Genomic DNA, 55,802 nt, shown 5'->3' with positions numbered 1-55,802 from the left:
CCAGCAAACGTGCGTGGCGGCCGGATGCTCCTCACGCAGACGACGCAATTCGGCCATCGCGGTGTCACGATCGGCGACGGGAATCGCGTACGCGATGAAGCGGCTCTTGCGGATCTCGAGTTCCTTGATGCACGGCGAGGAAAGGGTGTAACTCATGCGTAGGTTCGGTGCGGCGCTTCACACGGGGTTGTCTTCGGGATCGTCCCGGGTCTCATCGTGCGGTTCAGCGCCGGAGTGCAAAAGACAGAAGTCTAGGCCAGGAGTGCGCTCGTCTACAATGTTCCGCGGAACACGTGCTTGCACGCCGAACCCAGCGCACCATCAAGGAGACGACATGCTCGATTTATCGACCCTGGGGACTTTCGTTGCCGTTGTACTCGGGCTCTTTCTGATCCCCGGGCCGGCCGTATTGCTGGTGTTGACGCGTACCGTCCATGGTGGCCGCAAGGCCGGCATTCTCACCGGCCTCGGTGTCGCCACCGGCGATTTCGTTCATACGCTGGCCGCGTCGATCGGACTGTCGGCGCTGCTGATGACCTCGGCACTCGCCTTCAACGCCGTGAAATTCGCCGGTGCCGCGTACCTCGTTTATCTCGGCATTCGTGCATTGCGCGAGAAGCAGAGCCATGCGCATTTGCCTACGGTCGCGCCGGTGTCGCCTTCGAAAGCCTTCTTTCAGGCCATTCCCGCTGAAGTATTGAATCCCAAGACCGCGCTGTTCTTTCTCGCGTTTCTGCCGCAATTCGTGCGACCCGAACACGGTTCGACGTTTTTGCAATTCACCACGCTCGGACTCATTTTCGTCGGCATGAGCGCGCTTTATACGACGCTGATCGTGTTGACGATTCGTCCGCTCGGCAAACTCGTCAAGCGGCTGACCTGGTTGAGCCGTTGGCAGAACAAGATCATCGGTGTGCTGTTTATCTCGCTCGGCCTGCGCGTCGCCACGCAAACGCGCTGACCCAACCGCGCGGTGCCACGTCCGTTTCGTTATGTGCAGAGCGGACGATGACGCGCGGCCTTCGCTAGATATTGCGGCGCTGCCGTCTCAGGCGGCCCTCGCGTGCATATTCCATTTGCCCCTCGGTGCGGACCGCGAGCTTTTCCTGCGCGGCGCGACTCATTTGCCGCGTATCGTCGATGTCGCCGACCCGCAGCACTTCCTGTGCGATTCTGATGCGTAGCGTCATTAACGGTTCGCCGCGTTCGACCAGCGTGCGATCCGTGGCGCGCGCCTGCTGAACGCCACAATCGATCAGATTGCGCAACTCCAGCAGCGTGAGCCGCTGACGTTGGATTTCGAGGATGAGCCGCTGCACGGCATGTTCGTCACGCGTACGCCACCAGGCTCGCAGCTCGGCGAGCGTGGGAGGATCGAAGGGAGGAAGGCGCATTGCTCAGACGAAAATTACTGTATATATGTACAGTATATTCCGTCTTTTTTACGGAAGCGCGTCGTGCGCGTTGGGCATGCATCAGCCGGCTATTGACCGTGCATTCGCCGCTTACCGGCCGCAAAAACCAACGCAGCGGCCGGCTTCGATCAACTCAGCTCAACGCGAGCATGATCGACGTCGAGACCACGATGATGAACAGGCACGCGGCGGTGAGGAGGTCGTACGGATAGTTCATGGCGTAACCATCTAAGGTGTCGGCGGAAGCATCCATCATAGGCAGAAGCGTTGCGGGCAACTGTCAAGCATTGCAAGACCCGGCTTGTTCGATAAACGAATGTGAGGCGGCGCAATTCAATTCAATGCGATTCGAAACGCGCGCGCTTATTCGTCGCCATGCTGGCAGAAACGTCGCCCCGGCACATGTGAGACGACAGCCTGGGCGATCTCGAACGGCGTGCTTTCGGCGGGCACGACCCGACGGCTTGATTCGGGCGTGTGTTTCATGGTCCATTCGACGAGACGGTACGAACGTCCCCAAGGCGGCTGCAGAGGATCCGAGACCTTGCACGAGTGAATCTGCCGAACCCATTCGTTGCCGGGTAGGGCGCGCAGATGCTCGAATACCGTGTCTTCAACCATGTTTGACTCCTTCTTCGCAGGTATGCTGCCTGCCTTTCGGCGCGTCCCCGACACCCCGGAGAAAAAGCGCCGCCGATGTTCTGGCGGCTCAACAGGGGATGTTGTGGAGTCATAGTTACAGCAAAGAATTAAGCCAGACTTAAGAGCGCGGAAAAGCTCGCGCGAGCGAATGCGGGGCTGCGGGAAACCGCGCGCGAACTCAGATGAGACTCACGCGCGAACTCACACGACCGCGTGTGTTTCTATCCGCACCCTCAAGACCTCGCTGAATCGGCCGTTATTACAGCGGTTGGGGCCGTGGTCCCCGCTTCGCCTTCGGGCGCGCCTTATTGATAACGTGACGAATCTCGCTCAAACGCCGCTCTCCGACCGCCTTCGCTCGCTCGTCGATACTGTCCAGCACAACGAGCGCACGCTGCGCCGTTTCCAGAATGTCGAATTGCGGTTGATCGGCGCTCAGGATTTCGCGTCTTTTCTCGACACATTGTTCCGCCATCTGCCGCAGGAATTCTCGCTGGCCAGCGTGACGCTATGGCTCGACGACCGCGCGCCGATGCTGCTCGAATTACTCGAACCGGGCGCTATGCGCGCGCTCGATCAGTCCGGTTTGAAGACCTCGCGTGAAGGCGGGCTCGCCGCGCAAGGTCTGTGCGACGAAGGCCGCCCCTGGCTAGGTCGGCCCGCTCAACGGGATGACGCCATGTGCCGCGCATTCTTCGGCGACAGCGCCGCGACAGCCAGCGCGATTCTGCTGCCGCTCGCCGCGGGCGATATCGTCAGCGGCTATCTGTGTCTCGGCAGCGACGACCCGGAGCGTTTCGGCGAAGGCTTGGCCACCGATATTCTGGAGCGCTTCGCGAGCATCGTGACCGCGAGTCTCGACAACGTCGCGCATCGCGAGCGGCTCAAGCAACTCGGCATGACCGACTCGCTGACGGGTCTCGCCAATCGCCGCTATTTCGACGAACGGCTGCGCGAAGAGATCATGCGCGCGGCCCGATATAGCGTGCCGGTGGCGTGTCTGTTCATCGACATCGACAGTTTCAAGCGGATCAACGACACCTACGGGCACCAGACCGGCGATCGCGCGTTGGCGGCCGTGGCGGCCTGCGTGCGTCAGCAGGTGCGGCTGGGCGATACCGTCGCGCGTTATGGCGGCGAAGAGTTCGCCGCGTTGCTGCAAGGCGATCGGGCCGATGCGCTGACCGTCGCCGAGCGCGTGCGGCTCGCAGTCGAACGGCTCGTGTTGCAGGACGATCACGGCGAACGCATTGCGCTGACCGTGTCGATCGGCGTGGCGGCGCGCACGATCGGCGGTGCGCCGGCCGAGGCGATCACGTACGGCCGCGCGATGATGGAAGAAGCCGATCGCGCGATGTATCAGGCCAAACGCAACGGCCGCAATCGCATCGAGGCGTTGGTAAAAGCGGGCGATTGAACTAAACCCAGGCCAAACCCAACCCGCTCAAGTCTCCGGCGCATCCGGCGGCACGCCCAGCAACTGCAGTGCGCCGCCGGTCACGCCGCTGAACACCGGACCGGCCACCGTCCCCCCATAAAACGACTTGCCCGCCGGATCGTCGATCATCACGGCCACGACCAGGCGCGGATCGCTCATCGGCGCCATGCCGACAAACAGAGCGCGGTAGCGGTTTTTCGCGTAGGTCGCGCCGATCTGTTTGCGCGCCGTGCCGGTCTTGCCGCCGATCCGGTAGCCCGCGACGGTCGCCGCGCGGCCCGTGCCGCCAATTCCCGTGGCCATTTCCAGCATGGAACGGATCGCGCGCGCGGTAGCGGGCGTGGTGACCGCATGGCCCTTATCGGCGGAGTGCGCCGCCGCGCCCGCGCCGTCGCGCACCAGACTCACGCGATGCATCGTGCCGTCGCCGGCGTAAGCGGTGTAGACCTGGGCAAGTTGCAGCAGCGAAGTGGACAGCCCATAGCCATACGCCATGGTCGCCTGTTCGATCGGCCGCCAGCGTTTATACGGACGTACCTTGCCCGAGGCCACGCCGGGGAACGTGAGTTCGGGCCGCAAACCGAGTCCGTATTCCTGATACTTGCGCCAGATCGTTTCGGCCGGCAGATTCAGCGCGAGCTTGGCGAGCGCGATATTGCTCGATTTCTGCACGGCCTCCGCGACCGTCATCGCGCCGTGATTCGACGTGTCGTGAATCACGGCCGGCCCGATCTTGTACCAGCCGGGCGCGGTGTCGATGATGCTTTGCGGCCGCACCTTGCCTTCGTCGATCGATAACGCGACGACCACCGGCTTGATCGTCGAGCCCGGCTCGAAGGTATCGACGACCGCGCGATTGCGCAGTTGCCGCCCGGTCAGACGCGCGCGGTCGTTGGGGTCGAAGCTCGGATAGTTGGCCAGCGCGAGAATCTCGCCGTTGCGCGCATCGAGCACCACCACGCTGCCCGCTTCGGCGTGATGTTTCGCGATGGCCTCCTTCAACTGCGCATAGGCGAGCTGCTGAATGCGCCGGTCGATGGTCAGATGGATGGTGTCGCCGTTTTGAGCCGGCACCAGCGGCCGGGTTTCGGACACGACGCGGCCCAGCCGGTCGCGGATCACTTCGCGCTGGCCGGGCACGCCGAGCAGTTGCTCGTTGGCGGCAAGCTCGACGCCTTCCTGACCGTTGTCCTCGATATCGGTGAAGCCGACTACGTGCGCCGCGGATTCGCCTTCCGGGTAGAAGCGCTTCGAATCCGCGATCTGCGTGATGCCGGCAAGGCCCAGCTTGGAGAGATGCCCGGCCGTATCGGCATCCACCTGGCGCTTGAGCAGCACGAAGGTCTTGTCGCCGCCTAAGCGCCGGCGCAGTTCCTCCGGCGGCAGATCGAGCAGCTTCGACAGCGGCGCGAACGCGGCTTCGTCGATCAGCCTGGGCGAGGCCCAGATTTCATAAGTGGCGAGACTGACGGCGAGCATCGAGCCGTTGCGATCGACGATCCGCCCGCGCGTCGCGTCGAGTTCCAGAGTGCGCTGATAGCGTTTTTGCCCCTGATCGACGTAGAAATCCTGGTTCACCACCTGAATCCAGAACGCGCGGCCCGCCAGCGACGCGAACGCGGCGAACATCAGCACCACGACGAGTTTCGAGCGCCACATTGGCAGGCGCGCCGCCAGCAACGGGTTCTTCGCGACTGGCGCGTAGGGATCGTGCGACTGCGACTTCTTCTTCTGGGTCATGGGGTGCGGATAACGTACAGCTCGATTAACTTGCGCCGCCCGAATCGGCGGCGGTGAACACCTTGAATCGCCAGCGGAACCGCACGGCCAGCATGCGCACTGCGAAGCCGCCGAGCAGCACCACGACGGAGGCCGGGCCCGGTTCCATGCCGCAGTTTTGCAACGCCACGTACAGCGCGCCGGCGCCGAGCGCGATGCTGGCGTACAACTCTTGACGCAACACCAGCGGGATCTGGTTGCACAGCAGGTCGCGCAACATGCCGCCGCACACGCCGGTGATCGCGCCGGCCAGCACCACGATCGCGGGGCTCACATCCAGCGTGGCGGCCACGTCGCAGCCGATCACGGTGAAGGCGATCAGGCCGATGGCGTCGACGGTGACGAACAGCCACTGCCAGTTGCGCAGCCACTTCGCTCCGGCCGCCGCCACCGACGCCGCCCCGATTGTAATAAGAACGTAATCTGGATGCGAGATCCATGCAAGCGGATAGTGACCGAGCAGGACGTCGCGCACCGTGCCGCCGCCGAGCGCGGTGACGGTGCCGACGAGGCACAGACCGAAGCGGTCCATGCCGCGGCGCATGCCCATCAGCGCGCCGGACATGGCTTCGGCGACGATCGCAATGAGGTAGAGGAGGTGCAGCAACATGACGGCGAGCCTTGACGGAGCGGCGCGCGACGGAGGCTCTTTAGCGGAGGCCGCAGTCTGGCGCGCGTTTGAAAGCGGCCATTATCGTAAGCAGGTCGTCAGGATGAAAATCGCTTAAGCCGAATTCGGCTATGCCAAATTCGGCTTAAGTTGATTGCGGGTTGAGGTGGGGTAAGCGTTTGCTGGATCGCTCGGGCGCAATGCCTGCGATCAAGCGACGAGTAAGACGGCCGCGCGGGCATAAAAAAACCGCGCGGACTTGAAAAATCCGCGCGGCTGTCTCGTTCGATTGATGCGTCGACTCCGACGCGGCGTGTTAAAGGGGCGCTCTCCGCCTGTAGAGCGCCTTCTTTTTTGTAGCTGTTTTAGCGTTGTTTTGCCGAGTCTCTTTCCGCTCCGCCAGGCCGCCTATTTAACCCGCGGCGAGTCCCGAACCCCGCATCAAGCCGGCAACGCGAAGCTCGAAATCGCTTCGCGCAACACGCCCACCTGATCTTTCAACGAATGCGCCGCCGCTGCCGCCTCTTCGACCAGCGCCGCGTTCTGCTGCGTCACCTGATCCATCTCTCCGACAGCGCGATTCACCTGCTCGATGCCCGCGCTCTGTTCGCGCGATGCATTGCTGATCTCTTCGAGAATCTCATTCACGCGACGCACCGACTGCACGATCTCGCCCATCGTCGAGCCCGCGTTCGCGACCAGCGACGCGCCGGCTTCCACCGTTCCCGTCGACGTCTCGATCAACGCCTTGATCTCCTTCGCCGCTGTTGCCGAGCGTTGCGCGAGGCTGCGCACTTCGGCGGCAACCACCGCGAAGCCGCGACCCTGTTCGCCGGCCCGAGCCGCTTCCACGGCAGCATTCAACGCCAGAATGTTGGTCTGGAACGCGATCCCGTCGATTACGCCGATGATGTCGCCGATCTGCCGCGAGCTGGTGGTGATCTCGCCCATGGTGCGAACCACGTCGTCGACCACGCGGCTGCCGCGCGTCGCGACGTCTGCTGCCTGACCGGCGAGTTGCGCGGCCTGCGCTGCGCTGTCCGCGTTCTGTTTCACGTTGACCGTCATCTGGTCCATGCTCGACGCCGTTTGCACGAGCGCCGCGGCCTGTTCCTCGGTGCGTTGCGACAGATCCGTGTTGCCGGCGGCGATTTCGGTCGCGCCGATATTGATGTTGTCGGTACCGAGACGCACGCGCGACACCGTGTCGACGAGGCCGGCCTGCATGGTCTGCAACGCATGCAGCAGGCTGCCGGTGTGGTCCGAATCGACCGGCACGCGCGTCGCGAGATTGCCGCGCGCCATCAGTTGCGCGTGTTCGACCGCCACTTCGAGATCGCCGCCGAGCGTACGGCGAATGCTGCGCAACACCAGCAGCATGACGGCCGTGGCGATCGCGCCGAGCGTCACGGTAATCACGAGCCAGCGCAGCAGGTTCGCGTAGAACGCGCTTTGCACGTCGTCCATATACATGCCGGTGACGATGTACCAGTCCCACGGCGTGAAGTGGCGCGAGAAGCTGGTCTTCGCCACCGGTTTGTCGCTGCCGGGCTTGGACCACAAATAATCGACGAAGCCGCCGCCTTCATGATTGCCCGCGTTGACGATATCGACGAACAGATGATTGCCCGCCGGGTCGGTGAACTGCGCCATGTTCTTGCCGTTCAGCTCAGTCTTGATCGGATGCATCAGCATGACCGGCTGCGAATCGTTGACGGAGATATAGCCGTCCTTGCCATAGCGCATCGCGCCCAGAGCGTCGAGCGCCTGTTTTTTGGCTTCGTCTTCGGTGATCGTGTGTTGCTGCGCCATCGTGTAGTAACGGTTCACGATGTGGTTGGCCTGGTCGATCAGTGAGGTTAACTGGTCGCGGCGGTCCGAAATCATCGAGGCACGGTTTTGCCATGCGCCGAAGCCGCCGATCAGAATCAGACCGATCCAGAGAACGGCGATCATTGAGGCCAGTTTTTTGTTCAGAGTCATAGCAATGGCTTGTTGCTTTCGCAAAGTGGTCGGTCAGGTTTGGGTTCGCTGATGGGCATTCAGCGAGTCGCTTGTCGCTGACTGTGTTTACGGCTTGTCGGGATCGGATGCGCAGGGGAGGGGAAACCCGCTGTATTGCGATTCCATTTGTCTTACCAAATAAGGATTGAGCCGGAAGCGACGCCGTTTTATACGCCGGGTGCGCGAATTATTTTTGATTTATATCGGCTTGTTGAGTTTTTCTGTATAGGGCGCATTGCCGTTGCCGCTAATGCCGCCGATGTCGCGCAATTAAAGCGGCTGAAAAATAAAATCGCATAAAAACAAATAGATTATTCAGCGGCGCACGTTGATTCGCGCCCGCTTGCCCGCTTGTCTGCAAAAAACCGGACGTGCGTCCCCGCCGCATGTGCCACGCCTGGCCGCCGGTATTTGCGTCAAAAGCGCACATAACGCCAATAAATAGCAAATGCGTCGGCACGGTTCGAAAACGCAAAAAACGACACAATTTTCCACTTAATCGCAAGAAATGCGCGCTAACGGCGTCAAAAAGACGAATTAATAAAAATTCCGCTATAGTCGCCATTTTCCAGTCGCCAGCCGGGCAAAAAAGAGCACCAATAAGCCCGCCATCAGGAGTAAAGAACATGAACGCCCGCGAACCCGCTTTCGTCCCCACGTCCCGTAGCGCGCGCCTGCGCCAGATGCTTGTCAGCAGCGAACTCGAATTCATGATGGAGGCGCATAACGGCCTCTCCGCGCGCATCGTTCGCGAAGCCGGTTTCAAAGCGATCTGGGGCTCGGGCCTCGCGATCTCCGCGCAATTCGGCGTGCGTGACAACAACGAAGCGAGCTGGACCCAGGTGGTCGACAACCTCGAATTCATGGCCGACGCCAGCGACCTGCCGATCCTGCTGGACGGCGATACCGGTTACGGCAACTTCAACAACGTGCGCCGTCTCGTGCGCAAGCTCGAACAACGCGGCATTGCCGGCGTGTGTATCGAAGACAAGCAGTTCCCGAAGACCAACAGCTTCATCAACGGCGAAGCGCAGCCGCTCGCCGATATGGACGAGTTCTGCGGCAAGATCAAGGCCGGTAAAGACTCGCAGTCGGACGAGAATTTCTCGATCGTGGCGCGCGTCGAAGCGTTGATCGCGGGCTGGGGCATGGACGAAGCGCTGCGCCGCGCGGAAGCGTACCGCCAGGCCGGCGCGGACGCGATCCTGATTCACAGCAAGCTGTCGCGTCCCGACGAAATCCTCGAATTCGCGCGCGAATGGGCCGGCCGCGGTCCGCTCGTGATCGTGCCGACCAAGTACTACAGCACGCCGACCGAAGTGTTCCGCGAAGCGGGCATCAGCACGGTGATCTGGGCGAACCATCTGATCCGCGCGGCGACCTCGGCGATGCAAGCCGTCGCCAAAGAAATTCATTCGAGCGAAACGCTCGTCAACGTTGAAGACAGCATTGCCGCCGTCAACGAAATCTTCCGTCTGCAAGACGCCGACGAGTACTCGGAAGCGGAAGACCGCTATCTGTCGAGCGCGTCGGCGGGTTCCGCCGTGGTACTCGCCGCGAGTCGCGGCAAGGGCCTCGAAGCCGTGACCGAAGACCGTCCGAAAGTGATGCTGCCGATCGCCGGCAAGCCGCTGCTGCGCTGGCTCGTCGACGCGTTCAAGAAGCAGAGCGTCAACGATATTACGGTGGTGGGCGGTTATCGCGCCGATGCGATCGACACGGCCGGCATCAAGCTGGTGGTCAACGAGCAGCACGCGCACACCGGCGAACTCGCGTCGCTCGCCTGCGCTGCGGCCAAGCTCTCGGGCGACACGGTGATCTCGTACGGCGACCTGCTGTTCCGCAGCTATATCCTGCGCGATCTGGTAGAGAGCGAAGCGGCCTTCAGCGTGGTGGTCGATTCGTCGCTGACCGATGCGGAAAACGCCAGCGTGCGCGATTTCGCGTGGTGCTCGGCGGGCGACGATCGCGGTCTGTTCGGCAACAAGGTGACGCTGCGTCATGTGTCGAGCGGGCAGGACGCGTCGTCGGCCATCGCATCGCAAACGCCGCATGGCCGCTGGGTCGGTCTGCTGAACGTGCGCGAAGCGGGTCAGCCGCGTTTGCAGGCGGTGTTGAGCCAGTTGCAGGCGCGTGCGGATTTCGCCACGCTCGATATGCCCGCGCTGCTGAACGCGCTGATCGAAGCGGGTGAATCGATCGAAGTGCAATACGTGCACGGCCACTGGCGCGGTGTGAACGACCTGGAAGACTTCCGTCGTGCCGGCGACTTCGCGCATGCGCAAGCGCCGTTCGCGGCCAACGCTGCCGCCACGGACGCCGCGAGCGGAGCCGCGCAATGATCGAGGCAGCACAGTTTGTCGAAGCGGCGCGCACGCGCGGCTTCGACTGGTATGCGGGCGTGCCGTGTTCGTATCTGACGCCGTTCATCAACTACGTGTTGCAGGACGAATCGCTGCATTACGTGTCGGCGGCGAATGAAGGCGACGCGGTCGCGTTGATCGCAGGCGTCACGCTCGGCGCGCAAAACGGCCGGCGCGGCATCACGATGATGCAGAACTCCGGGCTCGGCAACGCCGTGAGCCCGTTGACCTCGCTGACGTGGACGTTCCGTCTGCCGCAACTGCTGATCGTCACGTGGCGTGGTCAGCCGGGTGTGGCCGACGAACCGCAGCACGCGCTGATGGGCCCGGTCACGCCGCAGATGCTGGAAACCATGGAGATTCCGTGGGAGACCTTTCCGACCGAGGCCGACGCGATCGGCCCGGCGCTGGATCGCGCGATCGCGCATATGGACGAAACCGGTCGTCCGTACGCGCTCGTCATGCAGAAGGGCAGCGTGGCGCCGTACGAGTTGAAGGACAACGGCGCGGGCGAGCGTCGCGTGCCGGTGCCGGCGCGCTCGACATTCAACAACGTCGCGGCGAACGAACTCGCTTCGCGTCACGACGCGTTGCAGAAGGTGATCGCACACACGCCGCTGGAATCGACGGTGGTGCTCGCATCGACCGGTTTTTGCGGGCGCGAACTCTACGCGATCGACGACCGTGCGAACCAGCTTTACATGGTCGGTTCGATGGGCTGCGTGACGCCGTTCGCGCTGGGTCTCGCGCTGTCGCGTCCGGACCTGCACGTGGTCGCGCTCGACGGCGACGGCGCGGCGCTGATGCGCATGGGCGCGTTCGCGACGCTCGGCGCCTACGGTCCCGCGAATCTCACGCACGTGCTGCTCGACAACGGCGCGCACGATTCCACCGGCGGCCAGGCGACGGTGTCGTCGCAGGTCTCGTTCGCGGGCGTGGCTGCCGCGTGCGGTTACGCGTCGGCGGTTGAAAGCGACGACGTCGGCGTGCTGGACGAACTGTTCGACGGCGCGCCGCTCGACGGTCCGCGCTTCGCGCGTCTGGCGATTCGCCGTGGCACGCCCGACGGCCTGCCGCGCCCCACCATCACGCCGCCCGATGTGAAGACGCGCCTGATGCGCCACATCGGCGCTGTTTAACGCACAACGACGCACAACGTACAAGCCAAGGAGCGCTCATGCTGCTACTCAATCCCGGCCCGGTGACGCTCACCGAACGTGTCCGCAACAGCCTGTTGCAGACGGATCTGTGCCATCGCGAAAGCGAGTTTTTCGACTTGCAGGAAGAGGCGCGCACGCGTCTGGTCGATCTGTACGGCCTCGACGCGAGCGAATGGCAAGCGGTGCTGATGACCGGCTCCGGCACGGCGGCCGTGGAAAGCATGACCGCGGCGCTGGTGCCGCAGAACGGCAAGCTGCTGGTGGTGGAAAACGGCGTGTACGGCGAGCGTATTTCGCAGATCGCCACGCAGTACGGCATTGCGCACGCGTCGCTGAAACACGAGTGGATGCAGGCGCCGGATCTCGCGAAGATCGCCGAACGCCTCGACGCCGACAAGGCGTTCACGCACCTCGCCGTGATTCATCACGAGACGACCACCGGCCGCCTGAACGAGCTGACGGCGCTCGGCGCGTTGTGTCGTGAACGCGGGTTGCGTTTGCTGGTGGATGGCGTCAGCAGCTTCGGCGCCGAAGCGATCGATTTCGCCGACAGCAGTCTCGACGCGGTCGCCGCCACGGCGAACAAATGTCTGCATGGCGTGCCGGGCGCGTCGTTCGTGCTGGTGCGGCGCGCGGCGCTCGAACAGGCGGCGAGCCGCACGTACTACCTGGACCTCGGCCGTCTCGCGCGTTTGCAGGATCAGCGCAATACGCCGTTCACGCCTTCGGTGCACGCGTATTACGCGCTCGTCGAAGCGCTGCGCGAACTCGCCGACGAAGGCGGCTGGCGCGCGCGCCACGCACGCTATGCGGCGCTCGCGGAGCAGGCGCGGGTGGGGTTGGCGGAGCGCGGCATGGACAGCGTGTTGCCGCCGGAGCAGTCGTCGGTGGTGCTGCGCGCGTATCGCTTGCCGGGCGGTATTGCGTATCCGCAATTGCACGATGCGTTGAAGGCGCGCGGCTTCGTCATCTATGCAGGGCAAGGCGGGCTGTCGGCCGAACTGTTCCGCATCTCGACGATGGGCAATATTCACGCTGCCGATATCGACCGTCTGTTGCAGGGCTTTACCGAACTGATGCGTTGATTCGGGCCGCCGCCGCTTTTAGCGCGCGGCGGTTTCGCTGCTGCGGGATCGCGCCGTCGGCCCCGCGTTTTCTACACCGGATCTTTGTCCGGCGGCCCATCGGGCCGCTGCGGCTCCTCGGGGTGATGGCCGGGCGACGGCGGCACCAGCGGATCGGCTTCAGGGTCGCGATTCGGATCGGCGTTGGGATCGGGAATCGGACTGGTATGCATGTCGTAGCTCATGGCATCACCTCGTGGTTGAGCGATCTGCGGGTCGGCTAACGGTCGACCTTCAGGCTTCGACCGCGGCCGCGCGTCGCGCCGGCTTGTTTCTTCCTCTTCAAGCCTAGACGTTTGCACGTCGGCTTGTCCGCTTACTTTCTCGCCCGACGCCCCACGCTCAGTTGCCAATAACGTTCGGTGGCGAAGACGTCCTCGTAATTGCCCGCGCCGAATGCCTGTAACTGGCTTCCATACGCATTGACCGCTTCGCGTTTGAGTTGCGCGCGACGCTGGACGTCGATCGTATGGCCCGCGCTCGGCTGGGCCGGTGTGGCGACCACGCCGCGCTGCACGAGATCGGCGAGGCGCGCCTGCACGACGCCGGGCGTGCGCCGGTGAATCGCTTCCTCGTAACCGAACCATTCCAGATGCGACAGCCGCGGCAGGATTTCGCAGCAGGCTTCGAAAACCCGCACGTGGTCGTCGTGATGCAGACCGAGCGGCATCAGCAAGGTGTTCGCGGTGGTGCGGTAAATGGTTTCTTCCAGCGCCGCCGCCAGTTTGCTGATGGACGGCGAGTCGCGATACTGGCCGTCGCGGAACGGCATGCGCAGCGGAATCGCGTCGAGCACTTCGAGCGCGAGGTTGTCTTCGAGCGTGCGCGCGTGGATGGCCTGATACGCGCCCGTGAAGCCCGACTTTTCATCCCATTCGGTATGCATTTCCTGTTCGGGCGGGGCGGCGAAGACGGTACAGATCGCCGTGTCGGGATGGGCGGCGAGGAGTTCGCCGCAACTGAAGACAGCGTCGTCGAAATGGGGCGAGACGATGAACAGGCGTGGGCTGGTTTCGCTCATGGGACGTGTGGTGGTTTCGGGGACGCCTGCCCGATGCGGGGCGCTGGCGTGGCGTTTATGCGGTGTTGCGTGTTAGCGCGGCGTGGAAATCGCGGCGTCTCATCAGCTTAGGCGGAAACGGCGAGATTTGCGTGGCCGTTGTGGGATGCGCAAGCGGTGTGCCTGGGCACTGCGCTGTCCCGCAAAGGTTCACCGTTGAGCATCTGACGTCTCCCGAACTGTCTCACCTTTGTGAGTGGAGGACGATAGGACGCAGGGTGGGCTTTGCGAGCGCTTGAGTCAGGCCGACGTCCCCGCCAACTCCGCCGCGCGCCTGAACGCCGCCACGATCGCCGCAACGATATCCTCGCGCAAACGTGCATCGGCGGTTCTCAGCGCGTACGACGGATGCCACGTCGGCACGATCAGTCGCCCGTCTCGCGCAATGGTCTGCCCGACGTATTCCGACAGGTTGACGTGCGCGCCGGTCAGCGCCTTCAGCGCGGTCGCGCCGAGCGTCACGACCACGCGCGGTGCGATGTGCGCCAGCTCCTGCTCCAGCCAGTATTGGCACGCCTCGACCTCGCGCGGCGCGGGCGTGCGATGAATGCGCTGCTGGTCGAGCGTCTCCCACTTGTAGTGCTTGACCGCATAGGTCAGATACAGCGCCGACCGCTCGAGCCCGGCACGCGCGAGCACGGTATCCAGCAACTGCCCGGCCGGTCCGGTGAAGGGCTCGCCGTGCTGGTTCTCATACTCGCCGGGCTGTTCGCCGACCACCATGAGCATCGACCGAGCCGGCCCGGCGCCCGAGACCGCCTGTTTCGCGTTGCGCCATAACGCGCAGCGCCGGCAGGTGGCGAGCGGGCCGGTCGGCTCGCGCAACGGCGGCGTCACCGCTGAATATTCGATGGGCGGCCTCTCCGGCACGGTGACGGCGGCGCGCTGCGCGCCGAGACGGCTGCGTTCGCGCGCGAGGCGGGCGGGCAGCGGCGGACCGGCGGCCGGCGTGCGCCAGTAACGCAGCGGTACGGGCGCCGGTTCGGCGTTGAAGGCGCTGGCGTAATAGGCGAGCCACAGCGCCTCGGTGGGTTCGCTGGTGATCGCTTCGCCGGTCATGGCGCTGGCGGGTAAGGCATGGGTGGTTTGCGTGCTTTCCTCGGTGGCCGGGCGGCCGATTCGCAGCAGCATGCCGTTCCAGAACGCCGCGCCCTGCGGCGTGGCCAGCATCCACGTGGAATCGCCCATGCGCTTGCCGAAATACGCGGCGGCGCGTTCCAGCAGATCGTGATGCGGGTCGTACCAGCCGACGAACTCCGGCAGTCCCATCGACGGATCGCGACGCCGGAACAGCGTGAGAGTCACCAGATCTTCGCTTTCCTGGTCGACCGACTGGATGCGTTGCGCGAGTTGAGCGCCGTCGGGGTCGTCGAGGGCGATGACCTGGCGCTCGCCATGGGTCCAGCGCCAGAGGACGCGGTAGAGAAGCGCCCAGCGGTCGGCGGCGCGGTAGCAGGCTGCCGCTTTTAGCCGCGACAGCAATTCGCGTGGGATGGCGGGCGGGGCGGTGGCTGAAGTAGCCGAACTAGCCGATGTAGCCGTCACGTCTGCCGCACCAGCCACCGCCGGCCGCGTCGTCTCTTGCCCGGCATCCGAACGATCGCCCTCTGCGGCGTCGCTCTCCGACTCGACCCACTCGATCTGCGCCGGCTCGATCTCCTGTCGCAGCAGCGCACGCGCCGCGCGGCGCCATGCGGCAAAAGACGGTTCGATGGGAATACGTGTCATACGGACAAAATCGGACAAAATACTGTATGGATATACAGTATCCGCCCAAACTGCCGCGCAGATCAAGCCACTAGACCTTGAGCAGATCCTCCGGCGTATCCACGTCCCGCAAAATACCCGGATCGTCGACATCCAGCCGCGTCACTCGTTGCGACATCAACAAGGCGCGCGCGCCGGTATCGCCGTCGAGCATCAGCAACGCGTCGCGATGTTCGATCCCGAAGCCAACGGGATGCCCCCGCTGTCCCTGGTAAAACGGCGCGACCAGCGACGCCCCGCCATCGAGCGAGTGAGCGACGGCTTCGATCGTGGCGGTGGCGATGCGCGGCATATCCGCCAGCGCGACGATCCAGCCTTCGGCGTCGTCGCTGGCTTCGATGCCGGCGGCAAGGCTCGCGCCCATGCCGCGCTCGGCGTCGGCGGCGAACACCACGTCGCAACCGGCATCGTTCAGCAGTCGCGCGAGCGCGTCCGAGCCCGGCCGCACCACCGCGAGCACCCGCGTCACCACCCGCAGCAGCCGATGCGCGGCTTCATGCGCGACCGGCGTGCCGTCGGGCATGCGTGCTAAAAGTTTGTTGTGCAGGCCCTCGGGATCGAAGCGCGAGCCGAAGCCGGCGGCGAGCAGCACGCCAGTGGCGAGTGAGGCGTAGGCCATGGGCGGGCACCGGTAGAAAGAATGAGACCGATTGTGCGATGCAACCCAGGCACAGGCAAGCGCCAATGCCTACGCCTGGCGCCTGCTGTCTAAATTCACGCCGCTTTCGTCGAGGTTCTCCGCCGAGGAACCTCACACCGGCATCGGTCCCATCACCTTATCGAGCGTGACCGGCAAATCGCGCACCCGTACCCCCGTCGCGTGATATACCGCATTCGCGATCGCGGCCGGTACACCGGTAATGCCGATCTCGCCGATGCCGCGCACACCGAGCGAGTTGATATACGGATCGGGCCGGTCGATAAAAGTAATGTCGAGCGAACCGATATCCGCGTTCACCGGTACGTGATACTCGGCGAGATTCGCGTTGGTGAAGCGCCCATAGCGCGTATCGAGCAGGGTTTCCTCCTGCAGCGCCGCGCCGATTCCCCAGACAATGCCGCCCATCAACTGACTGCGCGCCGTCTTCAGGTTCAGCACGCGGCCCACGTCGTAAGCGGCCACGACACGCGGCACGCGAATCGTGCCGAGCTCGGCGTCGACATGCACCTCGACGAACACCGCGCCGAACGAGTGGAACGAGTACTTCTGCTTTTCGTCGCCGGGTTTGACGGTCGCGGTCGCCTCGATCGGCTTGCCGCCCGAACGCGCGATGATCGCCGCCGCCGGATCGCGTTTGCCCGGTTGCGAACGGCTCGTCACCCAGCCGTCGATCACTGTGATGTCGTCGAGCGCGATGCCGTACACGGGCGAGGCCTCGTCGGCGAGCGCGAGCGTGATCAACTGGCTGCGCGCCTGGCTGGCCGCGTCGCGCACGGCCGGCGACACGCTCGCCGCCGATTGCGAACCGCCCGACACCGGCGCGCGCGGCAGCGAAGAATCGCCGAGCGCGAAGTGGATCTGCGTCGGCGCGAAGCCGAGCGAATCCGCGGCGACCTGGGTCATCACGGTGTAGGTGCCGGTGCCGAGATCCTGCGTGCCGGAGGCGACCATCGCGGTGCCGTCCGGCAGAATCCGCGCGATGGCGGCGGCTTCGCTGCGGTTGGCCGGATACGTCGCGGTCGCCATGCCGAGGCCGATCAGCGTGTTGCCGTCGCGCATGGAACGCGGCGCGGCGTTGCGCCGCGACCAGCCGAATTTTTGCGCGCCGATCTGATAGCACTCGCGCAACGACTTGCCCGACCACGGCTTGTTTTCCTGCGGATCGGCGTCGGCGTAATTCTTCAGGCGCAGCGCGAGCGGGTCCATCTTCAATGCGACCGCGAGTTCGTCCATGGCCGATTCGAGCGCGAACGAACCGGTGGTCTCGCCCGGCGCGCGCATGAAGGTCGGCGTGCCGAGGTTGAGCGGCACGATGCGGTGCGTGGTCACCTGGTTGGGCACCGCATACAGCATGCGCGTGACCATGCAACAGGTCTCGGTCCAGTCTTCGATCACCGACGTATTCGACGTGCTGTCGTGACGCATGGCGGTCAGCGTGCCGTCGTGGCGCGCGGCCAGAATGAAGCGCTGTTCCGTATGCGGCCGTGCGCCGACCGGGCCGAACATTTGCGGCCGTTCGAGCGCGAGCCGCACCGGCCGGCCGGTCTGCCGCGCGGCCATTGCGCACAGCGAGACATGCGACCACGACGAGCCCTTGCAACCAAAGCCGCCGCCGACGAACGGCGAAATCACGCGCACGTCGGCGGGCGACATGCCGAACGTTTTGGCGATGGCCTGCGCCGCGCTGCTGACACCCTGAGTCGCGTCGTACAGCGTGAGCTGCGGACCGTCCCAGCGCGCCAGGGTGGCGTGCGGCTCCATCGGGTTGTGATGCTCGATCGGCGTGGTGTAGGTCGCATCCACATGCACGGCGCCGCTGCGCATGCCGTCGTCGAAACTGCCGCGCTGCGTATCGGTCTGCCGGCCCTGCGGCCGATCGGGCGCATGCGCGTTCGGTTTCGCCTGCGTGAAGTCCACGGTCGCCGCGCTGGCCTGGTAGGTGATGCGCAACTGGTGCGCGGCGTCGGTAGCATGTTCGAGCGTGTCGGCGACCACCACCGCGACCGGCTCGTTGCTGTAGTGAACCTCGTTGTCCTGCAGCAGCGACAGACGCCGGCCGGCCGGCGGCGCGAGCGCCGGCTTGCCACCGTTCGGCAGACGCGGCGCGTTCTGATACGTCATCACCAGCAGCACGCCGGGCAGCGCCTGCGCGCGGCTCGCGTCGATCGACGCAATCGTGCCGCGCGCAATCGTGCTGGTCACCAGCACCGCATGCGCGAGACGCGCCTCGGGAAATTCGGCGGCGTAGCGTGCTTCGCCGGTGACTTTGAGCAGACCGTCGATCCGGTCGACCGGTTGTCCGATCAGATTCATACGACACCTCCCGCGCGGCCGGCGGCCTGGTTCACGGCACGCACGATCGCGCGCTGCGCGAGCTGCACCTTGAAGTGATTGTCGCGCTGCGGACGCGCGTCGCGTAATGCGGCGGCGGCCGCGTTGCGCAGCGTGTCCTGCGTGAGCGGCTGACCGTTGAGCAACTGTTCCGCCGCGCTCGCGCGCCACGGTTTGTGCGCGACGCCGCCCAGCGCGATACGCGCGCTACTCACCCGATCGCCGTCCATCTGCAAGGCGGCCGCGACCGAGACCAGCGCGAATGCGTAACTGGCGCGGTCACGCACTTTCAGATAATGCGAATGGCTGCTGAAGAGCGGCGGCGGCAGATCGACGGCGGTGATCAATTCGCCGGGCTGCAAGGTCGTATCGACGTCGGGGCGATCACCCGGTAGCCGATGAAACTCGGCGAACGGAATCACGCGCTCGCCGGCGGGACCGCTGACGCGGACCACGGCGTCGAGCGCTGCGAGCGCCACGCTCATGTCCGACGGATTCACGGCGATGCACTGCGGGCTCGTCCCGAGAATCGCGTGCGTGCGGTTCAGCCCGTCGAGCGCCGCGCAGCCGCTGCCCGGCATGCGCTTGTTGCACTGCGTGAAGGCGGTGTCGTAAAAGTAACCGCAGCGGGTACGCTGCAGCAGATTGCCGCCGACGGTCGCCATATTGCGCAGTTGCGACGACGCGCCCGCCAGCAATGCTTGCGAAAGCAACGGATATTGCTCGCGCACCAGCGCGTGATTGGCCGCGTCGCTATTGCGCACCAGCGCGCCGATGCGAATGCCGCCTTCGGGCTGTGTCGTGACCGTGTCGAGTCCGCCGATATGCGTGATATCGATCAGCCGCAGCGGCCGCGCCACGCCGCCTTTCATCAGATCGAGCAGATTGGTGCCGCCGCCGATAAACACCGCGCCCGGCTGCTGCGCCGCGCGCACTGCGCCGGCGATGTCGCCGGCGCGTTCGTAAGAGATCGCATCCATGCTGGTCGCTCCGTTACGCGTTGCGCTGGGCGCTGTCTTGCGGCTGGCCTTGCAACGGGCCGACGGCCGCGTTGCCGGGCTGGCCGCCGCCGTCGTGCACCGCGCGTACCGCGGCGACGATGTTCGCGTAGGCGCCGCAGCGGCAGATATTGCCGCTCATGCGCTCGCGGATTTCAGCGTCGGACAGTTGCGCGGGGTGGTTGCGCACGTCGGCGGTGACGGTGCTGGCCGTACCGTTGCGGAATTCGTTCAGCAGAGCAGTCGCGGAACACAACTGCCCGGGCGTACAGTAGCCGCACTGAAACGCGTCGTGTTCGATGAACGCGCGTTGCATCGGACTCAAGATGCCGTTGCTGGCGAGCCCTTCGACGGTCGTGATCTGTTCGCCTTCGTGCATGACCGCGAGCGTCAAACACGAGTTGATGCGGCGGCCGTCGGCGAGCACCGTGCAGGCGCCGCATTGTCCGCGGTCGCAGCCTTTCTTCGTGCCCATCAGCCCCGCGTATTCGCGCAGCGCATCGAGCAGGGTCACGCGCGGTTCGAGTTGCAGCGTGTAAGGCCGGCCGTTGACGGTCAACGTGACCGGACGCGGCGGCACGGTTTGCCGGACCGGCGCGGGCGGCGCGACTGGCGTTTGAGTTTGCGCGCGCAGATGCGGCGCGGCGCCGACCGTCGCGGCAGCGGCGGCGGTTTGCAGAAAGCGGCGGCGTGAAGGTTGATTGGGTGTGGCGGCGGGTGCGTCGCTCGAATCCGGACGGTCGGTATGCGTGGGCATGACGTTCTGTCGACTCCATTGAAAGGTCAATGCAGGCTGGCGAAGCGTCGAATTCCGAAGCGTCGCGATCCAACGGATTTCACGCAGCAATTTGGATGCCGTTGTGAGTACAACGGTATTAGAAAAAAGGGGAGACAGCAAAGCGAATCTCGCCGGCCGGCGGTGGCGGGTGCCGATGCCTTGCGTGGAACGCCGGGCCGGCGCGCGCCCGTTAGTGATGCCTGCCGGTTCGCGCACTACAGTTTTGTGTATTCAGATTTGAATAGCCGGGCGCGCACGCTATGCCTCGCTGACGGAAGCACACGCGTAAAAAGCCACCCGATTGAAATTCGGACACTAACGCGGCCAGTTCAAACCTTCGCATCCTGCAACGAGTGCGTCGAGCAGATGACGCACGGCCGGCACCATACCCCGGCGCGTGGGAAAGATGGCATGGACGAGGCCCGGCGTGCTGGCGAGCTGCGGCAACAGATGCTGCAAGCGGCCGGCCTGAATGTCGGCCTCGACCAGTTCCCTCGGCAGCATCGCCACGCCCACACCGGATAGCGCTGCGATCCTGAGGCTGGCCAGGTCGTCGGTGGCGAAACGTGGCCGATGCGGCCACGACGTCACGCGCCCCTCGGCGTCGACCAGGTTCCAGGCAAATCGCTCGCTGCTGCTCGCCATCGAGAGGGTGGGCCATTCCCGCATCGATTCAATCGAACCGGGCGCCGCATAGCGCGCCGCGAGCATTGGACTAGCCACCAGAATGTGGATCGACAGCCCCAACTGACGGACGGCGAGATCGGTGTTTTCCAACGGTGGAAGCCTGACCCGGATCGCGAAGTCCAGCCCTTCCTCGACGACATCCACGCGGCGGTTGGTTGCGTCCAGCAGGACCTGGACCTCGGGGTTGTCCTGCACGTAGCGCGCGATGATCGTGGAGATGCCCGACTCCAGTAAGGCCACCGGGCAGGCAATCCGCACCGTGCCCTGCGGCTGGGAGCGTGTGCGCTCGACGATATCTTTAGCGGCTTTGGCCTCCGCCACCAGCGCAAGGCAATGCTGGTGGAACTGCCGCCCGGTCTCCGTTAAGGACTGTCTGCGGCTGGTGCGATTGAGCAGGCGGACGCCAAGCTCCTCTTCCAGCGCGCGAATCCGCCGGCTGAGTTTCGACGTCTGCAGGCCGAGGCTGCGCGCGGCCGCCGTGTAGCTGCCGTGCTCGACCACCTCCGCGAAGAGCCGAAGGTCATTGAGGTCAGTGATTGCGTTCATGAATGGCCTTCGCTCGGTCTGATCGTTCTATTGATGGCAATGATGCGTTCCATTCTAGGAGATATGCATTGAGTCATTGCAAATTTAGCATTCATCTCATCGCAGCTTCCGACGCCGAACCCGGCAGATGGCGCAGGCGATCAGCGTCGCACTCGCGATGACTGCAAGCGGAGATGGACATGCTCATACACAGGCGTTGGCAATCGTTGGACAGGGCAGACCACGGCTGGCTGCGCGCGAAGCACCATTTCGCGGTGAGCGCCGACGGCAATGCCGCGCACGCCCCACTCGGCCCCCTCGTCGTCTGGAACGACGACGAGATCGCGGCGGGCAGCGGCTTCCCCATGCACGGGCATCGCGACATGGAGATCATCAGCTACGTGCGCCAGGGCGTGCTGGGTCATCGCGACACTTTGGGATCCGAAGGAGTTATCAGCGCGGGCGATGTTCAGGTTATGAGCGCCGGCGCGGGCATCCGTCACGCCGAGTTCAATCGCGGCGACGTGCCGCTCAAGCTTTATCAGATCTGGCTGCGGCCGCGCGAAACGGGCGGCACACCCAGGTGGGACACCAAGCCGTTTCCCAGAGGTGACCGGTCCGGGCGATTCGTGGTGCTTGCCAGCGGATTTACCGCCGATGAAGACGCTTTGCCGATTCGTGCCGATGCACGTGTACTCGGCGCAATGCTGAAGACCGGTGAACAGGTTCGTTACGAGCTGGCTGCGCGCAGTCAGGCCTATCTCGTCGTGGCCTCGGGACGCATCGAAGTGAACGGTGAGCACGTTGGACCGCTGGACGGCGTGGCGATCACGCAGGTCGCCGCCGCGCAGATTTCCGCACTTGAAGATTCTGAGCTGGTGATGGTGGACGCCGGCCCATTCCCTTTTTCGTAATCCACCGACGCAATTTCATTTATGGAGATCGTGATGGAACGCTTTAAATTTCTTCCGCTGTTGGGTCGCATTCTGATTGGTGCGCCGTTTGTGATGAGTGGGCTGGGCAAACTCGCCGCGTATGGCGCGACGGTGGGCTATATCGCCGCGATGGGTCTGCCCGTGCCGCCGCTCGCGTTCGCCCTTGCTGTGGTGACCGAGCTGGGCGGCGGCCTGCTGCTGCTGTCGGGCTACCGGGCTCGTGCTGTATCGCTGGGGATGGCGCTGTTCTGTATCGTGACGGCGATGTTCTTTCACCACAACTTCGCTGACCAGAACCAGATGATTCACTTCCTCAAGAACGTGATGATGGCCGGCGGTCTTTTGCAGATCACGTATTTCGGCGCGGGCGCACTCAGCCTGGACGCCCGTTCGCGGCGCACCGGGTCGATCGCTTCGACACTGAACGCGAGCTAACCAGGATCGACTCGTCGGGACGATCGCCCACCCGATCCGGTGCGCGATCGCCTCGTCGCCCAGTCATGCAGAAGATGGAGCATCGATATGAAAACACCTGCGCTTAAGCCGTCTTTCCAGCGAGACGCAAGAGCCATCGTCCTGCGTACGTCAGGCCAGCGGCATGGTCCGATCAAGCGGCTGGTCAGCCCGTCCGACCTTGGCGAAATCCTGAAGCCGTTTGTCTTTCTCGACTATTTCGATAGCTCGGAGAGAACTGAAATGCGCTTCTCCATGCATCCTCATTCCGGCCTCGCCACGACAACGGTGCTGCTGGAAGGCGAAGTCGAGTATGAAGACACGACGGGCGCATCCGGGATCATGCCGGCCGGTGGCGTCGAGTGGATGAATGCGGGCAAGGGCGTGTGGCACGACGGCCGCGCGCGCGGCGATGGGCCGGTGCGCGGTTTTCAGTTATGGGTCGCGCTGCCGCCCGAGCTCGAACTGGGCGAGCCGCTGAGCCGGTATTTATCCGCGAACGAGGTACCGCATAGCGGTCCGGCCCGCGTTATCCTGGGCCGATATGACAACGTCGAGAGCCCCATTCCCGCACCCCCGGGCATCAACTACCTGGTCGTGCGGCTTGCAGCGGGCGAGCAATGGCAGTACATGCCGCCGGCCGGCCATAGCGTGGCGTGGCTCTGTGTTCAACGTGGCGCACTGCGCGTCGCCGACGAGTCTATTGCGAATGAACTGGTCGTGTTTCGCGAGTCCGAAGACGCGTTGACCTTCACCGCCGACGAAGATGTCGAGTTCGTCCTCGGCTCGGCCGTGCCGCATCCCCACGATCTCGTGCTTGGGTATTACTCGGTTCACACGTCGGCAGAGGCGTTGCGTACCGGCGAAGCCGGGATCGTGGCGATTGGCGCAGACCTGCGTCGTCAAGGTCGGATTGGCTGATCTGGCCAAAGCGCCTTTGACGCTTGAAGCGAAAACGCTATCGGGAGTTCTTCATGCAAAACGTTCATGCGGGTAACGCGGCCATTCCGGCCATTGGTTTCGGCACGTACGGAATGACGGCGGCCGACATCCACCGGGTGATTCCCGCTGCGCTCGGTGCCGGTTTCCGCCATATCGACACGGCGCAGATCTACGGTAACGAGGGCGAAATCGGCCGCTGCGTCGCCGCGTCCGGTATTCCAAGAAGCGAAGTTTTCCTGACCACCAAGGTCTGGGTGAGCAACTACCCGGAGCAGTTGTTCGAGGCGTCGGTCGACGAGAGTCTCCGCAAGCTCGAGACAGACTATATCGATCTGCTTCTGCTGCACTGGCCCGGCTCGCATGTGCCGCTGGCCGAACAGATTGCGGGACTCAATGCAGTCGTACGCGCCGGCAAGGTGCGGCACATCGGCGTCAGTAATTTCAATCGTGCACTGATGGCGGAAGCGATTCAGCTTTCCGCGGCGCCGCTCGTGACGAATCAGTTTGAATACCATCCGTATCTGAACCAGTCCTTGCTCATCGACAGTACCTTGCAGGCGGGACTTGCCGTGACAGGCTACTGCGGCATGGCGGTTGGACGTGTCTTCGCGGAGCCCACGCTTAAGGAGATCGCGGCGCGCCATGAACGAAGCGTCGCTCAGATCGTCTTGCGTTGGCTGGTGCAACAGCGCGGCATGGTTGCGCTTTCAAGGACCACCCGGATCGATCGGCTGGCGGAGAACCTCGCCGTATTCGACTTTGAGTTGACTAGCGCGGATATGACGGAGATTTACGCCTTGGCGACGGCGGACAGCCGGATCGTCGATCCGCCAGGCCTCGCGCCGCGATGGGATAGCACGGGTGCGTGACGGGATAGACCGCGAATCTGCCTTCGCGAAGAGGGAATGATGGAAACCCTGGCCAATCTTCAGAGCTTCGTGAAGAGCGCCGAGTCCGGCAGTTTCTCGGAAGCGGGGCGGCGTCTTGGTCTCACAGCGGCGGCTGTGAGCCGCAACATGGCCATGCTCGAACGCAACCTCGGCGTGCGCCTGTTCCAGCGGTCGACGCGCGGACTCACGTTGACCGAGGCCGGCGTGCGCTTCCTGCAATCGATCGGCGACAGTCTCGAGACGTTGCAGGCGGCCATTGAGGAGGCGTCATCGGATGCGTCGGAACCCACCGGTGTTTTGAAGGTGAGCCTGAGCACGACATTCGGCATCGCCCATGTTCTGCCGTTGTTGCCCGAATTCCTGCAGCGCTACCCGCGCATTCGCCCCGAATGGCACTTCGAAAGCCGTCGGGTCGATCTGGTCCAGGAGGGCTACGACCTCGCTATTGGCGGAGGCTTCGCGTTCGCACCCGGTATCGTGGCGCGTACGTTGGCGCCGGCCCACATCGTTGCGGTCGCATCGCCGGAGTATCTGCGTGAGCGCCGGGTGCCCATGGAACCTGCGGAGCTCGCGGGACTGGCCGGCATCGCGATGCGCGCGAGCGGCACCGGACGCATTCGCCAATGGACGTTGCGCAACGCGACGGGCATGGAGGCCACGGCGCCGCTGAAGGAAGACATCGTGATGAACGATCCCGGCGCGATGCGCGAGGCCGCGCGCCTCGGTCTCGGGGTCGCGATGCTTGCGTTGCCCGATGTCGTGGCCGACTTCGAGGCCGGCACGCTAGTGCGTGTGCTGCCGGACTGGTACGCGGACGCCGGATCGATTTCGATTTACTACGCCTCGCGCACGCTGCTGCCGGCCAAGACGCGGGCTTTCGCCGATTTCATTGTCGAGGCCTTCGGGCAGCGGAAACTGGCGCGGAAATATTCGGCGATCTGAGCGTCGCGCGCTGGCTGCACTGCGACGCAGGGTGCTTCGAATCTCGTCCGACCATCAAGCGACCATCAAGCATCCGTTGAAGATGCTTCAAGCCGTGGGCGGCTACCCGGCAGATGGCAAAGCCGGCAAGATGGGTTCACCTCATCACGCACAAGGCACATTTTCATGGAAACGATCGGCATCATCGGCGCGGGCGCCATTGGCTCGGCCTTCGCGAAAGCGCTGGCTCAACAAGGCATTAAAGCGGTTATTTCCAATAGCAGGGGGCCGGCGTCGCTCGCGGATCTCGCCGGCGAACTCGGACCCACCATCACGGCGGGAACCCGCGAACAAGCGGCGGCGCAGAATATCGTTCTGGTCGCGGTGCCCTGGTCGAAGCTGCCTGCCGCCTTGTCGGGTTTGCCCGATTTCGGCGACCGTATCGTGATCGATGCGAACAACCCGATCGAGGCGCCGGCATTCAAACCTTTCGACTTGAACGGGCGCACGTCGAGCGAAGTCTTTGCGGAGTTCGTTCCGGGCGCGCGCGTCGTGAAGGCAATCAATCATCTGCCGGCGGCACTCGTGTCCGGCGACACGGGTGTTGAAGGCGGACGACGCGTGCTGTTCCTCGCGGGCGACGACGCACAAGCGAACGCGAAGGTGTCGAGTCTGTTCGAGCAGGTCGGATTCTTCGGCATTGACCTCGGATCGATCAAAGCGGGCGGCCCGCTGTTCCAGATTCCCGGCGGCCAGTTGGCTATTCAAAACCTGGTCAAGCTCGGCTGATCGAATAATGTGGCGCACGACGCCGCTTTGACCCGATCATCGATCACCGTTTGGCGTAGCGGAGGCGGTCGGCCGCTTCCGCTACGCGCTCATCGTGTGTCGAAAAGCTTACCGGCGATAGTCGCGTCCAGACGCGCCATGCGCCCAAAGCGCACCGGCGACGAACCCGGCCAATGCAACCACTGCAATCGCGGTGAACGGACTTTCGGCCGTGGTTTCACGCACCAGACTGGTCGTGCTCGCGCAAAGCTGTTGCGCCTTACCGCTGAGTTCGCGCGCTTTGCCGGCCAACTGTGTGCCGGTATCGCCCAACACATCGCCGACCGCGCTTTGCACCTTGCCCGCGACTTCGTTGACTGCGCCTTCCGCTGAATTGGTGTCCATACGTTTTTGCTCCCATTGTCATATTTACGCGTGGCGGGTCGTCATCGCAACGCCGCCACACCAGGGTTTCGCGCAAACCGCCCGGCGAGAGGCGGCGTACGTCCACCGGACTGGGCGCAAGAAGCGCGCCCGGGAACGTCATGGAATGGACACCGGGAAGTTAGAAAACGCTGTAAAACCTCAACGTCTACGCCGCGAATTGATGCCGACGAACACGGCCATCAGCATCAGAAAGCCGCCGAACAGCAGCGCGGAATTGAGCGCCGCATGCGCGACACCCAGCCGCCCGACGTTGATGAACGGATAGGGGTAGTAGTCGGATAGACCGCCGCGCCAGAAGGTCACGGCGAGATAGGCCAGCGGATACACGAGCCACAGCAGACCGTGGCGCAGTTTCAACTGGAAGCGCGGTACGAACAGGAGCCAGTAGAGCGCGGACAGCATCGGCAAAATGCTGTGCAGCGATTCGTTGAGCAACATCCTGAACGCGGTCGGCGTCCACCAGCCGCGCAACAGCAGGTTATAGGCGATGCCGACAAACACCATGTAGCCGACCACCGCGGTCACGACTGTCGGTTGCCGGAAGAAGCGCGGTAGCGGCGACCTGAGTCCGCGCAGCGCCACGCCAGTGAAACAGATCGCGCACGCCAGCACCGTCAGGTTGGTCAGGTAGCTGCTCATGCGGGCCAGTCCGTCGAGCACGGTCAGCCCGCGCGACAGCGTGCGGTTGAGCGTCACCTCGGCTTGCGCGACGATCGCGAGCCACGCGATGACGGCGATAATCGCCGCTAACGTCACCGACGAAACACTAGGCGTAGGCAGCGGAAGATCGGGCTTCGGTTCCTGATGAGGGGCAGGGCGCATGCGATCGATTTTATACGCGCCACCGGGGCTGCGCAGTGTGCGCTATCGATCGCATGCGTTCAGGTTGCGCAGGCCCAACAGCAGCGAAAAAATCTACGGCGTGCCATGCGTTCCGGTCACCGGTTGCAGGCGTTCCACGACCGCTGGAATGGTCGAGCTTGCCGGCGTGGCTTCATCGATCGCGGTGCGGCCGCCATCGTGGAAAAAGGCCAGTTCCGCCGCCTTGTTCAGCACGAGAATGCTGATGCGCCGGTTGGTCGGCTCGTCGACGACCTTGCTGTTCAGCGGCAAGACATCGGCCAGGCCGCGCACCTGCAACAGCTTCTCGCCGTGCATGCCGCCCTCCACCAGCGCGCGGCGCGCGGCGTTGGCGCGCTCCGACGACAGCTCCCAGTTCGAATAGCCGTCCGGGCCCGCGGTGTACGGCACCGCATCCGTATGGCCGGCAATCGAAATACGGTTGTCGACGTCGTTGAGCGCGGCGCCGATCTGCGTGAGAATCGTCACCGCATACGGTTGCAGCTTCGAACTGCCGGAGGCGAACATCGGCCGGTTTTGCGAGTCGACGATCTCGATGCGCAGGCCTTCGTTGGTGATCGAAATGCGGATCTGATCCTTGAACGCCTTCAAGGCCGGGCTCTGTTCGATCAGCGTGGTGAGCTTCGCCTTCAGTTGTTCGAGGCGGGCCGCATCCGCGGGCGCCACGGTCGGTGCGGCGGTGGTCGGCGGCGTCGGTTGGGTTTGGCTCTTCTTGCCGTCGCCGGGCCGCGTGTCGGAGATATCGCGGCCGCCGCCCTGCACCACGCTCGGTCGCGCGGCGGCGGTACCCTGACTACCGCCGAGCAGGCTCGACAGCGGCGTGTTGAAATAATCTTCGATACCCTGCTTGTCGTACTTCGACGTCGAGCCGAGCAGCCACATCAACAGAAAGAACGCCATCATTGCCGTGACGAAATCGGCGTAGGCGATCTTCCATGCGCCGCCGTGATGCGCGGCGTGATCGCCGCCCTTGCGCAAGCGGCGCACGATTACTGGAGCAGGCGTCTCCACCTGTTGCGACGCGCGCGACGGTCTTTCGCTCATCATGCCGCTCCGCGTCAGGCCGACTTCGGCATCTTGGTGGCGCGCACGGCGTCGTCGAGCTCCTGGAAGCTCGGGCGGTCGGCGGTGAACAAGACCTTGCGGCCGAACTCGACCGCGATTGGCGGCGCGTAGCCGGACAGCGACGCGAGCAGCACGGCCTTCACGCACTGATACGGCTTGGCTTCGGCGCGGGCTTTGGCGTTCAGCAGATCGGCAACGGGGCCGATGAAACCATACGCCAGCAGAATGCCGAGGAACGTGCCGACCAGCGCGCCGGCGATCATTTCGCCGAGCACGGCGGGCGGTGCGCCGACCGAGCCCATGGTGTGAACCACGCCCATCACGGCCGCGACAATGCCGAACGCCGGCAGGCCGTCGGCCATTTTCTGAATCGCGTTGGCCGCGACCGAGGCTTCCGCGTGATGCGTGGCCAGTTCCTCATCCATCAGGTCCTGCACTTCGAGCACGTTCACGTTGCCGCCGGACATCATGCGCAGATAGTCGACGATAAAGTCGAGCAGATGATGATCCTCCAGCACGTGCGAGTATTTCTGGAAAATCACACTGTCCTCGGGCGCCATCACGTCGGCTTCGAGCGACATCATGCCTTCCTTGCGGGCCTTCTGAAGCAGCTCGTACAGCAGCGCGATCAGTTCGAGGTATTTCTCTTTGGTGTAGCCGCCGGTCTTGAAGCATGACGGAATCGCCTTGAGGGTTTTCTTCAGCGTGGAAGTCGGATTGCTCACGACAAACGCGCCGATCGCCGCACCGAAAATACACAGCAATTCGAACGGCTGCAGGAGTGCCAGCACGTGGCCGCCCACGCCGACAAAACTACCGATCACAGAACCGATCACCAGCACCCAGCCGATTGCGACAAACATACTCTCTCCGATTATCTTGCCGGACGCGTGATCGAACACGATCGATCGAGAACAGGCCCTTTTTGAAGGGACTTTTCTCGTGCGTCATTAAAAGTTTGCATGTACTGGTAAACGGCGCGAATCTTTTTTGCTGAAGTGCTTGCACCCATGAAAAACGCAAAATTCACCGGATAGTTAGTTTGTGATGACGCTTCCGGTAATTTTGTCCGTCAATCGGGCGATCGTTGCAGCCGCAACTTCTTCGGCGGTGTAGGGGGAAATCCCGGGTGAGCGGCTGCGTCATGCGAAATGGATGGCGTCACCTTTTTACCGATCGGTCTGCTAGCATGGCTACCGGCTCGTGGCGCCGGCTGTTTCAGCCGCCACGCTCATGCGCCGGACGTTCCGCTTTATCGTGCCCGCACAAGTCGTCTCTAGAACCGATCGTGAAGAGTCACACAAACGGAGAAGAGCATGAAAGCCAGCACCATTGCCGAACGGGAGGCCCGTGGCCGTGCCGCCCGCGAGCACTCGAAGCGCTCGAGCCATAAAGCGATCGGCGAATTGCACCGCGATCCGGTCGCGTTGCTCAGGCAAAGCAGCGAGGGCCGGGTCGACAATCTCGTGCCGCTGCGTTATGGGCGCATGGCCGTTTCGCCCTTCACGTTTTTCCGCGGCACCGCGATCCTGCAGGCGCACGATCTGAGCAAGGTGCATGACAGCGGCCTCACCATGACGATCTGCGGCGACGGCCATCTGATGAACTTCGGTGGGTTCGCCACGCCCGAACGGCAACTGGTCTTCGATCTGAACGACTTCGACGAAGTGGCGATCGGGCCATTCGAATGGGATCTGAAACGCCTCACAGCAAGCCTCGTGGTCGCCGCGCGTCATATGCGCCTGAGCCGCGGCACGGCGGAGCATCTGGTGATGACGGCGGTCGCGACCTATCGCGACCGCATGGCGCAGTACGCACAATGCGGAGCGCTCGAACTCTGGTACGACCGCATTACATTCGATCTGATGGCCGAGACGGCGCTCACGCCGGAACGTCGCCGCGCGGTGCGGCGCGGCATGGAAAAGGCGGCGAGCCGCACGCACGAAAGCCTGCTGGAGAAAATGGCCGAGTTCGACGGCGAAGCCTGGACGATTCGCGATGCGCCGCCCGGCATGTTTCACGTGCACGGTGCGAACACGCTGTTTTCGCCGGAAGACGACTGGTTCAGCATCGGCAATTGGCGCACGCTGATCGAGCCGATGTGGGACGAGTACCTGAAGACCTTATCGCACGACCGGCGTGAATTGCTCGGTCATTTCACCGCGCAGGATCTCGTTTTCAAAGTGGTGGGCGTGGGCAGCGTGGGCACGCGCTGCCTCGTGCTGTTGAACGTCGATCATATGGGCAAGCCGCTGTTCATTCAGATCAAGGAAGCGCGCAAGTCGGTGATCGCGCAGTTTCATAAGTCGCCGCCGTACAAGCACGAAGGACAGCGGGTGGTCGGCGGTCAGCGCATGTTGCAGGCGGCCAGCGATATTTTTCTCGGTTGGGCGACCGGCCCGTCGGGGCGGAATTTCTACTTCCGCCAACTGCGCGACATGAAGCTGTCGGCGAATATCGAACTGTTCGACACGGATCTGCTGGAGGGGTACGCGCGGTTGTGCGGCTGGATCATGGCGCGTGCGCATGCGAAGGCGAGTGGCCAGGCGATCGAAATCGGCGCGTATATCGGCCGCGGCGATCAGTTCGCGGAGGCGTTGACCGGCTACGCGACGGCATACGCGGACCAGGTGGAACGCGATTACGACGTGTTTCTGAAGGCTTGCCGTAGTGGTGAACTTGAAGCGCGTACGGATGAGGATATGGCGGCGGATTTCCGCGTGTAGCGCGGGGGCGGAGGGGGCTTGCGGCGCGGTTCGGTTCGGTTCGACTCGACTTGCCTCGACTCGACGAGCCGCGCTTCACGCAGCTTGCCGCGCCTTAGTGCTCGACGCGCGCTTCGCGCAGCGTGACGAAGCGGAGACGCTGTTCGCGCGCCGCGTCGATCACACGCGGCAGCACCGCGAGAATGAGCGGCTGGCCTTCGGTCGTGAGGGCCGCATTGCCGTCATGCAGCAGCAGAATGTCGCGCGGCGCGAGACCGTCGAGCAGGCGCCGCGTCACTACGTCAGGATCGCGCTCGCGCGTGTCGTAGCCGCGCCGTGTCCACGCGGCGAGCCGCAAATCGAGTTTGCGCAGCACGGGTTCGAGGAAAATATTGCGCAGGCCCGCCGGCGCGCGGAAGAACATCGGTCGCTCGCCGCTCAATGCTTCGAACGTGCGTTGCGCGGCGTCGATCTCGCGCGTGAGCGAGCCCGGCAGCGTGACGGAAAACGTGTGCACGTGAACCTGCGAGTGGTTTTCGAGCGCATGGCCGCGCGCCACGATATCGCGTGCGAGTTCCGGATAGCGCTGCGCCTTTGCGCCGATGCAGAAGAACGTGGCGCGCACGCCGTGCGCGTCGAGCAGGTCCAGCACTTGCGGCGTGACGGCAGGATCGGGGCCGTCGTCGATGGTCAGTGCGATCGCGTCGGCGTTCTGCGCGCCGGCGGGCAGGCGCGTCCAGTTAGGACCCAGCAGTGAGGTGCGCGGCAACAGGCCGGCCACGGTGAAGACGGCGTGATTCGCAAACATCGCGGCCAGCCACCAGGGCCACTGGGCCGGCGTAATCAGCACGCCAGCCAGCACGAAGACGTGCCAGGCGGCGGTGGCCGTGAGCATCGCGGGATAGCCGGTGCGCGGCCAGCGCAGTGGCGCTTGCGTGGCGCGATGCGGCGAGGAGTGTTCAGTCATAAAGCGTACTTCCGGTCAGCCTTCCTCCGTCCTGGGAAGGTCTTGAATCGCGCGAGCGGCGCGCAACATCGAACGATACCATTGATGCGCGGCGCAACGTAGCCGCGGACAGGATCGGGAAATAATGACAGCGCTTTGAAAGACGGCGCTTCGCAGCAGGTGGGCCGTGCATGGGGCGTTGCTTTTTTCGCGGTGGAGTTCGCTGCAGATCGGCGCGTCGGGTTGTATGGTGCTGAAGGTGCTGAAGCCAGGCACGTAGATGCGGACGGGCCGCATACGGGCATTTGCCGGATTCACGGTGTGCACGCGCAGCTGGTCCGCACAAGGGCAACTATCGTTCAGAGTCGACAGGAGAGATGTCGTGACGGGAGCAGGAATCAAGAAGGTCGCGCTGGTGACGGGCGCGGGTAGCGGGATCGGCCGTGCGTGTGCGCTCAAACTGCTGGAACACGGTTATAGCGTGGTGCTGGCCGGCCGCCGCCAGGCGCCGCTCGACGCGCTCGCGCACGAAGCGCAACAACTCGGCGGCGACGCGTTGGCGGTGGCCTGCGACGTGACCGACGCCGTGAGCGTCGCCGCGTTGTTCGACGTCATCCGCGAACGGCGCGGCCGGCTCGACCTGCTGTTCAACAACGCGGGCCGAAGCGCCGCGCCGGTCGAGATCGACGAACTCGATATCGACGAATGGCGCTCGGTGGTCGATACCAATCTCACCGGCGTGTTCCTCTGCACGCGAGCGGCTTTCGGTCTGATGAAAACGCAAAACCCGCGCGGCGGCCGCATCATCAATAACGGCTCGATCTCGGCGCATGCGCCGCGGCCGCACAGCATCGCGTACACGGCGACCAAGCATGCGATCACCGGCCTCACGAAGGCCGTCTCGCTCGACGGTCGTCCGTACGACATCGTGTGCGGACAGATCGATATCGGCAATGCGGCCACGGAAATGGCCGCGCGGATGGCGCAGGGCACGCCGCAAGCGAACGGCGAAATCATGATCGAACCGTTGATGGACGTTCAGCATGTGGCCGACGCGATCTTGCACATGGCCGAACTGCCGTTGTCGGCGAACGTGCAGTTCATGACCATCATGGCGAGCAAGATGCCGTTCGTCGGGCGGGGCTAATACGGGCTGACACTGGCGGCCGGCGACCGGTAGTGACCGCCTGCCACCCGCAGCGCCGCGCCGGAGATCAACTTATACTGAGCGCTTTCTCTCCCACGGACCGCGATTCGCCGTGTCTCGAGCCACACTCGCCACACCCAGTGACGACCCGCAGCCGGTGCCGCCCGTGCAGCCCGATCTCGACGATTGCTGTCACAGCGGCTGCAATCCGTGTGTATTCGATCTCTACGACGAAGCGCTCGACCGTTATCAGGCCGCACTCGAGCAATGGCAGGAACGTCGGCAGCGGCAGGTGGCCCAGGTCTCGGTGCCGACGCAGGCAACGCAGGCAACGCCCAAACGCCCGAGCAAGCCGCGTCAACGTCGCGGATCAGGTTAGACGGCTCGCCGGGTTCGCTCTGAAAAGCCCCAGCATTCCACCTCATCCGTCATGACCGACCTTCAGCCCGCGCCTCTCGAACCCTCGAACGAATCCCACACCCTGGACGACCTGCATCGTTTCGTGCAGCGTTATCCGCGTCTGTTCGTGCTGACCGGCGCGGGGATCAGCACCGATTCAGGCATTCCCGGCTATCGCGACGACAACGGCGAATGGAAGCGCTCACCGCCCATTACGTTGCAGGAATTTCTCGGTACGCAGGCCATGCGTCAGCGGTACTGGGCTCGTAGCATGGTCGGCTGGCCGGTGGTCGCGCACGCGCAGCCCAACGCCGCGCATACCGCGCTGGCGCGGCTGCAGGCCGCCGGTCATGTGCCGACGCTCGTCACGCAGAACGTCGACGGTTTGCATCAGCGGGCGGGGAGCCGCGACGTGATCGAACTGCACGGCGGCATCGACGGTGTGACGTGTCTGGACTGCGGCATGCAGCATTCGCGCGCGTCGATCCAGCAGACGCTCGAAGCGGACAATCCCGCGTTGCTGAACGTGACCGCCGAAACCGCCGCCGACGGCGACGCGCATCTCGAATGGCACGCGCTCGACACGTTCCGCGTGCCGGCCTGTTCGAATTGCGGCGGCCTGCTCAAACCGGCGGTGGTGTTCTTCGGCGAAAGCGTGCCGCGCGAGCGTGTCGAAGCGGCCTCGCATGCGCTCGATGCGGCGGATGCGGTACTGGTGGTCGGTTCGTCGCTGATGGTCTATTCCGGTTACCGCTTTTGCGTGTGGGCGCAGAAGCAGGGCAAGCCGATCGCCGCGATCAATCTGGGGCGCACGCGTGCCGATCCGCTGTTGTCGCTGAAACTCGCGGCGCCGTGCGCCGACACGCTCACCGCGCTGGCCGGACGGCTGGCGCTGGATTGAAGGTTGAAGGTTGAAGGTCGAAGGTCGACTGCGGCGCTCAGCCGACCGCCGCGCTCACCCGAAGCAGAACAACACCCGCAGCAACGCAAAGGAACACCGATGTTGACGACGATCGAACAGCTCGAAGCCATCTATGGTCAGCCGCATGAGCGCGCGGTACGCAAAGAGATTCCGCACATCAACGAGGACTATCGCGCGTTCATCGAGGTCGCGCCGTTCGTCGTGCTCGCCACGGCCGGCCCCGAAGGTCTCGACTGTTCGCCGCGCGGCGACTCGCCGGGTTTCGTGCGCGTGATCGACGAACGCACACTCGCGTTGCCGGACCGTCCCGGCAACAATCGCATCGACAGTCTGCGCAATATCATTGCCGAGCCGAAACTGGCGCTGCTGTTTGTCATTCCCGGTGTGGGCGAGAGTTTGCGGGTGAACGGCCGCGGCCGCATCACCGACGACCCCAAATGGCTGGACAGTTTCGCGGTCGTTGGTAAACTGCCGCGCACCGTGCTGCTGATCGACGTCGACGCAGTCTATTTTCACTGCTCGAAAGCGCTGGTGCGCTCGAAATTGTGGGATCCGGCGCGGCATGTCGAACGTTCGCGGCTGCCGAGCGCGGGCGACATTCACCGGCGTATTAACGGCGCGAGCTTCGACGCCGCGACTTATGACCGCGAGCTCGACGAGCGCGTGCGCACCACCCTGTATTGAAACTTGAGCTGAAACTTAAGCGGCAACACGAACGCCAACACGAGCTGAACCTCGCGTTGAACCACAAGCAGAATCCCAGGCTGAACATGACCGAATCCCATCTGGCGCTGCGGCAACGTTCGCCTTCCGCCGAACGCAATCGCGAACCGATTCTCGCTGTCTTGCGCGACGTGCTGCCGGCCTCTGGCCGCGTGCTCGAGATCGCGAGCGGCACCGGCCAGCACGCTATCTGCTTTGCCGGCGCGCTGCCCGGACTCGACTGGCAGCCGAGCGATGCCGACGCGGACGCGCGCGCGTCGATCGCCGCGTGGACCGCGCAGGCCGGCCTCGCGAACCTGCGCGCGCCGCTCGCGCTCGACGTGCATCAGCCGGAGTGGGGCATCGACACGCTCGACGCCGTGGTCTGCATCAACATGATCCACATTTCGCCGTGGAGCGCGACGCAAGCGCTGTTCGCGGGCGCGAGCCGGCGTCTCGTCGACGGCGGCGTGCTCTATCTTTACGGTCCGTACCGGCGCGGCGGCGCGCATACTGCGTCGAGCAACGAGGCGTTCGACCAGCAATTGCGCAGCCGCGATCCGTCATGGGGCGTACGCGACATGGAAGCGGTGGTGGCGCTGGGTGCTTCGGTGGGACTCGTCGCCGATGAGCCGGTCGCGATGCCGGCCAACAACTTCAGCCTGGTCTTCAGGAAACAGGCGGACACGGCGCGAGTCTGAAGGCCGCGGTGAACAACGCAGGATCTCGCAGTAAAAAAATCTGCCGCCCGTTGCCTGCCAGCGAGCGGCAAGCCGGCATTTCTTTTATTCTTTCACCCTCGACGTCCCGCCGACGTTTCTTCCCGGCGCGGCGTCCCGACATTTATTGGACTCTGGAGAATTCACATGGGCAAACAGGCAATCGGCGTGGTGGGGCTGGCGGTCATGGGCCGCAATCTGGCGCTCAACATCGAGAGCCGCGGCCACGCGGTGTCGGTGTACAACCGTAGCCGCGAGAAAACCGACGAACTCATCGCCGAATATCCGGACAAGAAGCTGGTGCCGGCTTTCACGCTGGAAGAATTCGTGGAATCGCTGGAAAAGCCGCGCCGCATTCTGCTGATGGTCAAGGCGGGCGAAGGCACCGACGCGACGATCAACCAGTTGAAACCGCTGCTGGAAAAGGGCGACATTCTGATCGACGGCGGCAACACGCATTTCACCGACACCATCCGCCGCAATCAGGACCTCGCGAAATCCGGTCTGCATTTCATCGGCACGGGCGTGTCGGGCGGCGAAGAAGGCGCGTTGAAAGGCCCGTCGATCATGCCGGGCGGCCAGCGTGACGCGTATGACCTGGTGGCCCCGATCCTCACCGAAATCGCTGCCAAGGCGCCGGACGGCGAGCCGTGCGTCGCGTACATGGGTCCGGACGGCGCGGGCCATTTCGTGAAGATGGTGCACAACGGCATCGAATACGGCGACATGCAACTGATCGCCGAGAGCTACGCGGTGCTCAAGCAGGTGGTCGGCCTGTCGAACGAAGAACTCGGCAAGGTCTATACCGAGTGGAATCAGGGCGAGCTCGACAGCTATCTGATCGAAATCACCTCGAAGATTTTCAGCAAGAAAGACGACGAAACCGGCAAGGATCTGGTCGACGTGATTCTCGATCGCGCCGCGCAGAAGGGCACCGGCAAATGGACCAGCCAGAACGCGCTCGACCTCGGCGCGCCGCTGCCGCTGATCACCGAAGCCGTGTTCGCGCGCGTGCTGTCGTCGCTGAAAGATCAGCGCTTGGCCGCGAGCAAGGTGCTCGAAGGACCGCAGGCGAAGCCGCTCGGCGTCGAACGCGACGCGTTCATCGAGTCGGTGCGCCGCGCGCTGTATTTCAGCAAGGTGATCTCGTACGCGCAAGGCTTCGCGCAACTGCGGGCCGCGTCGGAGGAGTACAAGTGGGACCTGGACTACGGCACGATCGCGAAGATTTTCCGCGCCGGCTGTATCATCCGCGCCCGCTTCCTGCAGAAGATCACGGACGCCTATTCGAAAGACAAGGCGATCGCCAATCTGCTGCTCGATCCGTATTTCCGCGACATCGCGAAGAACTATCAGGCGGCGTTGCGTGAAGTCGTGGTCGCCGCGATTAACGCGGGCGTGCCGGTGCCGGCGTTCGCGTCGGCGGTGGCGTATTTCGACGCGTACCGCTCGGAACGTCTGCCGGCCAATCTGGTGCAGGCGCAGCGCGACTTCTTCGGCGCGCATACGTTCGAGCGCGTCGACAAGCCGGGCAGCTTCCACGCCAACTGGAGCTGAACGGCGTCGGGTGTTTGAATCACGGCCCGCTGCGCCCTTTTAACCGGGCGTGCCGGGCCGCGTGACCGATTGAAATGCGAGTCGGCAAATTGTTGCCGAAATCTGTCAGCCAGATGGCATGAAGCTGGCGCGAAACCCTTACTGTTGCGAAATTCGAAATAGAGTTTCATCTTTTAAGGGGTTTCCCCTAGATGTCGACGCTCCTAAACTTCTACTTAAGCGCTACGGACAACAAGCCCAACGCGCATTACAAAACAAGTTCTGGAGGTTTACATCATGAAGTCCCTTATCTCTGCTGTTGTTGTCGCCGCGGCTCTGGTCGCTCCTGTCGCTTCGTTTGCTCAATCGAACCAGCCGCTGACCCGCGCCGACGTCCGCGCCCAACTGGTGCAACTGGAAAAGGCCGGCTACAACCCGGTCGGCGATCACGCTGATTACCCGTCCAACCTGCTGGCCGCGCAAGCACGTGTCGACGCTCAGAACGGCACCGCTCAAGCCGAGAACAGCGGCTACGGCGCACCGGCTGTCGGTACGTCGCAGTCGGGCCGTCCGCTGAATGGCAACAACCGTAACTCGATCTACTTCGGCAATTAATTTGCGCTGAAGCTGCTGCAAGCGTCGCCTGATTGATCGCGGCGCGCAAAAAAAACGCCGACCGGCTTTGGCCAGGTCGGCGTTTTTTTATGTGCGCGACGCGCGACGTCGCTGCAGTTCGCTGCGCAGCCGTTCGGCCCGCGCCCCGGCGCCTTCAGACGACGCCGATGGTGCGGCATGCCGGCGGGTCTGGCGGGTCGAGCGGTGAGCGAAAAGAGGCGGACCGGCGGCGCCGGCAAGCGGGCGTCGCGGCGGCGCGGCACTGGGGGTGCCGTCCGCGAGCGCGGTGCTAATGCAGCGAGCGATGCCGGCGGCCTATTTCATCGAATAGCGCGCGGCTCGGTTCGAGGGCGAGCAGCCAGGATTCGTCGTAGCCGCTCAGGTTGTCGAGCGCTTCGCGCAGTCGCTCGATGGCCAGTGCGGGAATCTCGACGCTGGCTTCGACGCCGCTCGACAGTCCCGCGATGCTGGCTAGCTGCACCAGAGCGTCGGCGGCCTCGGCCACGTCCGCGGCGAAAACCAGGTGCGTGTTCAGCAACTCGACCAGACCGGGTGACGCCGCCACATCGTCGACGTTGAGTTGCACGGCCAGAAAGGTGGCTTTGTTCATCCCCAAACTCCTCGCAGGATCAGGCGTTTGCGTTCGGCGTACTGCGCGCGGCAAGTCTGAGTATAGGCGAGAGGGGAAGGGATTCAATGGTCACACAATTAGGCATGCATAAGCGGAAGGCGGCGGTTGGGACGATCGATCGGCTGGAGCGACCGGCCGACCAGAGGCTTTTGCGGCATCCGCGGTCGGCGGTTCAGCCGTCGCGCCTGTTGCCGGACCTATAATGGGGCCAGCGCAAAAAGCATCCTTCCCGCGGCCTGGCCTGCTCCGGCAGGCACCGGTGCCGCCGCTTCGTCTCTCTCAACGGCTCGATGACCATGAAGATCATTCGCAGCAAGAGCTTCACCGCCACGCGCGCCTGGGGCGCGCTCGATATCGCCAACATGGGCGGCATCACGACGCGGCTGCACTGGACCGATCAGCCCTACAAGTGGCATGTCAACGACGGCGAGGAAGTGTTCGCGGTGCTCGATGGCCGCGTCGAAATGCGCTATCGGCAGGACGGCGTCGAACAGTCTGCGATCCTGGAAACGGGCGACGTGTTCTACGCGTCGGTGGGTACCGAACATGTCGCTCATCCAATTGGCGCGGCGCGCATTCTGGTGGTCGAGGCCGAAGGTAGCGTCTGAAGGTTGGCGTGTCTGACTGCCATGCCGACGCCGTCGCCATCGGGCGCGGCGGCATAATGGCGGGTCGCCGTCGTGCGCTCGAATCGAGCGGCATGGCAAATGCTTGAGGCTGATTGCATCCGATTGAATCAACGTGTCGAGGAAAATCACATGACAAGACAATGGCATTTGACGGGCTCGAGGTTGCTGGCCGCAGCCTTGCTGGGCGTGATGTTCGGCGGTTGTACCACGATGCCGTGGGACAGCACGCCGTTCTACAGCAACGCGCCGTCCCGTCCGACCACGCTCGGCACGGTGCCCGTGCCGGCCGGTTTCTACCGGGTCAATGCAGGGGACACGCTGCCCGCCATCGCGTCGGCGTATGGCCGCAAGCTTCAGGAAATCGCGTCCTGGAACGGGTTGCCGGTCAATGCCGCGGTCAGTCCCGGCGAAGTGCTGCGCGTTTCGCCGCCGATGGCGTCCGGTAGTGTGGTGACGCCGCCGGTCGGCGTTGGCCAGAACGGCGGGCCGAACGTGCCCAATGTATCGGGTGCACCGGGTGCGCCGATCGCGTCGTCCGGGCCGCAGCAGGGCGTGTTGCAATGGCCGTTGCGTGGGCCGATCCTCAAGACTTTCGCGCCGGGTCGATCGAACGGCATCGTGATCGGCGGGCGTCCGGGCGATCCGGTCAAGGCGGCCGCCACCGGCCGCGTGGTCTACGCGGGCACCGGTATCGAGGCGTATGGCCCGCTCATCATCATCAAACACGACGATTCGCTGATTACCGCCTACGGGCAGAACAGCACGCTGCTCGTCAAGGAAGGCGACGCGGTCGCGCAAGGGCAGACCATCGGCGAGGTCGGGGTGGATAGCCGCGGTGTCGCGTCGATCCAGTTCGAAGTGCGCCAGAACGGTCAGCCGGTCGATCCGCTCGCGTGGCTGCCGAAGTCGGGCGGTTAGGCGTTGCTGCTGCCAAGGCTTGCTCCTGGGGCTCGCGGTTAGGCCTCGCTGTTAAGCCTCGCTGTTAAGCCTTTCTATCAGTGCGGATTTTGAGCAAGGTTTCTCCTCGCCGTCTGAATTGAATACACTGTGTGGCTCACCAGCCGGCGCCGCCTCCCTTCGTCGCAACAGACGAAGCGGCGCGCCGGCCGCCACGGGCTGTCATCCATAGACGAGACGCACAGGGACACACCATGATCGATTTGCGCAGCGATACCGTAACCCGTCCGACCCCGGCGATGCTCGCGGCCATGTCCGCCGCCGAAGTGGGCGACGACGTCTGGGGCGATGACCCCACCGTGCTGCGTCTGCAAGCCACGCTCGCCGAGCGCACCGGCAAGGAAGCCGGCCTGTTCTTCCCGAGCGGCACGCAAAGCAATCTCGCCGCGTTGATGGCGCACTGCGCGCGCGGCGACGAATACATCGTCGGCCAACTGGCGCACACCTATAAGTACGAAGGCGGCGGGGCGGCGGTGCTCGGCAGCATTCAGCCACAGCCGCTCGAGAATGCCGCGGACGGCTCGATCCCGCTCGAAAAAATCGCCGCCGCGATCAAGCCGATCGACAATCACTTCGCGCGTACGAAGCTGCTGGCGCTGGAGAACACCATCGGCGGCAAGGTGTTGTCGGCGGGCTATGTCGACGACGCGGTGCAGCTCGCGCGCAAGCACGGTCTGTCGGCTCACCTCGACGGCGCGCGGGTCTATAACGCGGCCGTTGCGTCGGGCAAGCCGGTCGCGGAATTGTGCGCGCCGTTCGACTCAGTGTCGGTCTGTTTCTCGAAAGGGCTGGGCGCGCCGGTCGGCTCGGTGCTGGTCGGCAGCCAGGCGTTGATCGACGTGGCGCACCGCTGGCGCAAGGTGCTGGGCGGCGGTATGCGCCAGGCCGGCGTGCTGGCGGCGGCCTGTTTGTACGCGCTGGATCACAATGTCGAGCGTCTCGCCGATGACCACGCGCACGCCGCGCATCTGGCGGCCGGTCTGGAAGCCATCGAGCACGTCAAGGTGCAGTCGGTCGCGACCAATATGGTGTTCGCGCAGTTTCCGCAGCAGCATTGCGTGCCGCTCGAAGCGTGGCTCAAGGAGCGCGGCATTCTTACGCAGATGTTGTACGCGTCGCGGTTCGTCACGCACAAGGACGTGTCGCGTGGGGATATCGATACGTTTGTTGCGGCGGTGAAGGGGTATTTTGCGGCGCGATGAGGTTATGGCGCGGTTGAGTGAGGCGGTGAGGGAAGGCGGTAGCTAGAAGATCGCAACGAAACGCCTCAGCAAGAAGCCTCAGCAAGAAGCCTCACCGAAAAGCGGACGCACTGTCATCACAGTGCGTCCGCTTTTTTCATTTCGCCGCCGCCTTCGCATGCGCGCCCGACCGATGCGACGGCGCCAGCAAGCGCAAGCCGCTCGCGAGGCTCGCCGCGCCTGCGAAGAAAGCGCCGGCGCTAAGCGCCAGCGTCGGACCATGCCGTCCGGCGATCCCGAAGCTCAACGCGACCAGCGCCGCGCCCGTGGTCTGCCCGAGCAGCCGCGCCGTCGCGACGATACCGCTGGCGCCGCCGCTACGCTCGGGCGGCGCGCTCGCCATCAGCGCCTTCAGATTCGGCGACTGGAAGAAGCCGAAGCCCGCGCCGCAAACCGCCATCCGGATGCCGATATCGAGCACATGCGGATGCACCGGCAACAGCGCCAGCGACGCCATCCCCGCCGACATTACCGCCAGCCCGATCGCGCCGAGCAGGCCGGGCGGATAGCGGTCGGACAAACTCCCGGCCAGCGGCGCGGCCAACGCAACCACCACCGGCCACGGCGTCATCAGAAAGCCGGTTTCCACCTGGCTGCGATGCAGCACGTCCTCGAAATAAAACGGCAGCGACACGAACGCGAGCCCTTGCGCGGCGAACGAACACACGGCCGTCACCGCCGACAACGCGAACACCGGCCGCTTGAACAGATCGACGGGTAGCATCGGCGCCGGGTGGCCCGCCTCGCGGCGAATCAGCAGCGCCCCGAACACGATCGCGATCGCCGCCGCGCTCAGCACCAGCAGCGTCGACGCGCGCTGCGCCGCCTCGCCGAGCGCGAAGATCAGCGCGGCGAACGTGATCACGTTGAGCAGCGCCGCGACCGGATCGAACTGGTGCGTGCCGCGTTCGGTGTGCGGCAACGCGGGCCACGCGAAGGCGAACGCCAGCAGGCCGAGCGGCACGTTCACCGCGAACAGCCACGGCCATGCGGCAACGGAAAGAATCAGCGACGCCACCGTCGGCCCCACCGCGAACGACACCCCGACGATCAGCGCATTGGTGCCGAGACCGCGTCCGAGCCGGTGCGGCGGATACAGATAGCGGATCAGCGCGGTATTCACGCTCATGATCGCGCTCGCGCCGAGCCCTTGCAGCACGCGCGCGGCGGCGAGCATGGGCAGCGTCGTCGCCAGCGAGCACGCCAGCGACGCCAGCGTGAACAGCGCAATACCGCCGATATAAATACGCCGATGCCCGACGATATCGCCGAGCGCCGCCAGCGGCAGCAAGGTCGCGACCATCGCGAGCTGATAGGCGTTGATGATCCACACCGACGCTGCGGGCGCCGCATGCAGATCCGCGGCGATCGCGGGCAGCGCGGTGTTGGCGATGGCGGTATCGAGCGTGGCGAGGGCGACGGCGAGCATGATCGCGGCCATCGCGCGGCGGTTGGCGGCGGACATCGGGCCGTCCGCGGGAAACGGCGGGGCGGCGGTGGCGCTGGGTTTGTCGGACAAGGCGTGGCTCGTCGGGTTGGGCATACGGCTCGCGCCGGCGCGTTGAACAGCGTGGCGCGCGAGCGGCAGGATTGCGGGTGAGGGAGGATGCGCGTGGCCCGAGTCCAGCAGTCGAAGCGGTGCGCGCGGCGAATGGCGCAATTGTTACAGAGACGTTGAAATCGTGCTGGGAGTCAGGCGGAGCGGGGCGCTGTGAATCAGGTTCATAAAGCAACTAACGGTCAGCCCCGCGCAGCGTCTCCGAACTACGTGAGCCTTGCGGTGTCACACGCCTTTCCGGCCCACCGCCCGGCAGACGAGGTGAACCGATTCGATCACGCATCCGCGATATCGGCTGATTCATCCGCGCGTCACGCGTCGAAAAAATAATGGCGTTGTGCTCGTGGCTGAATTCGCTGCTTGCGTGTCTTTCATTTCGCAATCGTTTGCCTGTTTTGCGGGCCGATGCACGCGCGCAGTGCCGCGCTCACGGGGCTTGCACCGCGCGCGTGCGAAAAATCCGCGTGGCGGCGTGCGGCGGCGGGCATGGCATGTGCGTCATCAACCGCTCGCGCTTGCCGGTGTCCGGTGGCCGTAAAATGTCCTACTCTGTTTCTTAACCCGCCTGACCGGCACGCGCCTCCCGTCCGTCATCTGTGCGGTTCGCGCCTGTCGCGTCGCTTTTTCCCGGAGGCTTCGATGACAACCGTCGATCTGGAATTCGACCAGCTCAACAGTACCGTCGACGCGCTACGGCGCTCAATTTCCAATCGCATGATGTACGGCGTCGGCAAGGACGCCGTCACCGCGCATCCGCACGACTGGCTGCACGCCGCCGCGCTCGCGGTGCGTGACCGGCTGGTCGCGCGCTGGATGAAGACCACGCGCCTGCAATACGAACAGGATGTGAAACGCGTCTACTACCTGTCGATGGAGTTCCTGATCGGCCGGACGTTTACGAATGCATTGCTGGCGCTCGGTATCCACGATCAGATGAAGGAGGCGCTCGCGAGCCTCGGCGTCGATATGGAGATGCTGATCAATATCGAGCCCGACGCCGCGCTCGGCAACGGCGGCCTCGGCCGGCTGGCGGCCTGCTTTCTGGATTCGATGGCGACGCTCGGCATTCCGGGTTTCGGCTACGGCATCCGTTACGAGTACGGCATGTTCCGTCAGGAGATCGTCGACGGCGAACAGGTCGAAGCGCCGGACTACTGGCTGCGCGCGGGCAATCCGTGGGAGTTTCCGCGGCCCGAGATCAAGTACATGGTGCACTTCGGCGGCCGCACGGTGCAGCGCGGCGAGCACACCGAGTGGATCGACACCGAGCACGTGAACGCGACCGCGTACGACACTGTCATCCCCGGCTACGCGACCGACGCGACCAACACGCTGCGTCTCTGGTCCGCGCGGGCCACCGAGGAACTCGATCTCGGCGCATTCAACCGTGGCGACTACCGCAACGCGGTCGACACCAAGAACATGTCCGAGAACGTCTCGCGCCTGCTGTATCCGGACGACTCGACACCGGCCGGTCGCGAACTGCGGCTGCGCCAGGAATACTTCTTCGTGTCGGCGACCATGCAGGATCTGATTCGCCGCTATCAGCGCACGCACAGCACGTTCGGCCGTTTCGCCGAAAAGGTGGCGGTGCATCTGAACGATACGCACCCCGTGTTGGCGATTCCTGAATTGATGCGTCTGCTGGTGGATATTCACCACGTGCCTTGGGACAAGGCGTGGACGCACGTCACGAAAATTTTCTCGTACACCAATCACACGTTGATGCCCGAAGCGCTCGAAACGTGGGACGTCGAAATGCTCGCGCGCCTGTTGCCGCGGCATCTCGAGATCATCTTCGAGATCAACGCGCAGTTTCTCAAGCACGTCAGCGAGCAGTCGGGTCATGACGGCGAGATGATCCGCCGCATTTCGCTGGTCGATGAATACGGCCAGCGGCGCGTGCGCATGGCGTATCTGGCGATCGTCGCGAGTCACAAGGTGAACGGCGTGTCGAAGCTGCATTCGCAACTCATGACACGCGACATCTTCGCCGACTTCGCGCGCGTCTATCCCGACCGCTTCACCAATGTGACCAACGGCATCACGCCGCGCCGCTGGCTCGCGCAGGCGAGTCCGTCGCTGTCGTCGCTGATCGATCAGCAGATCGGCAAGCAGTGGCGCAGCAATCTGTTCGAGCTGGAACAACTGCGCAATCTGCGCACGGACAGCGGCTTTATCGAGGCTTTCCGCGAAGCGAAGCGGCAGAACAAGATTCGCCTCGTGCAGCGGCTCGCGCATCACACCAAGCTGCATTTCGATCCGGATGCGCTATTCGACCTGCAGGTCAAACGCATTCACGAATACAAGCGGCAATTGCTGAACGTGCTGCATGTGATCGTGCGCTACAACCAGATTCGCGCGAATCCCGAGCGCGACTGGGTGCCGCGCGTGGTGCTGTTCGCCGGCAAGGCCGCGTCCGCGTACCGGATGGCGAAGACGATCATCAAGCTGATCGGCGACGTGAGTGAGAAGGTCAATCACGACCCGCTGATCGGCGATCGCCTGAAGGTGGTGTTCGTGCCGAACTACGGCGTGAGCGTGGCCGAGCTGATCATTCCGGCGGCCGATCTGTCCGAACAGATTTCGATGGCGGGCACCGAAGCGTCGGGCACTGGCAACATGAAGCTCGCGCTCAACGGCGCGTTGACGATCGGCACGATGGACGGCGCCAACATCGAAATCTGCGACGCCGTGGGCCGCGAGAACATCTTCATCTTCGGCCATACCGCCGACGAAGTGGACACTCTGCGCGCCTCCGGCTACCGGCCGCGGCAGATCTACGAGGAGAACGCGGAACTGCGCATGGCGCTGGATCAGATTCGCACGGGCTTCTTCTCGCCGGACGACCCGTTGCGCTTCTCGGACATCTTCCACACGCTGGTGGACTGGGGCGATCACTACATGGTGCTGGCCGATTTCGCCGCGTTCGCGAAGGCGCAGGACGACGTGGATGCGCGCTTCGTCGACAAGCGCGCGTGGGCGGAAAGCGCGATCGAGAACGTCGCGGGGATGGGGCAGTTTTCGTCGGACCGGACGATCGGCGAATATGCACGCAATATCTGGCATGTGAATCCGCTGGATATTGAGTGAGGGGTGGTATGTCAGGCTAGCCGCCTTGACCGTATCGCCCGTTACACGCTAGAGTTAGCATCACAAATAGGTTGCGACTACGCGGCCGGCGCCAGGCTCCAGGGACTACCTTGGGGCCTTTCGCTTTTCTAGGGGAAGATTTTCAGCCCGTTGCCCGAGACGGCGCCGAATTCCCCGGTAAAGAACTTCTTCAGATCAGCGTCGCGTCCCGTGGCTACTGAGTCAGACTTTCCCTGGCGCTAGCCGCCCGCAACCCCAGCTCGCCACGCGGAAAATCGAACAGCACGTCCAGCTTCTGCATGCCCATCAGTCCGATCACGATGCGGTTGGCGTCCGGTTTCGCCTTCACGATCGTGACCTGCGCGTCGTCGTAGCGATGCACCCACTTACCCGAGCCGACCGCCGCGTCGTAATTACCGCGTTTGAGCACCTTGCCGACGTCGTCGTCGCCGGTCCAGTCCGGGGCTTTGTCCGTCTCGATGCGGATCATGTCGGTGCTCGCCGTGGCGAACACCAGCGGCGCGCAAAAGGTCATCTTGTCGCCGACATTCACGCAGCCTCGCGGCCATTGCACGGTGCCGTCCTGGGCGACGACCATCGGCAGCAGCGTGTAGTCTTTCGTGAGCGCGTTCGACGGGCTCAGCAGCAGGTACGGCTTCGCGAAGTTCGCATGCACCAGATACCGTTGAGCGACGTTGCCGGGCAGCGCGCGTAACGGCTGCGTGCAGCAACTGTCGTCCGGCTGCGCCGCGCCGATGCCGAACAGGCCGGAGAATGCCCAGCCGAACTCGGCTGTGTAGCCGTCGAAGCCCACGCAACGCCGCGCGGCGGCCTGGCAATTCACCAGATCGACCGCCTGCACCGTAATTTGCGCGGGCTTGAGACCGGCGACGCTCATCGGCAACGTCACCGCCGCGCCAGAAACTTGCGCGCCGTTCGCGAGCGGCAGCGAACTCACCGGGCCGGCGTTCGGATAGTCCGTGCCCGGCAGCGCCGATTTCAGTACGCGCACGCCTTGCGTGCCGGTATCGAGCGCGACATACAAGGGCTTGCCGTCGAGCTGGACCGGCAGGCCGAGGCGCGCGTGATCCTCGTCGGCGCGCTCCACGTGCAGCGGGATCAGCAAGCCGTCGGCGCCGCCGTTGATGAGCGCGGCCGTGGAGGCGGGCGGCGTGGGCGTGGGGAACGTGGTGGAGCAGCCGCTCAGTACGGCAAATGCGGCGCTGGCGAGTAGCGGCGCCACAGGAAGATGACGCAGGAAGGTGTGTCGATCAGTGCAACCGGAACGGCGGGCACGCAGGAGAGACGACGGAGACAGCACGAACGATAGGAACGACAAGGACATAGATCACGCTTTGCAAAGAGGCGAGTCCCTGGCGAAGGCGAGGCGTCGTGATGTTGCGAAGCGAGCGGCACGGCGGCGGTTTTGTTCGATCGCCGCGTCGTGATGCGGAGAAACCGGAACGCTTGCTAACCTGCGGGCGGGAACACGCGTGGACAGGAGCGGCGACTCTACATGGCCGCTCAGGTGTACTTGCAAAGATGTGTCAAGGTGCGGCGGGTGGCGACGTCAGCGCGCCGCGTGTGGATGCCGGCTAGCGTCGACAGCCGCAAGAGTGTGGCCTAAGGCGACGCCGGCCCGCATCGAAAGTCGCTGCCAGGCGGGCCTTTCTGACTCGTTCCACATCAATAATCGCGCGGACGCCGGATCACCGTGGCCTGCGCGCGACCTAGCGTCGCGCGGTCGAGTACGGCGGTCAGCAGGCCGATCACGTCGTCGAGCGTGCGCGACGTGACTTCGACGCGAAAGGTCACGCGCTCGTGTTGCTGGTCGACGGTGACGACGTAAAGGCGCAGATCGTCGCCGAGCGACGCGTGCAGCGCGCGCCGTCCTTCGGCCGACGAGGTGCCGGGCACGGTGACGTCGATGATGACGAGCGGAACGACGTGATGGGTGCGGCGGCGGATCGTGCGCGGTGCGCGCGGAACGGAAAGGTTGGACGTGGCGACGGAGGTGTGCATCGTGGTTGCGCCGATTCGGCGAGGCGGCGCGCGTTGTTGATACCTGGCCACTCTATCGGCGCGCGTCTCAAGGACGCGCTAAAGCTGCTGCGCCGCGAATCAAAATCGTGTTAACGATGTCGTGCCGTCGCGGCATGTCTTGAACGTCGAGCCGTGGGCTCGAGCCGATGCCTCGACGCCTTCAAAACACCGCCCACAAGCGCGCGACGCACAGCGCCGCCCGCTCAACCCTTCGGCGCCGCTGCCGAGGCCTTCGCTTCATCCACGGCCGCGCCGACGCGCTCGACGAACTCGCGGTCGACACTCATCAGTGCTTCGCGCTCGCCGTTCGCCGTCTGCACCATCAGGCGATGGGTGACGTCCTGGGTCACCCAGGTGAGCCAGCCCACCACCGCGAGCATCGTGCCGCACACCATGCCGACCGGTGAGCGCAGTATCGCGCCGACTATTGCGCTGGCCACGCCGACGAGCGAGATCGTGATCGGCAGGATCCTGTTCCTCTGCACGGTGACGACCTGCACGCCGACGATATCGCGCAACGGAAAGACCTGGCCAGCGGAAGAGAGCGCGTTACGCGTGACCGACACGCCACGATCGTTGAAAGGAGTTTCCATCGAGTCGAATGCAAGGGATAGCAAAGGGCGCAGCGTAACAGATGCGGCCAGGTCGCGGTAAGTGGCGGCGTGGCACAACGACCAGGCATGCCGCGGCAAGCTGCCGTACATCAACGATTGCCCTGAAATTCGCGGCATTGTTGAACCATGGTTCGCCGCGACGCTCGACGTTCAGCGAACCCGATCCGCTGCTACGCACCGGCAGAACCCGACTCCGCACGCCCCACCCGCGTCAGCACGAACGTGCCGCACACTTCGAAGCCAAGCCGTTCATACAGCGATATCGCGGAACGGTTTTCACTGAACACGTGTAGAAACGGCGTCTCTCCCCGTCGCTCGATTTCTCCGCGCAAGATTTGTATGAGCCGGCCGGCAAGTCCTTTTCCGCGCCAGTTTTCGTCGACGCAAACCGCGCTGATCTCAACGTATCCGTCGATGCGCATCCGCTCGCCAGCCATCGCAATCAGGCGACCGCCGTCGCGCATGCCGATGTAGTTGCCCATCTCGGGCGTCCGCTTGCCGAAAGGACCGGGCTTGGTCTTCTGGACCAGCTCGAGCATCTCATCCGTGTCCGCGTGGCCGAGGCGGATCATGTCGAGGGCGGCGTCGCTGCCGCTGCCTCTGTCGCTGCCGGCTTCGGCAGCGCGCGTTGCCACCATGCGATGGAGCAGGCCGAGACGCGTCGCTTGCAGCGCGTCGATGAGACTCAGTTCATCTTGAGAAAGCAACGCGACCTGTTCGTGAGGTTGCAGAAGCGCGTGAAGCGCCTGATAGGCGGCGGGTGTCTCATCGGCCAGCGCGGCGAATGGCGCGACGTCGGCAAGGTATCGACGGGCGAGGGCATCGCCCTGGCCGAGATGCGCCTGACGGGTGGTGAGCGCGGTCCAGATCACGCGCTCGAGGGTAGCTTGAATTGAACCACTCATACGGTTTCCTTTTGCCTGGGGACTAACGGCTTGATTGCAGGTTGACGTGACACCCGAGGCTCAGCGCGGCGCGTGTCGACGACACACCGTCAGCACGATTTGCCGCAGCCAGCGATGAACCGGATCGACTTCCAGCCGAGGGTGCCACATCTGCGAGACGGTAATCTTTCCGGTCGCCACGGGGAGTTCGAAGGCGTGGATCGCGACGCCCGCAACGTGTTCTTGCGGGCCCATTCCCTCGCCGAGAAAGGACGCGGGCACGAGCGCCACCAGATCCGAGGTTTGCGCCACGGCGCGCGCCGCGGAAAAGCCCGGGACCACCGCGACGATGGTGCGTTCGAGACCTAGCGCGGCCAACGCTTCATCGACCGGTCCACGGGTTCGACCGTGCCGTGACGCGACGACGTGGCCGAACGCGACATACCGTTGCGCCGTCACCTCGCCATCCCGTTGCAGCGGATGCCCCTCTCTGACGATACCCACGAAACGATCGCGGAATAACGCCTGGAGTCGGACCTCGGGGCCCATTTCACCCAACACGCCGATCTCGAGATCAGCCGAACCGTCTCGCAGATGCGTCGCACTCTTCTCTGGCTTCGGCGCAAAGCGCAAACAGACGTGCGGCGCCGCCGCCGTTACCGCGGTGATCAGCGGCGAGCCGAAAACTTCGACGAAACCGTCGTTGGCGCGAATGGTGAAAGTGCGCCGCAAGGTCGAGAAATCGGTTTGCGCCGTGGACGGACGGAGCACGGCACGCGCTTCATGCGCCGCATTTTGTGTGCGCTCGCAGATCGCTTCGGCGTACGGCGTCAGCACCATATGGCGCCCCGCGCGAACCAGCAAAGGGTCGCCGGTTGCGGCGCGAAGCCGCGCGAGCGTTCTGCTCATCGCAGAAGCGCTGAGTCCCAATCGACGCGCCGCGCCGGCCACACTTCCTTCGGCGAGCAGCATGTCGAGCGCGATGAGCAGATTGAGGTCGGGTTCGGCCATGGCCGATCGTAACATTCCCAGGCGTGACAGCGCGTCTGGTGCAGGTTATGAGTGCGGCTGCTGCGCCTTCCGCCATGTCTCAGCCAGCCCTATATTGAATGCACCGGCTCGCTACCGACGAGCCCTCGTCCGATGCGTTCGGACCTGCGTCATTCAAAAGGATCGCTCACATGCAAATATCACCCCGGCAGAAAACCATTCTTCTTATCGGCGCGTCGCGCGGTCTCGGGTTGGCGATGACCGCCGAATACCTCAAACGCGGCTGGCGCGTCATCGCCACCGGGCGGCCGACATCGACGGACAAGCTTCGCCACCTAGGCGGCGCGCTCGACATCGAAACCGTCGACATCACGCTGCCGGAGCAGGTCGCGGCCTTACGCGCTCGCCTCGCGGACCGCCAACTCGACGTGCTGTTCGTCAACGCGGGCGTGAAGAACGACGACCGCGAAACCATCGCCGACGTGTCGACCGATGAATTCATTCGCGTGATGGTGACGAACGCGCTCAGTCCGATGCGCGTGGTCGAAGCGTTTCAGGATCTCGTGCTGCCCAACGGTACGATCGGCGTGATGTCGTCGGGACAGGGCAGCGTCACGAACAACGTCAACGGCAACTACGAGGTGTATCGCGGCAGCAAGGCCGCGCTGAACATGTTCATGCGCAGTTTCGCGGCGCGCCACGCCGACGACCCGCGCACCTTGCTATTGATGGCGCCGGGTTGGGTGCGAACCGACATGGGGGGACCGGAAGCGCGCTTGAGTATCGAGGAAAGCATTCCGAACCTGTTGAATACGATCGACGCCTACGAAGGACGCTCAGGATTGCATTACCTCGACTATCTCGGCCGGGTGGTGCCGTGGTGACGCGACCGTCTGCGTTCTCGCCGGGCAAGGACTACTGAGGCAGCTACTGAGGCGCGCCGCGCCCGGCCGTCTCCAGAATGGGCAACACCTCGCTGGCCCATTCGAGCCAACCCTGTTCCGTCATGATGCCGCCGCGCAAGACCGCGTGCTGCAGCTTCTGCGCGATCGGCATATCGCTCGCCGCAAAGTCGCGCTGTTCGATCTCGAGATAGGTGTCCAGCTTGGCCCGATGCTCGGCGATGAGCCGGCGCAATTCCCGCTCCACGCCATGCGGGCCGATGACGGATTCCGCCCTGAGCTTGATCAGCAGGGCGCGGCTTGCGTCGCCGTCCGTCGTGGGCTCCGACACCCAGCGCGCCAGTTCGTCCTGCCCCGGCGCCAGCACCTGGTACAGCCGCCGGCGGCGCTTGCCGCCATCTTCGTCGTCGCTCGCGACGATCCAGCCCGCCTCGGCCATCCGCCCAAGTTCGCGATAAATCTGCTGATGACTGGCATGCCAGAAATAGCCGATCGATTTGTCGAAGCGCCGCGCAAGGTCGTAGCCGCTGGAAGGCTTTTCCAGCAGCGAAGTGAGGAGGGCGTGTTGAATGGACATGGGCGCCATTTTAGCGGCTGCCGTCCAGGTCGTAAAACTTTATGCACTCAGTTGCATATCGGTCGACATGTCGCTATTCTTTATGCAACTAGTTGCGTATTGATGAACGCCTATACCAAGGAGACCGACGTGGAAGCACACCCCTTATCCGAAGCCGCGCAGCGCACGCTGTCGGCCTGGCACGACCTTCTGCAACGGAGTGCGATGGACGAACTGGACCCGCTGCTAGCCGACAGCATCGTGTTCCGCTCGCCGGTTGCGCACACGTCCTATCCGGGCAAAGCGGCCATCCGGCTGATATTGACAACGGTCAACGGCGTGTTCCGCCAATTCGAGTACCACCGCCGTTTCGTCAGCGAAGACGGGCGCAGCGTGGTGCTGGAATTCAGCGCCGAAGTCGACGGTAAGTCGCTTAAAGGCATCGACATGCTGCGCTTCGACGAGCACGGCAAGATCGAAGAATTCGAGGTGATGGTGCGTCCCATGAGCGGCTTGCAGGCGCTGGCGGCTCAGATGGGGGCGCAACTGGCGTCCGCCCAGGCCGTGCTGAGCGGCAAGAGCGACGCGGTCTGAGCGGTCGCACTCCCGAGTTGCCGCCGCCGCGGCTTGTTGCCGAACTTGCCACCCAACCCGTCGCCGGTTTTCTGCCGGATCGTTACCGGCAAGCACCGAACATCGTTCTTTCCTTCCAGGAAAACTCATGTCCTTACCCGCCGTACTTAAAGGCCGCCTCGCGCTGCCGATGATCTGCTCGCCGCTGTTCATCATCTCCAACCCCGAGCTCGTGATCGCCCAATGCAAGGCCGGTGTCGTCGGCTCGTTCCCGGCCCTCAACGCCCGGCCTGGACCGGTGCTGGAGGACTGGCTGGCGCGCATCACGAACGAACTGGCCGAGCACGACGCCCGGCATCCGGAGCGGCCGGCCGCGCCGTTCGCGGTCAATCAGATCGTGCATAAGTCGAACAACCGGCTGGAGCATGACCTCGAGCTGTGCGCCAGATACAAGGTGCCGATCACCATCACGTCGCTCGGCGCGCGCGAGGACGTGAACCGTTCGGTGCACGCGTACGGCGGCATCGTGTTGCACGACGTGATCGACAACACGTTCGCGAAGAAAGCGATCGACAAAGGCGCGGACGGCCTGATCGCGGTCGCCGCGGGAGCCGGCGGACATGCCGGCCGGTTGTCGCCGTTTGCGCTGCTGCACGAGATCCGCGAATGGTTCGACGGCCCGTTGGCGCTGTCCGGCGCCATCGCCAGCGGCGATGCGATCCTGGCCGCGCAGGCGGCCGGCGCCGACCTGGCCTATATCGGCTCGGCCTTTATCGCCACGTCGGAAGCCAATGCGGATGAGCGCTACAAGCAGATGATTGTGGACAGCACGGCCGCTGACATCGTGTATTCCAATCTGTTCACCGGCGTGCATGGCAACTATCTGCGTCACAGTATCGCCAACGCCGGGCTCGATCCGGATGCGCTGCCGGAGTCCGATCCTTCCAGCATGAACTTCAGCGCCGAGAACATCAGCAAGGCCAAGGCATGGCGCGACATCTGGGGCGCTGGTCAGGGCGTGGGGGCGGTCAAGCGGATCATGCCCGCAGCGGAACTGGTGGCGCGTTTCGTCGATGAATACCAGGCCGCGCGCGATCGTCTGGAGCTCGCTGCCGGGCTGGTCCGCGCCCTCTGAGGGGAGCAGAAAGAAAAAAACGCCCCGTAGGGCGTTTTTCTGAATCTCGAACCGGCAAGGCGCTTGCGCTCCTCGCCGGCAAGACCCGCTTAGAACTTGTGACGGATACCGACGCGGAACGCCAGTTGGTTGTCAGCCGTGCCCGAGTTACCGAAGTAGCTCGTGCTCGAACCGATCTGTGCTGCCAGATTCGACGAACCGACGCGGCCCGAAGCGATCTGGTAGATGCCCAGTGCGTACACGTCCGTGCGCTTGCTCAGCGCGTAGTCGAGGCTCAGGTCGCCCTGGTTGAAGTGACCCGTGTTCGAGCCGCTCAGGTGCATGTACGTGTAGCCCGCGCCTGCCGTCAGAGCCGGCGTGAAGGCGTACTTCGCGCCTGCTTCATACGCTGCGAACGTCGTCGACGCGCCCGTGATCGGCGAGAAGTGCGTGTTCGTGTACAACGCCCACAGCGTCGCTGCGCCGATCGAGTAACGGCCGCCAACGCCGAACGTACGCAGATCGCGCACGGTGTTGAGCGTCAGGTTCGAGATAGCCGTCGAGAAGGCCGGCGATGCCTGGCCCGGGTAACGGATGTCCGTGTACGCTGCGCCGACGCCGAACGGGCCGTTTGCGTAGTTCACGCCGAAGCTGTAAGCACGCGACGAACCTGCCACCGATGCCGTTGCCGGTCCGGTTGCCGGTGCGCCTGCAAATGCGCCAGCCTGGTTCGAGAAGCCGTACATCGCGCCGAAGGTCAGGCCCGCGAAATTCGCGCTGCTGAACTTGACTGCGTTGTTGATACGGCTCGACGTCAGTTGGTCGATGTCGTTGATGTGGTAAGCGTAGTTACCCGCGACGGTCTGGCCGCCGGTCGAGTAGTTGCCACCCAGATAGTCGGTCGAGAACGAGTACTGGCGACCGAACGTCACCGAACCGACGTTGTTCTGCGACAGACCGACATAAGCTTGACGGCCGAACAACGCGCCGCCCTGGCCGAGCGTGCCGTTGCCGCTGTTGAAGCCGCTTTCCAGCACGAACAGTGCCTTCAGGCCGCCACCCAGATCTTCGGTGCCGCGCAGGCCCCAACGGCTGCCTTGAGCGACGCCGTCGTCGTACTTGACGAGCTTGTCGTGACCGCTTGCGGTCTTCGAGTTGTTGGCGTAGCTGATACCTGCGTCGATCAGGCCGTACAGCGTGACGCTGCTTTGTGCGTGAGCGGCGGAAGCGAAGACTGCGAGCGTAGCGGCGGCAAATACTTTCTTGTTCAAGACTTTCTCCGGATAAAAAATTGAGCAGATCGTCAGCCCAGCTCTTTGGCAAGGTCGTGCGATGGGCCGAAATTTAAGGGAACGCAGAGTAAGGTATGTGACAGCTTCGCTTATTTTTGAAATCTGTAGCGCCGGCGCGACACTCACATAGCTTTGCGCGGCGAATTCGCGCAAGCCCCGCCGCATATAAGCTTTTTCACTTTCCGCCATCTAAGCGTGTGAAAAACGATTGGTTTTCCGGGGCGATTAGCGCATGCGACGATGCGCCCCTACCAATCACATTGCTTGTGGGGAAAACGTATGCAACGCCGGACAATCATCCAGAATCTGCTCGCAATCGCCGCTATTTCGCTGACGGCAACGTTCGCGCACGCCGCGGACAAGGAACTCCGGATCGGCACGATGAGCGGCCCGGATGCGCAGATCTGGTC

At 64.1% G+C, this 55,802-nt stretch carries 57 protein-coding genes (2 of these 57 only partly in view); 27 read left to right on the top strand and 30 right to left on the bottom strand.

Features of this window, described 5'->3' with window-relative positions:
* Positions 1 to 156, bottom strand: partial view of a YigZ family protein gene (locus tag HWY05_RS20515; protein ID WP_176059393.1) — the 5' portion only. 426 nt of this gene lie to the left of the window's left edge; only the first 156 of its 582 coding nucleotides appear in the window; the start codon lies at positions 154 to 156; its stop codon lies off the left edge, out of view.
* 178 nt (positions 157 to 334) lie between these two features.
* Between HWY05_RS20515 and HWY05_RS20510 the strand changes: the two genes are divergently transcribed.
* Positions 335 to 961, top strand: coding sequence for a LysE family translocator (locus HWY05_RS20510; protein WP_035555894.1), 627 nt, complete (start codon positions 335 to 337; stop codon positions 959 to 961).
* 64 nt (positions 962 to 1,025) lie between these two features.
* Here HWY05_RS20510 and HWY05_RS20505 read toward each other — a convergent pair whose 3' ends face one another.
* The 3 genes from HWY05_RS20505 to HWY05_RS20500 form a co-directional block, all read right to left on the bottom strand.
* On the bottom strand, positions 1,026 to 1,394 hold the full coding sequence (locus HWY05_RS20505; protein WP_035555896.1) for a hypothetical protein: 369 nt from the start codon (positions 1,392 to 1,394) through the stop codon (positions 1,026 to 1,028).
* Positions 1,395 to 1,548: 154 nt separating this feature from the next.
* Positions 1,549 to 1,671: a hypothetical protein gene (locus tag HWY05_RS38650; protein WP_279614180.1), complete on the bottom strand. Its 123-nt coding sequence runs from the start codon at positions 1,669 to 1,671 to the stop codon at positions 1,549 to 1,551.
* A 107-nt stretch (positions 1,672 to 1,778) separates the two neighbouring features.
* Positions 1,779 to 2,036, bottom strand: a complete 258-nt coding sequence (locus HWY05_RS20500; protein ID WP_035555897.1) for a DUF2866 domain-containing protein — start codon at positions 2,034 to 2,036, stop codon at positions 1,779 to 1,781.
* Positions 2,037 to 2,373: 337 nt separating this feature from the next.
* Here HWY05_RS20500 and HWY05_RS20495 point away from each other — a divergent pair, with 337 nt between their 5' ends.
* Positions 2,374 to 3,474, top strand: coding sequence for a sensor domain-containing diguanylate cyclase (locus HWY05_RS20495; RefSeq protein WP_176059392.1), 1,101 nt, complete (start codon positions 2,374 to 2,376; stop codon positions 3,472 to 3,474).
* Positions 3,475 to 3,501: 27 nt separating this feature from the next.
* Here the strand turns inward: HWY05_RS20495 and HWY05_RS20490 are convergent, their stop codons facing one another.
* The 4 genes from HWY05_RS20490 to HWY05_RS20475 all read right to left on the bottom strand — a co-directional run bounded on the left by HWY05_RS20490 (position 3,502) and on the right by HWY05_RS20475 (position 8,516).
* Positions 3,502 to 5,235, bottom strand: a complete 1,734-nt coding sequence (locus HWY05_RS20490) for a penicillin-binding protein 2 (protein WP_176059391.1) — start codon at positions 5,233 to 5,235, stop codon at positions 3,502 to 3,504.
* A gap of 25 nt (positions 5,236 to 5,260) precedes the next feature.
* Complete coding sequence (locus HWY05_RS20485; RefSeq protein WP_176059582.1) at positions 5,261 to 5,878, bottom strand: trimeric intracellular cation channel family protein; 618 nt, start codon at positions 5,876 to 5,878, stop codon at positions 5,261 to 5,263.
* A gap of 447 nt (positions 5,879 to 6,325) precedes the next feature.
* Positions 6,326 to 7,867: a methyl-accepting chemotaxis protein gene (locus HWY05_RS20480; RefSeq protein ID WP_035555903.1), complete on the bottom strand. Its 1,542-nt coding sequence runs from the start codon at positions 7,865 to 7,867 to the stop codon at positions 6,326 to 6,328.
* A 268-nt stretch (positions 7,868 to 8,135) separates the two neighbouring features.
* Entirely contained in the window at positions 8,136 to 8,516 is a 381-nt protein-coding gene (locus HWY05_RS20475) for a hypothetical protein (RefSeq protein ID WP_176059390.1), read from the bottom strand.
* On the opposite strand from HWY05_RS20475, the gene aepX reads away from it, so the two are divergent.
* The 3 genes from aepX to HWY05_RS20460 are packed head-to-tail and all read left to right on the top strand — an operon-like array spanning position 8,515 to position 12,496.
* Positions 8,515 to 10,230 carry a phosphoenolpyruvate mutase gene (gene aepX / locus HWY05_RS20470; RefSeq protein ID WP_176059389.1) on the top strand — a complete coding sequence of 572 codons (1,716 nt, stop codon included), beginning with the start codon at positions 8,515 to 8,517 and terminating at the stop codon, positions 10,228 to 10,230. The two genes, HWY05_RS20475 and aepX, sit on opposite strands and share 2 nt — an antisense overlap.
* Positions 10,227 to 11,390 carry a phosphonopyruvate decarboxylase gene (gene aepY / locus HWY05_RS20465; protein ID WP_035555907.1) on the top strand — a complete coding sequence of 388 codons (1,164 nt, stop codon included), beginning with the start codon at positions 10,227 to 10,229 and terminating at the stop codon, positions 11,388 to 11,390. The genes aepX and aepY overlap by 4 nt, the downstream gene beginning before the upstream one ends.
* A gap of 38 nt (positions 11,391 to 11,428) precedes the next feature.
* Positions 11,429 to 12,496, top strand: coding sequence for a 2-aminoethylphosphonate aminotransferase (locus HWY05_RS20460; protein WP_035555909.1), 1,068 nt, complete (start codon positions 11,429 to 11,431; stop codon positions 12,494 to 12,496).
* Between the two features lie 71 nt (positions 12,497 to 12,567).
* Here HWY05_RS20460 and HWY05_RS20455 read toward each other — a convergent pair whose 3' ends face one another.
* The 8 genes from HWY05_RS20455 to HWY05_RS20420 form a co-directional block, all read right to left on the bottom strand.
* Positions 12,568 to 12,720: a hypothetical protein gene (locus tag HWY05_RS20455; protein WP_167444599.1), complete on the bottom strand. Its 153-nt coding sequence runs from the start codon at positions 12,718 to 12,720 to the stop codon at positions 12,568 to 12,570.
* Between the two features lie 131 nt (positions 12,721 to 12,851).
* The gene (locus HWY05_RS20450; RefSeq protein WP_176059388.1) at positions 12,852 to 13,556 is read right to left on the bottom strand and encodes a PIG-L family deacetylase; all 705 of its coding nucleotides are present in this window, start codon (positions 13,554 to 13,556) and stop codon (positions 12,852 to 12,854) included.
* Between the two features lie 279 nt (positions 13,557 to 13,835).
* Positions 13,836 to 15,323, bottom strand: a complete 1,488-nt coding sequence (locus HWY05_RS20445; protein ID WP_176059387.1) for a UdgX family uracil-DNA binding protein — start codon at positions 15,321 to 15,323, stop codon at positions 13,836 to 13,838.
* 70 nt (positions 15,324 to 15,393) lie between these two features.
* A complete protein-coding gene (locus HWY05_RS20440; protein WP_035555915.1) occupies positions 15,394 to 15,981 on the bottom strand; it encodes a nucleotidyltransferase family protein in 588 nt (195 codons plus the stop codon).
* A gap of 132 nt (positions 15,982 to 16,113) precedes the next feature.
* Entirely contained in the window at positions 16,114 to 18,336 is a 2,223-nt protein-coding gene (locus HWY05_RS20435; protein ID WP_176059386.1) for a xanthine dehydrogenase family protein molybdopterin-binding subunit, read from the bottom strand.
* The gene (locus HWY05_RS20430) at positions 18,333 to 19,334 is read right to left on the bottom strand and encodes a xanthine dehydrogenase family protein subunit M (RefSeq protein WP_176059385.1); all 1,002 of its coding nucleotides are present in this window, start codon (positions 19,332 to 19,334) and stop codon (positions 18,333 to 18,335) included. The genes HWY05_RS20435 and HWY05_RS20430 overlap by 4 nt, the downstream gene beginning before the upstream one ends.
* Before the next feature lie 13 nt (positions 19,335 to 19,347).
* Positions 19,348 to 20,109, bottom strand: coding sequence for a 2Fe-2S iron-sulfur cluster-binding protein (locus HWY05_RS20425; RefSeq protein WP_176059384.1), 762 nt, complete (start codon positions 20,107 to 20,109; stop codon positions 19,348 to 19,350).
* A gap of 336 nt (positions 20,110 to 20,445) precedes the next feature.
* Complete coding sequence (locus HWY05_RS20420; protein ID WP_176059383.1) at positions 20,446 to 21,363, bottom strand: LysR substrate-binding domain-containing protein; 918 nt, start codon at positions 21,361 to 21,363, stop codon at positions 20,446 to 20,448.
* Positions 21,364 to 21,542: 179 nt separating this feature from the next.
* On the opposite strand from HWY05_RS20420, the gene HWY05_RS20415 reads away from it, so the two are divergent.
* From HWY05_RS20415 to HWY05_RS20390, 6 genes are all read left to right on the top strand, one after another.
* Positions 21,543 to 22,256: a pirin family protein gene (locus HWY05_RS20415; RefSeq protein ID WP_035562864.1), complete on the top strand. Its 714-nt coding sequence runs from the start codon at positions 21,543 to 21,545 to the stop codon at positions 22,254 to 22,256.
* Between the two features lie 33 nt (positions 22,257 to 22,289).
* Positions 22,290 to 22,712, top strand: a complete 423-nt coding sequence (locus HWY05_RS20410; protein ID WP_035555922.1) for a DoxX family protein — start codon at positions 22,290 to 22,292, stop codon at positions 22,710 to 22,712.
* Positions 22,713 to 22,799: 87 nt separating this feature from the next.
* On the top strand, positions 22,800 to 23,651 hold the full coding sequence (locus HWY05_RS20405; protein ID WP_051980698.1) for a pirin family protein: 852 nt from the start codon (positions 22,800 to 22,802) through the stop codon (positions 23,649 to 23,651).
* Between the two features lie 53 nt (positions 23,652 to 23,704).
* Positions 23,705 to 24,541 carry an aldo/keto reductase gene (locus HWY05_RS20400; protein WP_176059382.1) on the top strand — a complete coding sequence of 279 codons (837 nt, stop codon included), beginning with the start codon at positions 23,705 to 23,707 and terminating at the stop codon, positions 24,539 to 24,541.
* 39 nt (positions 24,542 to 24,580) lie between these two features.
* On the top strand, positions 24,581 to 25,504 hold the full coding sequence (locus HWY05_RS20395; protein WP_176059581.1) for a LysR family transcriptional regulator: 924 nt from the start codon (positions 24,581 to 24,583) through the stop codon (positions 25,502 to 25,504).
* A gap of 165 nt (positions 25,505 to 25,669) precedes the next feature.
* On the top strand, positions 25,670 to 26,272 hold the full coding sequence (locus HWY05_RS20390; protein ID WP_176059381.1) for an NAD(P)-binding domain-containing protein: 603 nt from the start codon (positions 25,670 to 25,672) through the stop codon (positions 26,270 to 26,272).
* A 108-nt stretch (positions 26,273 to 26,380) separates the two neighbouring features.
* Here the strand turns inward: HWY05_RS20390 and HWY05_RS20385 are convergent, their stop codons facing one another.
* The 4 genes from HWY05_RS20385 to motA form a co-directional block, all read right to left on the bottom strand.
* Positions 26,381 to 26,656, bottom strand: a complete 276-nt coding sequence (locus HWY05_RS20385) for a CsbD family protein (protein ID WP_035555926.1) — start codon at positions 26,654 to 26,656, stop codon at positions 26,381 to 26,383.
* Between the two features lie 180 nt (positions 26,657 to 26,836).
* Complete coding sequence (locus tag HWY05_RS20380) at positions 26,837 to 27,520, bottom strand: Pr6Pr family membrane protein (protein WP_176059380.1); 684 nt, start codon at positions 27,518 to 27,520, stop codon at positions 26,837 to 26,839.
* Between the two features lie 93 nt (positions 27,521 to 27,613).
* The gene (motB, locus tag HWY05_RS20375; RefSeq protein WP_035555930.1) at positions 27,614 to 28,603 is read right to left on the bottom strand and encodes a flagellar motor protein MotB; all 990 of its coding nucleotides are present in this window, start codon (positions 28,601 to 28,603) and stop codon (positions 27,614 to 27,616) included.
* Between the two features lie 14 nt (positions 28,604 to 28,617).
* Entirely contained in the window at positions 28,618 to 29,487 is an 870-nt protein-coding gene (gene motA / locus HWY05_RS20370; RefSeq protein WP_035555932.1) for a flagellar motor stator protein MotA, read from the bottom strand.
* A 453-nt stretch (positions 29,488 to 29,940) separates the two neighbouring features.
* Between motA and HWY05_RS20365 the strand changes: the two genes are divergently transcribed.
* The gene (locus tag HWY05_RS20365; protein WP_176059379.1) at positions 29,941 to 31,350 is read left to right on the top strand and encodes a DUF2252 domain-containing protein; all 1,410 of its coding nucleotides are present in this window, start codon (positions 29,941 to 29,943) and stop codon (positions 31,348 to 31,350) included.
* A 94-nt stretch (positions 31,351 to 31,444) separates the two neighbouring features.
* Here the strand turns inward: HWY05_RS20365 and HWY05_RS20360 are convergent, their stop codons facing one another.
* Positions 31,445 to 32,296: a polysaccharide deacetylase family protein gene (locus HWY05_RS20360; protein ID WP_176059378.1), complete on the bottom strand. Its 852-nt coding sequence runs from the start codon at positions 32,294 to 32,296 to the stop codon at positions 31,445 to 31,447.
* Between the two features lie 361 nt (positions 32,297 to 32,657).
* Between HWY05_RS20360 and HWY05_RS20355 the strand changes: the two genes are divergently transcribed.
* The 7 genes from HWY05_RS20355 (at position 32,658) to HWY05_RS20325 (ending at position 38,315) form a co-directional block, all read left to right on the top strand.
* Positions 32,658 to 33,422, top strand: coding sequence for an SDR family oxidoreductase (locus tag HWY05_RS20355; protein ID WP_035555939.1), 765 nt, complete (start codon positions 32,658 to 32,660; stop codon positions 33,420 to 33,422).
* A 112-nt stretch (positions 33,423 to 33,534) separates the two neighbouring features.
* A complete protein-coding gene (locus tag HWY05_RS20350; protein ID WP_176059377.1) occupies positions 33,535 to 33,801 on the top strand; it encodes an oxidoreductase-like domain-containing protein in 267 nt (88 codons plus the stop codon).
* Positions 33,802 to 33,852: 51 nt separating this feature from the next.
* Positions 33,853 to 34,722: an NAD-dependent protein deacetylase gene (locus HWY05_RS20345; protein WP_035555943.1), complete on the top strand. Its 870-nt coding sequence runs from the start codon at positions 33,853 to 33,855 to the stop codon at positions 34,720 to 34,722.
* 99 nt (positions 34,723 to 34,821) lie between these two features.
* Complete coding sequence (locus HWY05_RS20340; RefSeq protein ID WP_176059376.1) at positions 34,822 to 35,427, top strand: pyridoxamine 5'-phosphate oxidase family protein; 606 nt, start codon at positions 34,822 to 34,824, stop codon at positions 35,425 to 35,427.
* 86 nt (positions 35,428 to 35,513) lie between these two features.
* Entirely contained in the window at positions 35,514 to 36,146 is a 633-nt protein-coding gene (locus HWY05_RS20335; RefSeq protein ID WP_176059375.1) for a DUF938 domain-containing protein, read from the top strand.
* A gap of 165 nt (positions 36,147 to 36,311) precedes the next feature.
* Complete coding sequence (gene gndA, locus HWY05_RS20330) at positions 36,312 to 37,721, top strand: NADP-dependent phosphogluconate dehydrogenase (RefSeq protein ID WP_176059374.1); 1,410 nt, start codon at positions 36,312 to 36,314, stop codon at positions 37,719 to 37,721.
* Between the two features lie 276 nt (positions 37,722 to 37,997).
* Entirely contained in the window at positions 37,998 to 38,315 is a 318-nt protein-coding gene (locus HWY05_RS20325) for a DUF4148 domain-containing protein (protein ID WP_035555949.1), read from the top strand.
* 289 nt (positions 38,316 to 38,604) lie between these two features.
* On the opposite strand, the gene HWY05_RS20320 is transcribed toward HWY05_RS20325, so the two are convergent.
* Complete coding sequence (locus tag HWY05_RS20320; RefSeq protein ID WP_035555954.1) at positions 38,605 to 38,925, bottom strand: hypothetical protein; 321 nt, start codon at positions 38,923 to 38,925, stop codon at positions 38,605 to 38,607.
* Between the two features lie 317 nt (positions 38,926 to 39,242).
* On the opposite strand from HWY05_RS20320, the gene HWY05_RS20315 reads away from it, so the two are divergent.
* From HWY05_RS20315 to ltaE, 3 genes are all read left to right on the top strand, one after another.
* A complete protein-coding gene (locus tag HWY05_RS20315; RefSeq protein WP_176059373.1) occupies positions 39,243 to 39,554 on the top strand; it encodes a cupin domain-containing protein in 312 nt (103 codons plus the stop codon).
* 150 nt (positions 39,555 to 39,704) lie between these two features.
* Complete coding sequence (locus HWY05_RS20310) at positions 39,705 to 40,493, top strand: peptidoglycan DD-metalloendopeptidase family protein (RefSeq protein WP_035555956.1); 789 nt, start codon at positions 39,705 to 39,707, stop codon at positions 40,491 to 40,493.
* A 233-nt stretch (positions 40,494 to 40,726) separates the two neighbouring features.
* Positions 40,727 to 41,734 carry a low-specificity L-threonine aldolase gene (ltaE, locus tag HWY05_RS20305; protein WP_176059372.1) on the top strand — a complete coding sequence of 336 codons (1,008 nt, stop codon included), beginning with the start codon at positions 40,727 to 40,729 and terminating at the stop codon, positions 41,732 to 41,734.
* A 136-nt stretch (positions 41,735 to 41,870) separates the two neighbouring features.
* On the opposite strand, the gene HWY05_RS20300 is transcribed toward ltaE, so the two are convergent.
* Positions 41,871 to 43,238 carry an MFS transporter gene (locus tag HWY05_RS20300; RefSeq protein ID WP_176059580.1) on the bottom strand — a complete coding sequence of 456 codons (1,368 nt, stop codon included), beginning with the start codon at positions 43,236 to 43,238 and terminating at the stop codon, positions 41,871 to 41,873.
* Between the two features lie 732 nt (positions 43,239 to 43,970).
* Here HWY05_RS20300 and HWY05_RS20295 point away from each other — a divergent pair.
* The gene (locus tag HWY05_RS20295) at positions 43,971 to 46,424 is read left to right on the top strand and encodes a glycogen/starch/alpha-glucan phosphorylase (RefSeq protein ID WP_176059371.1); all 2,454 of its coding nucleotides are present in this window, start codon (positions 43,971 to 43,973) and stop codon (positions 46,422 to 46,424) included.
* A gap of 214 nt (positions 46,425 to 46,638) precedes the next feature.
* On the opposite strand, the gene HWY05_RS20290 is transcribed toward HWY05_RS20295, so the two are convergent.
* From HWY05_RS20290 to HWY05_RS20270, 5 genes are all read right to left on the bottom strand, one after another.
* Complete coding sequence (locus HWY05_RS20290) at positions 46,639 to 47,769, bottom strand: hypothetical protein (RefSeq protein ID WP_244146656.1); 1,131 nt, start codon at positions 47,767 to 47,769, stop codon at positions 46,639 to 46,641.
* A 341-nt stretch (positions 47,770 to 48,110) separates the two neighbouring features.
* Positions 48,111 to 48,446: a hypothetical protein gene (locus HWY05_RS20285; protein ID WP_176059370.1), complete on the bottom strand. Its 336-nt coding sequence runs from the start codon at positions 48,444 to 48,446 to the stop codon at positions 48,111 to 48,113.
* A gap of 224 nt (positions 48,447 to 48,670) precedes the next feature.
* Complete coding sequence (locus tag HWY05_RS20280) at positions 48,671 to 49,060, bottom strand: DUF6232 family protein (protein WP_176059578.1); 390 nt, start codon at positions 49,058 to 49,060, stop codon at positions 48,671 to 48,673.
* Positions 49,061 to 49,251: 191 nt separating this feature from the next.
* On the bottom strand, positions 49,252 to 49,986 hold the full coding sequence (locus HWY05_RS20275) for a GNAT family N-acetyltransferase (RefSeq protein WP_176059369.1): 735 nt from the start codon (positions 49,984 to 49,986) through the stop codon (positions 49,252 to 49,254).
* Between the two features lie 60 nt (positions 49,987 to 50,046).
* A complete protein-coding gene (locus HWY05_RS20270) occupies positions 50,047 to 50,976 on the bottom strand; it encodes a LysR family transcriptional regulator (protein ID WP_035555969.1) in 930 nt (309 codons plus the stop codon).
* A 170-nt stretch (positions 50,977 to 51,146) separates the two neighbouring features.
* Between HWY05_RS20270 and HWY05_RS20265 the strand changes: the two genes are divergently transcribed.
* Positions 51,147 to 51,839 carry an SDR family NAD(P)-dependent oxidoreductase gene (locus HWY05_RS20265; protein ID WP_176059368.1) on the top strand — a complete coding sequence of 231 codons (693 nt, stop codon included), beginning with the start codon at positions 51,147 to 51,149 and terminating at the stop codon, positions 51,837 to 51,839.
* Positions 51,840 to 51,882: 43 nt separating this feature from the next.
* On the opposite strand, the gene HWY05_RS20260 is transcribed toward HWY05_RS20265, so the two are convergent.
* Positions 51,883 to 52,434: a PadR family transcriptional regulator gene (locus tag HWY05_RS20260; protein WP_176059577.1), complete on the bottom strand. Its 552-nt coding sequence runs from the start codon at positions 52,432 to 52,434 to the stop codon at positions 51,883 to 51,885.
* Positions 52,435 to 52,536: 102 nt separating this feature from the next.
* Here HWY05_RS20260 and HWY05_RS20255 point away from each other — a divergent pair, with 102 nt between their 5' ends.
* Positions 52,537 to 53,007: a nuclear transport factor 2 family protein gene (locus HWY05_RS20255; protein WP_176059367.1), complete on the top strand. Its 471-nt coding sequence runs from the start codon at positions 52,537 to 52,539 to the stop codon at positions 53,005 to 53,007.
* Positions 53,008 to 53,134: 127 nt separating this feature from the next.
* Complete coding sequence (locus HWY05_RS20250) at positions 53,135 to 54,121, top strand: nitronate monooxygenase family protein (RefSeq protein ID WP_176059366.1); 987 nt, start codon at positions 53,135 to 53,137, stop codon at positions 54,119 to 54,121.
* Between the two features lie 89 nt (positions 54,122 to 54,210).
* On the opposite strand, the gene HWY05_RS20245 is transcribed toward HWY05_RS20250, so the two are convergent.
* Positions 54,211 to 55,371, bottom strand: a complete 1,161-nt coding sequence (locus HWY05_RS20245) for a porin (RefSeq protein WP_035555975.1) — start codon at positions 55,369 to 55,371, stop codon at positions 54,211 to 54,213.
* A gap of 300 nt (positions 55,372 to 55,671) precedes the next feature.
* Here HWY05_RS20245 and HWY05_RS20240 point away from each other — a divergent pair, with 300 nt between their 5' ends.
* Positions 55,672 to 55,802, top strand: partial view of a MetQ/NlpA family ABC transporter substrate-binding protein gene (locus HWY05_RS20240; protein ID WP_176059365.1) — the start only. The gene runs 676 nt beyond the window's last position; only the first 131 of its 807 coding nucleotides appear in the window; its start codon is at positions 55,672 to 55,674; its stop codon lies beyond the right edge, outside the window.

Source organism: Paraburkholderia sp. BCC1876, from assembly GCF_902833695.1.
Lineage (GTDB): Bacteria > Pseudomonadota > Gammaproteobacteria > Burkholderiales > Burkholderiaceae > Paraburkholderia.
The sequence above is the reverse complement of the archived record's forward strand: the minus strand, read 5'-3'. Positions and strand labels throughout refer to the sequence as shown.

Coding starts and splice junctions, on each gene's coding strand:
- HWY05_RS20365 (WP_176059379.1), top strand. CDS start 29,941: ATGAAAGCCAGCACCATTGCCGAACGGGAGGCCCGTGGCCGTGCCGCC.
- HWY05_RS20360 (WP_176059378.1), bottom strand. CDS start 32,296: ATGACTGAACACTCCTCGCCGCATCGCGCCACGCAAGCGCCACTGCGC.
- HWY05_RS20475 (WP_176059390.1), bottom strand. CDS start 8,516: ATGTTCTTTACTCCTGATGGCGGGCTTATTGGTGCTCTTTTTTGCCCG.
- HWY05_RS20400 (WP_176059382.1), top strand. CDS start 23,705: ATGCAAAACGTTCATGCGGGTAACGCGGCCATTCCGGCCATTGGTTTC.
- HWY05_RS20455 (WP_167444599.1), bottom strand. CDS start 12,720: ATGAGCTACGACATGCATACCAGTCCGATTCCCGATCCCAACGCCGAT.
- HWY05_RS20490 (WP_176059391.1), bottom strand. CDS start 5,235: ATGACCCAGAAGAAGAAGTCGCAGTCGCACGATCCCTACGCGCCAGTC.
- HWY05_RS20345 (WP_035555943.1), top strand. CDS start 33,853: ATGACCGACCTTCAGCCCGCGCCTCTCGAACCCTCGAACGAATCCCAC.
- ltaE (WP_176059372.1), top strand. CDS start 40,727: ATGATCGATTTGCGCAGCGATACCGTAACCCGTCCGACCCCGGCGATG.
- HWY05_RS20510 (WP_035555894.1), top strand. CDS start 335: ATGCTCGATTTATCGACCCTGGGGACTTTCGTTGCCGTTGTACTCGGG.
- motA (WP_035555932.1), bottom strand. CDS start 29,487: ATGTTTGTCGCAATCGGCTGGGTGCTGGTGATCGGTTCTGTGATCGGT.
- HWY05_RS20280 (WP_176059578.1), bottom strand. CDS start 49,060: ATGGAAACTCCTTTCAACGATCGTGGCGTGTCGGTCACGCGTAACGCG.
- HWY05_RS20270 (WP_035555969.1), bottom strand. CDS start 50,976: ATGGCCGAACCCGACCTCAATCTGCTCATCGCGCTCGACATGCTGCTC.
- HWY05_RS20505 (WP_035555896.1), bottom strand. CDS start 1,394: ATGCGCCTTCCTCCCTTCGATCCTCCCACGCTCGCCGAGCTGCGAGCC.
- HWY05_RS20390 (WP_176059381.1), top strand. CDS start 25,670: ATGGAAACGATCGGCATCATCGGCGCGGGCGCCATTGGCTCGGCCTTC.
- HWY05_RS20380 (WP_176059380.1), bottom strand. CDS start 27,520: ATGCGCCCTGCCCCTCATCAGGAACCGAAGCCCGATCTTCCGCTGCCT.
- gndA (WP_176059374.1), top strand. CDS start 36,312: ATGGGCAAACAGGCAATCGGCGTGGTGGGGCTGGCGGTCATGGGCCGC.
- HWY05_RS20445 (WP_176059387.1), bottom strand. CDS start 15,323: ATGACACGTATTCCCATCGAACCGTCTTTTGCCGCATGGCGCCGCGCG.
- HWY05_RS20440 (WP_035555915.1), bottom strand. CDS start 15,981: ATGGCCTACGCCTCACTCGCCACTGGCGTGCTGCTCGCCGCCGGCTTC.
- HWY05_RS20430 (WP_176059385.1), bottom strand. CDS start 19,334: ATGGATGCGATCTCTTACGAACGCGCCGGCGACATCGCCGGCGCAGTG.
- HWY05_RS38650 (WP_279614180.1), bottom strand. CDS start 1,671: ATGATGGATGCTTCCGCCGACACCTTAGATGGTTACGCCATGAACTAT.
- HWY05_RS20480 (WP_035555903.1), bottom strand. CDS start 7,867: ATGACTCTGAACAAAAAACTGGCCTCAATGATCGCCGTTCTCTGGATC.
- HWY05_RS20260 (WP_176059577.1), bottom strand. CDS start 52,434: ATGTCCATTCAACACGCCCTCCTCACTTCGCTGCTGGAAAAGCCTTCC.
- HWY05_RS20325 (WP_035555949.1), top strand. CDS start 37,998: ATGAAGTCCCTTATCTCTGCTGTTGTTGTCGCCGCGGCTCTGGTCGCT.
- HWY05_RS20300 (WP_176059580.1), bottom strand. CDS start 43,238: ATGTCCGCCGCCAACCGCCGCGCGATGGCCGCGATCATGCTCGCCGTC.
- HWY05_RS20385 (WP_035555926.1), bottom strand. CDS start 26,656: ATGGACACCAATTCAGCGGAAGGCGCAGTCAACGAAGTCGCGGGCAAG.
- HWY05_RS20450 (WP_176059388.1), bottom strand. CDS start 13,556: ATGAGCGAAACCAGCCCACGCCTGTTCATCGTCTCGCCCCATTTCGAC.
- HWY05_RS20265 (WP_176059368.1), top strand. CDS start 51,147: ATGCAAATATCACCCCGGCAGAAAACCATTCTTCTTATCGGCGCGTCG.
- aepY (WP_035555907.1), top strand. CDS start 10,227: ATGATCGAGGCAGCACAGTTTGTCGAAGCGGCGCGCACGCGCGGCTTC.
- motB (WP_035555930.1), bottom strand. CDS start 28,603: ATGAGCGAAAGACCGTCGCGCGCGTCGCAACAGGTGGAGACGCCTGCT.
- HWY05_RS20405 (WP_051980698.1), top strand. CDS start 22,800: ATGAAAACACCTGCGCTTAAGCCGTCTTTCCAGCGAGACGCAAGAGCC.
- HWY05_RS20425 (WP_176059384.1), bottom strand. CDS start 20,109: ATGCCCACGCATACCGACCGTCCGGATTCGAGCGACGCACCCGCCGCC.
- HWY05_RS20315 (WP_176059373.1), top strand. CDS start 39,243: ATGAAGATCATTCGCAGCAAGAGCTTCACCGCCACGCGCGCCTGGGGC.
- HWY05_RS20255 (WP_176059367.1), top strand. CDS start 52,537: ATGAACGCCTATACCAAGGAGACCGACGTGGAAGCACACCCCTTATCC.
- HWY05_RS20310 (WP_035555956.1), top strand. CDS start 39,705: ATGACAAGACAATGGCATTTGACGGGCTCGAGGTTGCTGGCCGCAGCC.
- HWY05_RS20460 (WP_035555909.1), top strand. CDS start 11,429: ATGCTGCTACTCAATCCCGGCCCGGTGACGCTCACCGAACGTGTCCGC.
- HWY05_RS20420 (WP_176059383.1), bottom strand. CDS start 21,363: ATGAACGCAATCACTGACCTCAATGACCTTCGGCTCTTCGCGGAGGTG.
- HWY05_RS20250 (WP_176059366.1), top strand. CDS start 53,135: ATGTCCTTACCCGCCGTACTTAAAGGCCGCCTCGCGCTGCCGATGATC.
- HWY05_RS20295 (WP_176059371.1), top strand. CDS start 43,971: ATGACAACCGTCGATCTGGAATTCGACCAGCTCAACAGTACCGTCGAC.
- HWY05_RS20290 (WP_244146656.1), bottom strand. CDS start 47,769: ATGTCCTTGTCGTTCCTATCGTTCGTGCTGTCTCCGTCGTCTCTCCTG.
- HWY05_RS20435 (WP_176059386.1), bottom strand. CDS start 18,336: ATGAATCTGATCGGACAACCGGTCGACCGGATCGACGGTCTGCTCAAA.
- HWY05_RS20335 (WP_176059375.1), top strand. CDS start 35,514: ATGACCGAATCCCATCTGGCGCTGCGGCAACGTTCGCCTTCCGCCGAA.
- HWY05_RS20410 (WP_035555922.1), top strand. CDS start 22,290: ATGGAACGCTTTAAATTTCTTCCGCTGTTGGGTCGCATTCTGATTGGT.
- HWY05_RS20320 (WP_035555954.1), bottom strand. CDS start 38,925: ATGAACAAAGCCACCTTTCTGGCCGTGCAACTCAACGTCGACGATGTG.
- HWY05_RS20285 (WP_176059370.1), bottom strand. CDS start 48,446: ATGCACACCTCCGTCGCCACGTCCAACCTTTCCGTTCCGCGCGCACCG.
- HWY05_RS20340 (WP_176059376.1), top strand. CDS start 34,822: ATGTTGACGACGATCGAACAGCTCGAAGCCATCTATGGTCAGCCGCAT.
- aepX (WP_176059389.1), top strand. CDS start 8,515: ATGAACGCCCGCGAACCCGCTTTCGTCCCCACGTCCCGTAGCGCGCGC.
- HWY05_RS20275 (WP_176059369.1), bottom strand. CDS start 49,986: ATGAGTGGTTCAATTCAAGCTACCCTCGAGCGCGTGATCTGGACCGCG.
- HWY05_RS20415 (WP_035562864.1), top strand. CDS start 21,543: ATGCTCATACACAGGCGTTGGCAATCGTTGGACAGGGCAGACCACGGC.
- HWY05_RS20395 (WP_176059581.1), top strand. CDS start 24,581: ATGGAAACCCTGGCCAATCTTCAGAGCTTCGTGAAGAGCGCCGAGTCC.
- HWY05_RS20500 (WP_035555897.1), bottom strand. CDS start 2,036: ATGGTTGAAGACACGGTATTCGAGCATCTGCGCGCCCTACCCGGCAAC.